Source organism: Uliginosibacterium paludis, assembly GCF_039631355.1.
Taxonomy (GTDB): domain Bacteria; phylum Pseudomonadota; class Gammaproteobacteria; order Burkholderiales; family Rhodocyclaceae; genus Uliginosibacterium; species Uliginosibacterium paludis.
In genome coordinates, this window is record NZ_JBDIVF010000012.1 from 1 (window position 1) to 56123 (window position 56123).

At 65.5% G+C, this 56123-nt stretch carries 49 protein-coding genes (1 of these 49 running past the window's edge); 27 read left to right on the forward strand and 22 right to left on the reverse strand.

The features are described from left to right. Positions 1–36: 36 nt before the first annotated feature. The 3 genes from ABDB87_RS18290 to ABDB87_RS18300 form a co-directional block, all read right to left on the reverse strand. Entirely contained in the window at positions 37–210 is a 174-nt protein-coding gene (locus tag ABDB87_RS18290; RefSeq protein WP_345929761.1) for a hypothetical protein, read from the reverse strand. 285 nt (positions 211–495) lie between these two features. Continuing rightward, positions 496–1281 carry a DUF2971 domain-containing protein gene (locus ABDB87_RS18295; protein ID WP_345929763.1) on the reverse strand — a complete coding sequence of 262 codons (786 nt, stop codon included), beginning with the start codon at positions 1279–1281 and terminating at the stop codon, positions 496–498. Between the two features lie 119 nt (positions 1282–1400). Continuing rightward, complete coding sequence (locus ABDB87_RS18300; RefSeq protein WP_345929765.1) at positions 1401–2132, reverse strand: TIR domain-containing protein; 732 nt, start codon at positions 2130–2132, stop codon at positions 1401–1403. Between the two features lie 675 nt (positions 2133–2807). Between ABDB87_RS18300 and ABDB87_RS18305 the strand changes: the two genes are divergently transcribed. From ABDB87_RS18305 to pbpC, 4 genes are all read left to right on the forward strand, one after another. Next, positions 2808–3827, forward strand: a complete 1020-nt coding sequence (locus tag ABDB87_RS18305) for an SPFH domain-containing protein (RefSeq protein WP_345929767.1) — start codon at positions 2808–2810, stop codon at positions 3825–3827. Positions 3828–3829: 2 nt separating this feature from the next. After that, on the forward strand, positions 3830–4765 hold the full coding sequence (locus ABDB87_RS18310; RefSeq protein WP_345929769.1) for a diacylglycerol kinase catalytic domain-containing protein: 936 nt from the start codon (positions 3830–3832) through the stop codon (positions 4763–4765). A 669-nt stretch (positions 4766–5434) separates the two neighbouring features. Then, complete coding sequence (locus ABDB87_RS18315; RefSeq protein WP_345929771.1) at positions 5435–11347, forward strand: alpha-2-macroglobulin family protein; 5913 nt, start codon at positions 5435–5437, stop codon at positions 11345–11347. A gap of 27 nt (positions 11348–11374) precedes the next feature. Then, positions 11375–13660 (forward strand): penicillin-binding protein 1C, encoded by a 2286-nt coding sequence (pbpC, locus tag ABDB87_RS18320; RefSeq protein WP_345929773.1) that lies wholly within the window; start codon positions 11375–11377, stop codon positions 13658–13660. A 115-nt stretch (positions 13661–13775) separates the two neighbouring features. On the opposite strand, the gene ABDB87_RS18325 is transcribed toward pbpC, so the two are convergent. From ABDB87_RS18325 to ABDB87_RS18335, 3 genes are all read right to left on the reverse strand, one after another. Continuing rightward, a complete protein-coding gene (locus tag ABDB87_RS18325; protein WP_345929775.1) occupies positions 13776–14375 on the reverse strand; it encodes a hypothetical protein in 600 nt (199 codons plus the stop codon). A 165-nt stretch (positions 14376–14540) separates the two neighbouring features. Next, a complete protein-coding gene (locus tag ABDB87_RS18330; protein ID WP_345929777.1) occupies positions 14541–16619 on the reverse strand; it encodes a sensor histidine kinase in 2079 nt (692 codons plus the stop codon). Continuing rightward, on the reverse strand, positions 16619–17338 hold the full coding sequence (locus tag ABDB87_RS18335; RefSeq protein ID WP_345929779.1) for a response regulator transcription factor: 720 nt from the start codon (positions 17336–17338) through the stop codon (positions 16619–16621). Before ABDB87_RS18335 ends, ABDB87_RS18330 begins: the two co-directional genes overlap by 1 nt. 198 nt (positions 17339–17536) lie before the next feature. Between ABDB87_RS18335 and ABDB87_RS18340 the strand changes: the two genes are divergently transcribed. The 5 genes from ABDB87_RS18340 (at position 17537) to ABDB87_RS18360 (ending at position 23109) form a co-directional block, all read left to right on the forward strand. Continuing rightward, complete coding sequence (locus ABDB87_RS18340; protein WP_345929781.1) at positions 17537–18793, forward strand: SPFH domain-containing protein; 1257 nt, start codon at positions 17537–17539, stop codon at positions 18791–18793. Beyond that, positions 18790–20199 (forward strand): hypothetical protein, encoded by a 1410-nt coding sequence (locus ABDB87_RS18345; RefSeq protein WP_345929782.1) that lies wholly within the window; start codon positions 18790–18792, stop codon positions 20197–20199. Before ABDB87_RS18340 ends, ABDB87_RS18345 begins: the two co-directional genes overlap by 4 nt. 201 nt (positions 20200–20400) lie before the next feature. After that, on the forward strand, positions 20401–21282 hold the full coding sequence (locus tag ABDB87_RS18350) for an alpha/beta hydrolase family protein (protein WP_345929784.1): 882 nt from the start codon (positions 20401–20403) through the stop codon (positions 21280–21282). 390 nt (positions 21283–21672) lie between these two features. Then, the gene (locus tag ABDB87_RS18355; protein ID WP_345929786.1) at positions 21673–22560 is read left to right on the forward strand and encodes a manganese catalase family protein; all 888 of its coding nucleotides are present in this window, start codon (positions 21673–21675) and stop codon (positions 22558–22560) included. Positions 22561–22608: 48 nt separating this feature from the next. Then, the gene (locus ABDB87_RS18360; RefSeq protein WP_345929787.1) at positions 22609–23109 is read left to right on the forward strand and encodes a YciE/YciF ferroxidase family protein; all 501 of its coding nucleotides are present in this window, start codon (positions 22609–22611) and stop codon (positions 23107–23109) included. A gap of 90 nt (positions 23110–23199) precedes the next feature. Here the strand turns inward: ABDB87_RS18360 and ABDB87_RS18365 are convergent, their stop codons facing one another. Continuing rightward, a complete protein-coding gene (locus ABDB87_RS18365; RefSeq protein WP_345929789.1) occupies positions 23200–23583 on the reverse strand; it encodes a VOC family protein in 384 nt (127 codons plus the stop codon). Positions 23584–23621: 38 nt separating this feature from the next. Beyond that, positions 23622–24395 carry a DeoR/GlpR family DNA-binding transcription regulator gene (locus ABDB87_RS18370; protein ID WP_345929791.1) on the reverse strand — a complete coding sequence of 258 codons (774 nt, stop codon included), beginning with the start codon at positions 24393–24395 and terminating at the stop codon, positions 23622–23624. Between the two features lie 184 nt (positions 24396–24579). Between ABDB87_RS18370 and ABDB87_RS18375 the strand changes: the two genes are divergently transcribed. Next, entirely contained in the window at positions 24580–26601 is a 2022-nt protein-coding gene (locus ABDB87_RS18375) for a PEP/pyruvate-binding domain-containing protein (RefSeq protein ID WP_345929910.1), read from the forward strand. Between the two features lie 137 nt (positions 26602–26738). Beyond that, complete coding sequence (locus ABDB87_RS18380; protein ID WP_345929794.1) at positions 26739–28925, forward strand: OsmC domain/YcaO domain-containing protein; 2187 nt, start codon at positions 26739–26741, stop codon at positions 28923–28925. A 90-nt stretch (positions 28926–29015) separates the two neighbouring features. Here ABDB87_RS18380 and ABDB87_RS18385 read toward each other — a convergent pair whose 3' ends face one another. From ABDB87_RS18385 to ABDB87_RS18395, 3 genes are all read right to left on the reverse strand, one after another. After that, on the reverse strand, positions 29016–29435 hold the full coding sequence (locus tag ABDB87_RS18385; protein ID WP_345929796.1) for a four-helix bundle copper-binding protein: 420 nt from the start codon (positions 29433–29435) through the stop codon (positions 29016–29018). 91 nt (positions 29436–29526) lie between these two features. After that, complete coding sequence (locus ABDB87_RS18390) at positions 29527–29949, reverse strand: VOC family protein (protein ID WP_345929798.1); 423 nt, start codon at positions 29947–29949, stop codon at positions 29527–29529. 314 nt (positions 29950–30263) lie between these two features. Next, on the reverse strand, positions 30264–30740 hold the full coding sequence (locus ABDB87_RS18395; RefSeq protein WP_345929800.1) for a carboxymuconolactone decarboxylase family protein: 477 nt from the start codon (positions 30738–30740) through the stop codon (positions 30264–30266). A gap of 66 nt (positions 30741–30806) precedes the next feature. Between ABDB87_RS18395 and ABDB87_RS18400 the strand changes: the two genes are divergently transcribed. Then, a complete protein-coding gene (locus ABDB87_RS18400) occupies positions 30807–31298 on the forward strand; it encodes a MarR family winged helix-turn-helix transcriptional regulator (protein ID WP_345929802.1) in 492 nt (163 codons plus the stop codon). A gap of 294 nt (positions 31299–31592) precedes the next feature. Here ABDB87_RS18400 and ABDB87_RS18405 read toward each other — a convergent pair whose 3' ends face one another. From ABDB87_RS18405 to ABDB87_RS18420, 4 genes are all read right to left on the reverse strand, one after another. Beyond that, on the reverse strand, positions 31593–32072 hold the full coding sequence (locus tag ABDB87_RS18405) for a GNAT family N-acetyltransferase (RefSeq protein ID WP_345929804.1): 480 nt from the start codon (positions 32070–32072) through the stop codon (positions 31593–31595). Between the two features lie 152 nt (positions 32073–32224). After that, positions 32225–32410, reverse strand: a complete 186-nt coding sequence (locus ABDB87_RS18410) for a hypothetical protein (RefSeq protein ID WP_345929806.1) — start codon at positions 32408–32410, stop codon at positions 32225–32227. A gap of 105 nt (positions 32411–32515) precedes the next feature. Continuing rightward, the gene (locus ABDB87_RS18415; protein ID WP_345929808.1) at positions 32516–33370 is read right to left on the reverse strand and encodes an SDR family oxidoreductase; all 855 of its coding nucleotides are present in this window, start codon (positions 33368–33370) and stop codon (positions 32516–32518) included. A gap of 72 nt (positions 33371–33442) precedes the next feature. Continuing rightward, a complete protein-coding gene (locus tag ABDB87_RS18420) occupies positions 33443–33898 on the reverse strand; it encodes a BON domain-containing protein (protein WP_345929810.1) in 456 nt (151 codons plus the stop codon). 308 nt (positions 33899–34206) lie between these two features. Between ABDB87_RS18420 and ABDB87_RS18425 the strand changes: the two genes are divergently transcribed. The 6 genes from ABDB87_RS18425 (at position 34207) to ABDB87_RS18450 (ending at position 40072) form a co-directional block, all read left to right on the forward strand. After that, entirely contained in the window at positions 34207–35166 is a 960-nt protein-coding gene (locus tag ABDB87_RS18425; RefSeq protein WP_345929812.1) for an AraC family transcriptional regulator, read from the forward strand. Positions 35167–35293: 127 nt separating this feature from the next. After that, on the forward strand, positions 35294–35752 hold the full coding sequence (locus ABDB87_RS18430) for a (2Fe-2S)-binding protein (RefSeq protein ID WP_345929814.1): 459 nt from the start codon (positions 35294–35296) through the stop codon (positions 35750–35752). Positions 35753–35763: 11 nt separating this feature from the next. Then, positions 35764–37959, forward strand: a complete 2196-nt coding sequence (locus ABDB87_RS18435) for a xanthine dehydrogenase family protein molybdopterin-binding subunit (protein ID WP_345929816.1) — start codon at positions 35764–35766, stop codon at positions 37957–37959. A gap of 1 nt (position 37960) precedes the next feature. Then, entirely contained in the window at positions 37961–38986 is a 1026-nt protein-coding gene (locus ABDB87_RS18440; protein ID WP_345929818.1) for an XdhC family protein, read from the forward strand. 4 nt (positions 38987–38990) lie between these two features. Further along, on the forward strand, positions 38991–39593 hold the full coding sequence (locus ABDB87_RS18445) for a nucleotidyltransferase family protein (protein WP_345929820.1): 603 nt from the start codon (positions 38991–38993) through the stop codon (positions 39591–39593). Next, positions 39590–40072 (forward strand): cyclophilin-like fold protein, encoded by a 483-nt coding sequence (locus ABDB87_RS18450; RefSeq protein WP_345929822.1) that lies wholly within the window; start codon positions 39590–39592, stop codon positions 40070–40072. Before ABDB87_RS18445 ends, ABDB87_RS18450 begins: the two co-directional genes overlap by 4 nt. Positions 40073–40096: 24 nt before the next feature. Here the strand turns inward: ABDB87_RS18450 and ABDB87_RS18455 are convergent, their stop codons facing one another. Further along, positions 40097–40354, reverse strand: coding sequence for a hypothetical protein (locus ABDB87_RS18455; protein ID WP_345929824.1), 258 nt, complete (start codon positions 40352–40354; stop codon positions 40097–40099). A gap of 148 nt (positions 40355–40502) precedes the next feature. Further along, positions 40503–42125: a methyl-accepting chemotaxis protein gene (locus ABDB87_RS18460; protein WP_345929826.1), complete on the reverse strand. Its 1623-nt coding sequence runs from the start codon at positions 42123–42125 to the stop codon at positions 40503–40505. Positions 42126–42560: 435 nt separating this feature from the next. On the opposite strand from ABDB87_RS18460, the gene ABDB87_RS18465 reads away from it, so the two are divergent. The 3 genes from ABDB87_RS18465 (at position 42561) to ABDB87_RS18475 (ending at position 43943) form a co-directional block, all read left to right on the forward strand. Beyond that, positions 42561–43043, forward strand: coding sequence for a GNAT family N-acetyltransferase (locus tag ABDB87_RS18465; RefSeq protein WP_345929828.1), 483 nt, complete (start codon positions 42561–42563; stop codon positions 43041–43043). Between the two features lie 60 nt (positions 43044–43103). Further along, a complete protein-coding gene (locus tag ABDB87_RS18470; RefSeq protein ID WP_345929830.1) occupies positions 43104–43463 on the forward strand; it encodes a ribonuclease E inhibitor RraB in 360 nt (119 codons plus the stop codon). A 78-nt stretch (positions 43464–43541) separates the two neighbouring features. After that, the gene (locus tag ABDB87_RS18475) at positions 43542–43943 is read left to right on the forward strand and encodes a GFA family protein (RefSeq protein ID WP_345929832.1); all 402 of its coding nucleotides are present in this window, start codon (positions 43542–43544) and stop codon (positions 43941–43943) included. A 24-nt stretch (positions 43944–43967) separates the two neighbouring features. Here the strand turns inward: ABDB87_RS18475 and yjjJ are convergent, their stop codons facing one another. Continuing rightward, positions 43968–45230 carry a type II toxin-antitoxin system HipA family toxin YjjJ gene (gene yjjJ, locus ABDB87_RS18480; protein ID WP_345929912.1) on the reverse strand — a complete coding sequence of 421 codons (1263 nt, stop codon included), beginning with the start codon at positions 45228–45230 and terminating at the stop codon, positions 43968–43970. Positions 45231–45413: 183 nt separating this feature from the next. Then, entirely contained in the window at positions 45414–46367 is a 954-nt protein-coding gene (locus ABDB87_RS18485) for a LysR family transcriptional regulator (protein WP_345929834.1), read from the reverse strand. Positions 46368–46477: 110 nt separating this feature from the next. Between ABDB87_RS18485 and ABDB87_RS18490 the strand changes: the two genes are divergently transcribed. From ABDB87_RS18490 to ABDB87_RS18505, 4 genes are read left to right on the forward strand one after another with little or no spacing between them, the layout of a single operon-like run. Beyond that, positions 46478–47635: an iron-containing alcohol dehydrogenase gene (locus tag ABDB87_RS18490; protein WP_345929836.1), complete on the forward strand. Its 1158-nt coding sequence runs from the start codon at positions 46478–46480 to the stop codon at positions 47633–47635. A 26-nt stretch (positions 47636–47661) separates the two neighbouring features. Beyond that, positions 47662–48630 (forward strand): quinone oxidoreductase family protein, encoded by a 969-nt coding sequence (locus tag ABDB87_RS18495; RefSeq protein WP_345929838.1) that lies wholly within the window; start codon positions 47662–47664, stop codon positions 48628–48630. Between the two features lie 44 nt (positions 48631–48674). Then, complete coding sequence (locus ABDB87_RS18500) at positions 48675–48971, forward strand: DUF1330 domain-containing protein (RefSeq protein WP_345929840.1); 297 nt, start codon at positions 48675–48677, stop codon at positions 48969–48971. Between the two features lie 54 nt (positions 48972–49025). Next, positions 49026–49550 (forward strand): NAD(P)H-dependent oxidoreductase, encoded by a 525-nt coding sequence (locus ABDB87_RS18505; protein ID WP_345929842.1) that lies wholly within the window; start codon positions 49026–49028, stop codon positions 49548–49550. 106 nt (positions 49551–49656) lie between these two features. Here the strand turns inward: ABDB87_RS18505 and nirD are convergent, their stop codons facing one another. Continuing rightward, positions 49657–49995, reverse strand: coding sequence for a nitrite reductase small subunit NirD (nirD, locus tag ABDB87_RS18510; RefSeq protein ID WP_345929844.1), 339 nt, complete (start codon positions 49993–49995; stop codon positions 49657–49659). Between the two features lie 20 nt (positions 49996–50015). Then, positions 50016–52547: a nitrite reductase large subunit NirB gene (gene nirB, locus ABDB87_RS18515; RefSeq protein ID WP_345929846.1), complete on the reverse strand. Its 2532-nt coding sequence runs from the start codon at positions 52545–52547 to the stop codon at positions 50016–50018. A gap of 653 nt (positions 52548–53200) precedes the next feature. Between nirB and ABDB87_RS18520 the strand changes: the two genes are divergently transcribed. Continuing rightward, the gene (locus tag ABDB87_RS18520; RefSeq protein ID WP_345929848.1) at positions 53201–54622 is read left to right on the forward strand and encodes an alpha-amylase family glycosyl hydrolase; all 1422 of its coding nucleotides are present in this window, start codon (positions 53201–53203) and stop codon (positions 54620–54622) included. Positions 54623–54629: 7 nt separating this feature from the next. Here the strand turns inward: ABDB87_RS18520 and ABDB87_RS18525 are convergent, their stop codons facing one another. Further along, positions 54630–54968: a nuclear transport factor 2 family protein gene (locus ABDB87_RS18525; protein WP_345929850.1), complete on the reverse strand. Its 339-nt coding sequence runs from the start codon at positions 54966–54968 to the stop codon at positions 54630–54632. A 511-nt stretch (positions 54969–55479) separates the two neighbouring features. On the opposite strand from ABDB87_RS18525, the gene ABDB87_RS18530 reads away from it, so the two are divergent. Continuing rightward, positions 55480–56123 carry the beginning of a TPM domain-containing protein gene (locus tag ABDB87_RS18530; RefSeq protein WP_345929852.1) on the forward strand. It continues 856 nt past the right edge of the window, so the window shows 644 of its 1500 coding nt (coding positions 1–644); its start codon is at positions 55480–55482; its stop codon lies off the right edge, out of view.

Consider the following 56123-nt stretch of genomic DNA (forward strand, 5'->3'; position numbering starts at 1 on the left):
CACCCCGCAAACCCGCACGGCTACGTTGCCGAGAGGTCAAGAAAGGCGGTTTTTGGAGGTGAAGTGTCGAACTCGGGCGTCCAGCGTTGAGCGCGGCGCCCGATGCGCAATGGACGCAGCGGCCTCGAAGGAGCCATATTTCTCGTAGGCGTTGAAACCCATGGCGTAGGCAAACACGGCCTCCGCGTCATCGGGGTCAGGAAGTTCCATGTCATGTCTCCCGGCTGGATTACTCATTTTGCCTCTGAGGTATTTCACCGAAACATTCAGCGGCGGCTTTCGGGGCGGCGATCCGGCGTATGACGACCCGTTGCGGACGTTCGGGAAGTTGAAAAGCGGGCGTTCAGTCGTAGGGCGGAGTGCCAACTCCGCCAACTTAGTCAACGCATGCGGTGGAGTTTCACTCCACCCTACAACTGCGCCGTACGCGGTGGTTATGAAAATGCCGAAGGCATGGCCAGTGTTGGCGCCCGCGTTGGACCAACAGTTAGATTTTTACCGCGCATTCAATTCTTCAATAATAATTTTCGAAAGCTGTCTGTCAACCCTTGCTTTTTTGAAAGTTGTTTTATATGGCAGATTGTTTATTACGTAATTCTGGTGCGCTGGATTTGTGTTGTGGCCAAATATAATTGCAGTAATTGAGTTTTCCGGGAATGGTATTTTTTGTCCTTTATATCCAGGAGGCAGGCGTCCCTTGGCAAGATGTCTTAATTCGTTCTCGACTTGCCAATAGTCCATTTTTGTGTGGAGGCTGTTGTAAATAAGGGTGCCAATGCGCTCAGTGTCAATGTTGTGTGCCGCCTTGATTAGGTCAATCCCGGCAATCTCTGGCAATTTATCCCGGTAGCTTATCTTGGTGTACTCGAAATCTGGGTGCTCAAGCTCAATGCAGAAGCCCGTATGATCGCGGGCGTAATGCGACCATAGTATGTTGTTGTCAGGTTCAGATGCGAAACAATAAATTGGATAGCTGTCCACCACATCCTCAAACCCTGCAACAATTTTGGGCCAAAAATTAAAGAATTCGTCGGTTAGTCGGCCTTTTGACACCCAGGCTTTGATTTGACGTTTTTCTTTCCCGCTTAGCTTCTGCGCGAGTGCCTTTAGCTCTGCTGTAGTTGGTTTCGTGTAATTTATGTGAGAGTCGAATGGATCGTTGAAGTATTTCCTTGACGACGCCCACGTCACGCCCTCAAATAGCCCCAGTATGCTTGTGTCAGAGCCAAGCTTGTGAGCGTCAGTAGTTTCTGGAAAGGTCCTGTATTTGTAAAGCTTCATGCTGCGCAAATGTGGCCATGAAAATCTAACGTAGAAGTGAGGGGCCGCCGGAGCGCGTAGCGCGGAGGGTACCCACAAGCGCAGCTTGTGGGCGGTCCCTCTCGACTGCCGGGTTAGCGTTATTCCGCAGACAAATGCTCGATGTCAATGTAGAACCCCGCTTTCTGTAGGCTCGCAGCGAGCTTGTTCTTAGTTTCCTGGACGGAATTGTTAAAAGGGATATAGATGAGGCCATGAATGTCAGATGGAAGCTCAAGGTTCCCTTTGTGCAAAATTGCAACCCGCTCTCTCCCCAGCTTGCTCAGAAACATGCCCATTTCAAGAACTACGTTCTGACGCGCGCGTGGCCTGTTTTCATTTGATGCCCCAGCCTTGTGACCTTCGTCATCTGGCGTAAGCAATACCACTGCATATGGCACGTCAGTGTTAGCGATCAAAGCCTCAATGATCGTCTTGCCGTCCGGTGCCATATTTCCGAGTATTACGGGTTTTATATTCATGCGAAGAAGCATCAGCTCTAGCTGATCTCGCGCTTGAGTATCGTGCCCATACACAACGAAAACTTTAGGCTCACGTATAGCGTAAGCGGCGGCAGACGCGGCTGTAGCTGCCCCTGCCGCTTGCAGTGCTGCTGGTTTCGGGGTGACAACTCCGCCATTGACCACTGATGTAGCCAAATCTTTTTCCGGACAGTCTTTACCTTGAAGAGCTACTTTTCCAGAGGAGTACCAATTTATCTTTGTGCCTTCACCAAGGCAAATTTGTGCTCCGTGTTGAATATCTTTTGTCTCTGCAACTGCTAGGCCATGCGTTTTCAGCGCAGAAATCAAATTTTCTTTTTCCCAAGCCATGAAAATTCCTTGATGACGCTAACTATAAATTTGGACAGCAATTTTTCTGTATAACTCCGGGCGTTGCTGGATAACATCCCGGCAAGGAATCCACGTAAAGCCGCTTCCTGCATATCTTTCCGGCGAACAGGAGCGGTTTTCTACTCAAGTAAATGCCGACGAAAAGCCGCAACTGACCTGCAGGGTACAAAAGATCTGAGTGACTGCTTTGCGTTCGGCAGTTGTCTGTCTGCTCCTGGCCGGAAGTCTTTGTTCTCCGTTCCCGGTTCAAGCACCACGCTACGCCCGCCTCCAGACTCGTGCGTATGATCTGAATCACGAATGCCCACGGCTGATTCAAAAACACGCAGCGCCTCGCATTCATTTCACACATTGCATCAATTGGGCAGGCCGGCCTTGGCTTTCACGGTGAGGGCAGATTCATGCCCGCCGGCTGTTGAGCGGTATTCGCGGGCTCCTGTCATCGGTGCCATGTCGTGGCAGGCGGTGCGCGGGCATCTGACAGTCGTGTGCTGCGGCGGCATGTGCGTTCCGGTTGCCGGCTTCAATCGCATGGAATAATCGCGGTTTCGGCCGGGGCGGCGTCGAAATGTGGGGGCCTGACCTTGTGGTGAAGGCTTCCGGCATATCGATCAGTCTGGGGGCTGTGCAGGTCAATACAGAAAAGGAGCACACATGTTCGGCATCCGCTTCATCAAGGTCGGCCCGACCGACTTTCTGCTGCAATACAAGAGCGGCCAGGTCGTGCGCGAGGGCGTGGGGCTGTCGTTCTTCTACTATGGCCCGACCAGTTCGCTGGTGCGCGTGCCGGTGGGGAGTGTCGATGCGCCTTTCATTTTCGAGGAGGCCACTGCCGACTTTCAGAACGTGACCGTGCAGGGGCAGCTTTCGTATCGGGTGAGTGATCCGCGCAAGCTGGCGCAGCTGATGAACTTCACGCTGGCGCCGAATGGTCGTGACTACAGTTCGGAAGATCCGCAGAAGCTCGCGCAGCGGCTCATCAACCATGCGCAGGTGCTGACCAGCTCGTCGCTGCGCGTGATGTCCCTGCGCGAGGCACTGGGCGGTGCCGACCGGCTGGTGGGCGCGGTGCGGGCCGGCATGCAGGGGGCCGAGGCCATTACCGCGCTGGGCATCGAGGTGCTGGGGCTCTCGATCCTTGCGATCAAGCCGACGCCGGAGACTGCGCGGGCGCTGGAGGCCGAGGCGCGCGAGGCGATCCTGCGGCAGGCCGATGAGGCGGTGTTCGCGCGGCGCAATTCCGCCGTCGAGCAGGAGCGCGCGATTCGCGAGAACGAGCTGAACACCGAGATCGCGGTGGAGAACAAGAAGCGCCAGATCAAGGAAGCGCAGATGGATGCCGAGAAATCGGTGCAGCAGAAGAAGCGCGAGCTGCGCGAAGCCGAGATGGCCACGCGCATCGCGCTCGAGGAGCAGAACCGTAACCTGCTGGCGATCTCGACCGCCAACACGCGCGAAGAGGCCGATGCCAAGGCCTATGGCATTTCGTCGATGATGCGGGCGCTCTCCGAGACCGATCCTAAGGTGCTGCAGGCGCTGACCAGTGCGCGACTCGATGCGGCCCAGCTGGTGGCGCTGTCTTTCAAGGAGCTGGCCGAGAACGCCGGCAAGATCGGCGAGCTGAACATTTCCTCCGAGCTGCTGCAGGGCCTGCTTGAGCGCGAGAGCAAGTGAGCATGACGCGCAGTACCGAGAACAAGCTGGTGTTGGTGACGCGGCGCACGCGCCTGGAGGAGCTGATCCAGCGCTTCAACACCGAGGGGCAGGCGCGTTTCTATGTCGAGCATCTCGGCGCCGATTTCTCGGACTACCAGCAGGAGCATCGCCAGTATCGCGAGGCGGTGGCGGCGGCCAATCAGTTGCTCTCGCGGCATGCGAGGGTTCAGGTACTGGACCGCAGCTTCGTGCCGAACTTCGTGTTCGGGCCGCATGACACGGTGCTCGCCCTCGGTCAGGACGGGCTGGTGGCCAATGTGCTGAAGTATCTCGACGGCCAGCCGCTGATCGGCGTGAATCCGGACCCGGCCCGCTGGGAGGGCGTGCTCCTGCCCTTCGTGGTGAAGGATCTCGACCGGCTGCTGCCGGAGGTGTTTTCCGCTCGCCGCCCGCTGCATGAGGTGAGCATGGCGCAGGCGAGCCTCAATACTGGCGAAACGCTTTGTGCCGTCAATGACATCTTCATCGGGCCGCGCAGCCATACCTCGGCCCGCTATGAAATCAGCACCGGTGGCCTCAGCGAGCGGCAGTCTTCCAGCGGCATCATCGTGTCCACCGGCATGGGGGCCAGCGGCTGGCTGCGCAGTGTGCTGGCCGGTGCGGCCGGCATCGTGTCATCGGTGGGCGGGGAGACGCCGCAGGGGCTGCTCGATGATTTCCGCTGGGAATCCGACTATCTCTACTTCTCGGTGCGCGAGCCCTGGCCCAGCAAGACCACTGCCAGCAGCATCAGCTTCGGTCGGGTGACACGCGAGGCGCCGCTGGTGCTGGTGTCCCAGATGGCTGAGAACGGTGTCATTTTCAGCGATGGCATCGAGAGTGACTTCGTGCAGTTCAACGCCGGCACCCGGGCCACCATCACGCTTGCCGAACGACGCGGCATCCTGGTCGGCTGAGCGGCGTTTCAAAGGCGCTGACGCGGCTCGCCGGGGGTGAGCCGCGCCACCCGCAGGCCGGCACGCTCAGGCGCCGCTTTCCGGCTGATCGCAGCGCGGAGGGCGTCAGCTCTTGAACTGAAGCGTTTCCCCGGCGGCCACAGCCTCCGACGCAATTCGTTCCGCTCATTCTTTTCAGGGTGCGCGGCCGCGACGCCTTCAGCTGATGTCCGCTTGCGCCACTGCGCCGGCTACCGTGGCAGGAACAGGAGACTCCGTTCGACCCCGGTCGCCCATTTTCCGCTCAAGGCCTGCCTGACCTGCATGCCTGAAACGCAGACATTCCGGAGTTGTGCAGCAGCGACCTGATTCATCAGCGTACCGGCGCACGGCCATGTCTCAAGCATGGCGTGATGCCGCGCGAGTCGAATCCAGGGGAGGTGGGGCAGGGCGCTTTCCATGGCGGTGCGCACTTTTCAGGGCAGTGGCTGGATGGGGTGATCCGGCCTTGGCGGAGGCGGGGAAAACGGTGTTGACCGCCAATCGGCCTTGCCCGCTCGATGGGCGGCTTCCGGCGGTGCATGGCTGCAGGCGGCGGGGCGCGGAGACCGGGTCAAATGGTGCGGCGGATGAGGAAAGCCTGAAAATGCCGCTAACATGATCTGGTTCAATCCATCGCCGGGAAGTCGCATGAAACTCACAAACGCCGTCTGCTTGGTCCTTGTCGTGTCGGGTCTGGTTCATGCGCAGCCGGTTGCGGTGCCTGCCGCGCGGGTGGAGGCCTTTTCTCCGCAGGGGGAGATCAAGGATGTCCGTCAGGTGGTGGCGCGTTTCTCGGAGCCGATGGTGGCCTTCGGTGACCCGCGCCTGGCTTCGCCTTTTGAGGTGAAGTGCGAGGCAAAGGGCAATGGCCACTGGGTGGACGCCCGCAACTGGGCGTATGACTTCGATGCCGATCTGCCGGCCGGCCTCAGGTGCCGCTTCACGACACGCGCGAAGCTGACGACACAGGCCGGTGCGCCGGTGACGCCGGGCACGTTCAACTTCAGCACCGGCGGCCCGGCGATCCGCGAGTCCTGGCCGGACCAGGGGGAGGAGGCCATCGACGAGCGTCAGGTCTTCCTGCTCGGGCTGGATGCGATGGCGGATCCGGCCAGCGTGCGCGAGCGCGCGTACTGCAAGGTGGCCGGGGTGGGCGAGCGCGTGCCGCTGGAGTTGATCGAGGGGGACGAGCGCAACCGGATTCTGACCGAGCAGGAAGGGCGCGCGCAGAACGTCTTCCAGGTCATCACCAAGCGCGGCCGCAGTGGCCTGCTGGCGGTGAAGGATGATCGTTTCAGGAACGCGCCCATCGTCGTGGCGCGTTGCGCCCGCAAGCTGCCGGCCGGCGCCGAGGTGAGCATCGTGTGGGGCGCGGGCATCCGTTCGGCGGGGGCGGCAGCCGATAGCGTGGCGACCTCTGAGGACCAGACCCTGCCCTTCATGGTGCGCGAGGAGTTCGCGGCCAAGCAGACCTGCGAGCGTGTGAGCCCGAATGCGGGTTGCGTGCCGGTGCTGCCGCTGACGCTGGTATTCACCGCGCCGGTGGATGCCGGGCTGGCAGCGAAGATCGAGCTGCGCACGGCGAGCGGCAAGACGCTTTCTCCCAGGCTGGAAGCCAACGCGAAGGCGGTGCAGAGCGTGAGCTTTCCGGGGCCTTTCGAAGCCAGCAGCGAAGTGACGATCACGCTGCCGCGCAGCTTCAAGGATGACGCCGGGCGCGAGCTGATCAATGCGCAGTCTTTCCCGCTCAAGGTACGCATCGACGAGGATCCGCCGCTGGTGAAATTCCCCTCGCACTTCGGCATTCTTGAATCGAAGGCGCAACCGGCCTTGCCGGTCAGCGTGCGCAATGTCGAGGCCTCGATGAAGGGCCTGCAGACCCAGGCAGCCGGTGCTTCGTCCGGCTCGGCAGGTGAGGGCAATCTCGCGCGCGTCGACACCGAGGATGACAGCCAGATTGCCGTCTGGCTCAATCGTGTGCTGCGCGGCCCCGCCTTGAGTGGCGCGGCGCTGGATGCCTTCGTGAAGAAGCATGAACGCTATCCGCGCGAAGGCGAGCTGCCGCTGCTGTTCCACAACAAGTCGAAGGGCTTCAAGGCAACGCCCCTGACCCTGCCGCGCATCGAAGGCGAGAAGGTGCTGGAGCTGGTCGGCATTCCGCTGCCCAAGCCCGGTTTCTATGTGGTGGAGTTTTCCAGCAACCGCCTCGGGGCAGCGCTGCATGGCGAGAAGAAACCCTATTACGCCTATTCCAGCGCGCTGGTCACGAACATGGCCGTGCACTTCAAGCTCGGACGCGAATCGTCCCTGGCGTGGGTCACCCAGCTCGACAATGCCGCGCCGGTTGCCAATGCGCGTGTCACGGTGTCGACCTGTGACGGCGAGCCGATGTGGAAGGGCACGACGGATGCCAAGGGCATGGCCCGCATCGGCGAGGCGCTGAACACGCAATACTATGGCGAGCAGTGCTCCGGCCTGCTGGTGGTGGCGCGCAAGGACGATGACCTCTCTTTCATGCTGTCGAGCTGGAACGACGGCATCAGCACCTGGCAGTTCAATTTCGGCGGAGGCAGCACGGCGGGGCGGATCGCTGCGCATACGGTGCTCGACCGGCCGCTGTTCCGCGCGGGCGAAACGGTGTCGATGAAACACTTCCTGCGCATGCGCACCGGCAAGGGCTTCGCCGCGCCGGACAGCCGGCCGGGCAAGCATGCGGTGCTCATGCATGAGGGCAGCGGGCAGAGCTATGACGTGCCGGTCAGCTGGAACGCCGGCACGGGCGTATCGGCCTGGGCGATTCCGAAGGAGGCCAGGCTAGGCACCTACAGCATCACGCTCCAGTTCGGCGGCGAGAGCCTGCAGTCGGGCAGCTTCCGCGTCGAGCAGTATCGCGTGCCGCTGATGAAGGCCGTGCTCAAGCCGCCGGCGCCGGTCGTGAAGCAGACGAAGATCGATGTGGACGCGCAGCTCTCCTACCTTGCCGGCGGTGTCGCTGCGGGCGCGCCGGTGAAGTTCCGCAGCCGCCTCGTGCCCTATCCGCTGCTGTTCCCTGCGTATGACGATTTCCGCTTCGGGGGCAAGGTGCCGCAGGAAGGCCTCTCGGCCGTGCAGCCCTATGCCTACAACCCCTCGGGTGATGAGGACGAGAGCGATGGCGAAGTCGACACCGGCTCGGCGGTGAACACCGGCTACGCCGCCCGCACGCGCAGCCTGTCGCTCGATGCCAACGGTGGCGCACGCGTGAGCTTCGACGGCATTCCGCAATCGGAAGACCCGCGCGCGCTGGAAGTCGAGATGGAGTACAGCGACCCGAACGGCCAGATCCTCACCTCGGCCACGCGGGTGCTGGTGCTGCCCTCTTCGCTGGCGCTGGGCATCCGCATGGAAGGCTGGTACGCCACCAAGGAGAAGATGAGCTTCAAGGTGCTGGCGCTGGATGTGAGCGGCAAGATCCAGGCAGGCCGCAAGGTGACGGTGGATGCCTACCAGCGCAAGACCTATGCCTATCGCAAGCGACTGCTCGGCGGCTTCTATGCCTATGAGGAGACGCAGGAGATCAAGCGCGTCGGCACCGCCTGCAGCGGCACGACGGATCCGCGCGGGATCCTGATCTGCGATGGCAGCGCGCCGGACACCGGTGAGCTGATCCTCGTGGCACGCGCTGAAGATGACAAGGGCAACACGGCCATCGCGAGCACCGAGGTGTACGTTGCCGGTGAAGACGCATGGTTCAGCGCCTCGCAGAGCGACCGCATCGACGTGCTGCCGGACAAGCGCGCCTACCAGCCGGGAGAAACGGCGCACTTCGAGGTGCGCATGCCTTTCCGCGAGGCGATGGCGCTGGTCACCGTGGAGCGTGAGGGCGTGCTGAGTTCGATGGTGCTGCCGATCAGTGCGAAGAATCCCTTTGTCGACGTGCCCATCGCCAGGGAGTTCGGGCCGAATGCCTATGTGTCGGTGATGGTCGTGCGCGGCCGCGTCGATCCGGAAGCGCCCGGTGCCTTCGCCTGGCTGCGGCGCATGATTTATCGCATCGGCATGTTTTTCGGTCTGGTGAAGGAGCTGCCTCACGAGACCAATACGGCGCCGACCGCACTCGTCGACCTGACCAAGCCGGCCTTCCGGCTCGGCATGGCGCAGATCAAGGTGGGCTGGCAGCAATACGAGCTCAAGGTGAAGGTGGAAGCGGATCGCGAGCGCTACAAGGTGCGCGACAAGGCGGCCGTGAAAGTCACGGTCACCGATGCGGACGGCAAGCCCGCCGCGAACGCCGAGATCGCACTCGCCGCCGTTGACGAAGGCTTGCTGCAGCTTGCCGCGCCCACCTCCTGGCAGCTGCTCGACGCGATGATGCAGCGCCGCCCGGCCGAGGTGCAGACCTCGACCGCGCAGTCACAGGTGATCGGCAAGCGCCACTTCGGCAAGAAGGCTGCAGCACCGGGAGGCGGTGGTGGCGGCGAAGGCGCGAACGCGCGCGAGATGTTCGACACGCTGCTGCTGTGGCGGCCGAGTGTGCAGCTGGACGCGAAGGGTGAGGCACGCATCGAGGTGCCGCTCAATGATTCGCTGACTTCCTTCCGCATCGAAGCCATCGCGCATGCCAACACGCAGCAGTTCGGCTCGGCCAGCACGCGCATCCGCACCTCGCAGGAAGTAATGCTGTTCGCCGGCCTGCCGCCTTTCGTGCGCGAGGGTGACCAGTTCGCCGCGATGCTGACCGTGCGCAATGGCGGCGACCGCCCGCTGACGCTGGATGTGACGGCCAGCGCGGACGCGGGCACCGGCGCCAGGCCCGTCGGCACGCAGCGGGTGAGCATCAAGGCTGGCGAAGCGGATACCGTCAGCTTCCCGGCGACGGTGCCCTTCGATGCGAAGAAGCTGAACTGGCGTTTCGCCGCGACCGAAGTGGTCACCGGCAATGCCGCGCCCGCGAAGGACGCGCTCAGCTTCGTGCAGACCGTCGGCGCCGCCTACCCGGTGCGTGTCTACCAGCAGACGCTGGAGCAGCTCGAAGCGGGCAAGCCGCTGAGCTTCCCGGTGCAGCGCCCGGCCGGTGCGATCGCGGGGCGCGGCGGTGTCGATATCCGCCTGGCCAATTCGCTCGGTGGCGAACTGGGCAGCCTGCGCGAGTGGATGCAGCGCTACCCCTACAGCTGCCTCGAGCAGCGCGCCTCGGTCGCGGTTGCTCTGGAGGACGAGAAGCGTTGGGACAGCGTCATGAACGGCCTGCCGACCTATCTCGACCGGGACGGCCTCGCGAAGTATTTCCCGATGGACTGGCTGCAGGGCGATGACACGCTCACGAGCTATCTGCTGAGCATCGCCGATGAAGCAGGCTACGAGATTCCCGAAGGGCCGCGCGAGCGCATGCTCAAGGGCCTGGAAGACTTCGTGGCCGGCCGCATCCATCGCTACGGCGTGTTGCAGACGGCCGACGTGGTCATGCGCAAGCTCGCCGCCCTCGACGCGCTGGCCCGCTACGAGCGGGCCCGGCCGGAGATGCTGCAGTCATTCGAGATCGCGCCCAACCTGTGGCCCAGCTCGGGCGTCATCGACTGGGTGTCGCTGCTGACGCACATGAAGAATGTGCCGGACCGTGAGCGCAAGCTTGACGAGGCGCGCCAGATCCTCAAGTCGCGCCTGATGTTCTCCGGCACGACGATGAGCTTCTCCACCGAGAAGAGCGACTACCTCTGGTGGCTGATGGTGTCGCCCGAACTCAATGCCATCCGCATGCTGCGCCTTGCTGCCGACGAGCCCGGCCTGGCGCCGGCCGACGCAGGCCGCCTCGCACGCGGCGCGCTCGGTCGCCAGCAGCAGGGGCGCTGGCAGACCACGGTGAGCAATGCCTGGGGCGTGATCGCGCTGCGCCACTTCAAGGAGCGCTTCGAGCGCGATCCGGTGGCCGGCGCGAGCCTGCTCAGGCTGGGCGACGTGGAGCGTCCGCTCGACTGGTCGAAAGCGGCGTCTCGCAACGAAGGCGACCCGGCGCAGGGCACACCGATCGGCGACGGCGTTTCGGCGCACTTCGACTGGCCGGACAAGACCGCGCCGCTTTCGCTCCAGCACCAGGGCAGCGGCAAGCCCTGGGCCTTCATCGCCTCGCGCGCCGCGCTGCCGCTCGACAAGCCGCTGTTTGCCGGCTACCAGATGAAGCGCACGGTCACGCCGGTCGAGCAGCAGAAGTCCGGCGTCTGGCAGCGGGGCGATACCTACCGCGTCACGCTGGAAATCGACGCACAGGCCGACATGACCTGGGTGGTCGTCAATGACCCGGTGCCGGCTGGCGCCAGCGTGCTCGGCAGTGGCCTCGGTGGCGACTCGAAGCAGCTCGCCTCAGGCGAGAAGAAAACCGGCTGGCAGCGCCCGGCCTTCGAAGAGCGTGCCTTCGACGGTTTCCGCGCGTATTACCAGTACGTGCCCAAGGGCAAGTTCAGCGTGGAGTACACCGTGCGCCTGAACAACCCTGGCAGCTTCCTGCTGCCGGCCTCGCGCGTCGAGGCGATGTATGCACCGGAGATCTTCGCGGAAGTGCCGGTGGCGAAGATGGAGGTGAAGTGAAGCCGCCGGCAGTTGTCAGGGGCGCAGATGTCACGCCAGCCTGAAGACCTGCACCAGATGCTCCGCACACGAACCGGACCCTGGCTGCTGGCGCAAGGGCGAAACCTGTGGCGTGGCACTTTGACGCGCCTGCAGGGGCTGGCTGCGCTGCGCGCACGCATGACCTGGCGCCGGCTGCTGGGCTGTGCGCTGGCGCTGCTGCTGGGCTGCGTGCTCTTCGTGGTGACGGCGCAGGTCCCCCGATTCGAGGCGGTCCGCGCGGCGACACGCAGTTCCGAAGCCGTACTGCTCGACCGGGATGACCATGTCATCCAGCGCCTGCGCGTCGACAAGTCCCAGCGCATGCTGACCTGGACGCCGCTGGAGCGCATCTCGCCAAGCCTGATCCGCGCGGTGGTGGTGTCGGAGGACAAGCGTTTCTGGTGGCATCCCGGTGTCGACCCGATCGGCATCGTCTCCGCCGCGTTCGACAATCTGCGGCGTGAGCGGGCGCGCGGCGCGAGCACGATCAGCATGCAGCTTGCGGGCCTGCTCGCCGGGCCGCAGCGCGACCGTGGCTGGCTCGGCAAGCTGCAGCAGGCGCGCCATGCGCTGGCGCTTGAGCTTTTCTGGAGCAAGCGCGAGATTCTCGAAGCCTGGCTCAATCGCCTGCCTTTTCGTGGCGAACTGATCGGCATCGACGCGGCGGCGCGTGGCCTGCTTGCCAAGGGACCGGACGGCCTCGATCAGGCGGAGGCTGCGGTGCTCGCGGCGCTGATCCGGGCACCGTCCGCCTCGCGCCATCGCGTTGCGCGTCGCGCCTGTGCGGCCCTGAAGGAAATGGCGCAAGACACGCAGTGCGAGCAGGCGCGTTTTCTGGCCCTGGCTTTGCCCGCCAGGCCCTATCCCTTGCCGGGCGTGGATGAAGCGCCGCATCTGGCGCGCCGGCTGCTGAGCCAGCCGGGCGAGGTCTTGCGGAGCAGTATTGATGGCGAGCTGCAGCGCTTTGCCAGCGAAACCTTGCGCACGCATCTCGCCGAGCTGATGGAACGCAATGTGGAGGATGGCGCTGTCATCGTGCTGGACAACCGCAGCGGGGAAGTGCTGGCCTATGTCGGCTCCAGCGGTGATCTGAGTGGCGCGGCAGCGGTTGATGGCGTCGCTGCACAGCGCCAGCCGGGCTCCACGCTGAAGAGCTTCCTGTATGCACTGGCGATTGACCAGCGCTGGCTGACTTCAAGTTCGGTACTCGACGACTCCCCGCTGGCGCTGACCACGCCATCGGGCCTCTACATTCCGCAGGACTATGACCGCAACTTCCGCGGCGCGGTGAGCGTGCGGGCGGCGCTGGGCGCCTCCCTGAATGTACCGGCGGTGCGCGCCCTGACCCTGGTCGGCGTCAATCGCTTCCTCACGACGCTGCGCGATCTGGGCCTCGCGAGTCTGCAGCGCGATGCGGATCACTATGGCTTTGGCCTGGCGCTCGGTGGCGCAGAGACCAGCCTGCTGGAGCTGGCCAACGCCTATCGTGCGCTCGCCAATGGTGGCGCCTGGTCGGCACCGAGCTTCGCGCCGGTCGCGAAGGATGCGGTGCCACTCCGTCGGCAGGTGCTGAGTCCGCAGGCGAGCTTCATCGTGGCGGACATCCTTGCCGATCCGGTTGCACGGGAAATGACATTCGGATTCTCGAGCGCCCTGTCGACGCATGGCTGGGCGGCGGTGAAAACCGGCACCAGCAAGGGCATGCGGGACAACTGGGCGATCGGTTTCACGGAGCGCCATACGGTCGGCGTGTGGGTCGGCAATTTTTCCGGCGCCCCGATGTGGGATGTTTCCGGTGTGACCGGTGCGGCGCCGGTGTGGCGCGATATCGTCGAGCATCTGCTGGCGGAACAGCCTTCGCGCGCACCGGCTGCGCCCGAAGGCGTGCAGGCGCGGCAGGTGGTGTTCCAGCCGGCGATCGAAGCCCCGCGCAAGGACTGGTTCATCGCCGGCACCGCAGGCGACGATCAGCACAGGGTGGGTGCGCCTCTCGTGCAGAAGCTCGCCAGTGCGCGCCCGCACCTCATCATGCCGCCGGATGCGGCCATCATCGCGCCGGATCCGGACATCCCCCAGCGGCTGCAATCCCTGCTGCTGCAAGCCAGTGGCGACGCGACGCACTGCCTGCGCCTCGATGGCAAGGCGGTTGCGGCCTGCGGCAGCCTGCAGCGCATGCTGCCCCTGCCGCTACCCGGGCGTCATCGTCTGGAACTGCTGGATGCGCGTGGCAAGCTGCTTGATGCACATGAATTCGATGTGCGCTCGATCAGCCCTAAGCCGCGTGCGCGCTGATCGGGCCGGGCGTCGAAGGCTGCTGCCTTGACCGGAGTGCAAGCGCTGCCGCGGCGCATGAAGTGAGGCTGCGCCCGCAGCGGCGATTCCGCGTTCAGCCGGGACCCGCGGGCGCTCAGGGTCGATCGCTGCTTTCGCGCCCGACGCTGGCGACATACACACGGGCCGGCTCGACGCCGGCCGGGTCCAGCGTGATCTGCACGCGACGTCCGTCAGCACCGTCCCACCAGACCACACGATTACTCCCGGCTTGCGCCCATTCCTTGGCCTCGCCGAGCGCGGGCGCAAGGGCGGCACGCACGCGTGCAGCGTCGATGGCGTCTTCGGGGCTGAACATCAGCGTGATGTTGGTCAGGCGGTCGTTGCTGCGGTCGAAATACACCGCTGCCCGTCGGCCATAGGGCTTGAGTTCAATGAAAAACGAGCGCAGCGCCGTGCCTTTCGCGGTGAAGCCACCAGCCGGATCTTCCTTCAGCCGGCCAAATGGCTTCAGTCTGGCGGCGGCCGAATCCGGCGTCAGCTCGAACAGTTGCGGATCCGTCAGCAGCTTGACGACCGCGCGCTCCATGCCCTGGTTGCCGGCCGATTGCGCCGGCGCCGAGCAGACACAGACGCTCAGGCTGGCGAGCAGGACGAGCAGCGTGTGGCGGCGCATGTTGGCGAGCGTTCGGGCGGCGCGCCGCAGCATTTGATGGAGGTTTGAAAGGGCGTTCATGTTTTTCCTGAGGGGGTGGGGGCAAGCCCGAACCATAGCGGAAACCTCATATCCGGCGCATGGGCCGGATGGGTGGCGGTGCCGCCCGGAGCAGGTGTTCCGCGAGTGCGCGTGCTCGCGAAGTCTTGAAAGCCGTGCCCGTACCTTGTCGCTGCGCAGGCCTCTTCAGGCGCTGGCCCGGCGCAACAGCAATTCGAATTCGACGCCATCGGCCACATTGCGGGCGCTGACGGTGCCGCCCATCTTGGCCATGTAGGTGCGGGCAACGAAGAGGCCCTGGCCGCGATTGCCGGCAGCCCCCGCCTCGGCCTGATCGGAGACGCCGTATTCGAAGATCTTGTCGAGCATGTCGGCGGCGATCTGCGGGCCGGTGTTGTGCAGCGTGACACGCGCGGCGTTTTCGTCCGCGGCGAGCGCGAGGCGGATCGGGCTGCCGGGGCTGCGGTAGCGATCGGCATTCCTGAGGATGTGGGTGACCACGTCTTCCAGCGGATACTCGTCGGCGCGCACCCACAGCGGCTTGTCGCCCGGCGTGAAATGCACATCGCGGATGCCGGCGCTCGGCGCGTTGCTGGCGATGGCGGCGAGGAAGGCGTTGAGGTCGACGCGGCCGGCCTGCACGGTGGAGAGCTCGAAGGCCTCGCTCGGCGAGGCGCTGCCATAGAGCACGCGGATCGCCTGCTGCATGCGGGCGAGATAGCGCTGGTCGGGGTCGTCCGGGCTGGCGTGGAGCGCCAGCAGCGATTGCAGCGGCGACATGATCTCGTGGCCGACCGCGTGCCACATGTCTTTCTCCTGTCCGGTGCGGATCTGCTCGCGCAGCATGTCTTCGCGCACGCGGCGCTGCAGTTCGTGCAGGCAGGTGGCCAATATGCCAAGTTCATCACCGCCGCGCAGGTCGGCCACATTGAGCTGCTCCAGACCCTGCTCGGCGCTGCTGGCTTTCTGGACCGCGCGGGCACGCCGTGTGAGCACGGCAATCCGGCGAATGATGCCCAGCTCGATGGTCAGCCAGGCGAGAAAGATCGCGCCCAGCATGGCGCCGACGAACCAGGCCACGCGCGTGACCGCCCGGGCGAGGATGCGGTTGGCGCTGCGCGCGTCGCCGGTCAGGACCAGCTCGAAACGGCCGACCGGGGTGGAAATCTCTTCGCGGGTCTGCAGCGGAAAAGCGCTGCTGTCGACCGGCAGACGGCGGATCAGCCCGAGCAGCAGCGGCGAGATCGGCTCGTCGCTCGCTTCCTGCCCGAGCATGTGGAGGAGTTCCGGCGCCTTGTCGTCGCCTGCCTTGCGGATGCTGAGGGTTTCGCCGGGCAGCAGCAGGCTCTGCAGATCGGCCAGCAGGAAGGGCGCGCGGGCCTCCGCGCTGTTGCTGTCGAACATCGGCGTGTCGGCCTGCGGCGCGAAGACCTGCAGCTGTACGCGGATGTCATTCAGGTCGGCAGGCGGCCAGATCGGCCGGCGCTTGCCCAGCAGCTCTTCGCGCAGCAGCTCGACCGGCAGACGGATCGCGTAGAAGGCTTCGCGTGCGCAATCCGGCGCCGGTTCGCGGCCGGGCAGGCAGGCGGCGGATTGCCAGATCCAGCCGCGGAATTCGCGCTGTGGCCGGGTGAACACATAATCGCCATCGGGGATTTCGGTGAAGCCGGTGAGCCGGCCGCGAAAGGCTTTGCCGGGCTGGGCCGAGCCGTCGCCCTCCAGCTCTACCGGCGCGACCCAGCGGTAATCCTGACCGCGCAGCGAGAGCTGGATGCGCAGCCGGTGCGCGCCGGTCAGGTAGCGGTCGCCACGCTCGTGCGGCACCAGCACCGGGGCGGCGAAGCGCCCGGCGGCATACACGAAGGCGCCCGCCCAGGGGTTGCTGCCCACGGCCACGCAGAGGCTCGCGTCGTCCGGGTACTGCACCGCACAGCCAGCCATGTCGATGGCATTTCGCACCTTGTTCTGCTCATCCACATCCAGCGCCGCATAGGGCAGCAGCAGCGGGCGCAGCGGCGTGATCTGGTCGCCGCCGGATTGCGGATTGAGCAGTGCGAGCTGGCCGGTGGGGTGGCGCAGGCGGGCGGCGATCTGGTCGCGGGTCTTGGCAAAGCCATCCTGATAATTGTCGAAGCTCTGCTGCTTCTCTTCGCGCAGCACGGTGAGCGCCAGCGCCAGCGTGGCCCCGAGCAGCAGCAGGAAGACCGCGCGAAACAGCGTGCGCAGGCGAAAGGAACTGAGCCAGGCCAGCACGCGGCGTGCCATCAGCCGCGCGCCTCGGTGGCCCAGCGGAAGCCCCGCATGGGGACGTTCTCGATGGCGTCGAACTTCTCGTCCAGCTCACGGAAGGCTTCGCGGATGGTGCTGACATGCTTGCGGATGTTGTCGCGGTTGCGCCCGCTCTTCACCACTTCGAAGAGCTGTTCGTAGGACACGACTTGGCCCTTGTGCTCATAGAGCGCCAGCAGGATGCGCTGGGCGGTGAGCGGCAAGTTCACGCGCTGGCCACGCCACAGCGTGGCGCCTTGCCGCAGCGGGTCGATGGAGAGGTCGTCGTGCGGCATGGCGCTGGCCGGCTGGGCCTTGTCCTGGCGGGCCTTCACGGTGCGCAGGATGTCGAGGAAGGTGTCGATGAAGTCGCTTTCCTCGAAAGTGGTTTTCTGCAGGTAATCCCAGGCGTCCAGCGCCTTCATGATGCTGCGGTAGATCGCCGCGGGCATCGCCGAGACGACCAGCACCGGCGTGCCCTGGGCGCCGCCACCCGCCTTGTTGATGGCATTGATGATGGCCACGCCGGCATGGCGCTCGCGGCCCAGTTCGATGTCCAGCACCACCGCGTCGTAGTGCTCGCGGGCAATCGCGGCTTCGGCCTCGTCACGCGAGAACCACTGGTCGACGCGGATTTCCGGCCGGGCCGCCTCGATCCAGCTCCTGAGCTGGTTGCTGGTCGGGATGTCGTCTTCGATGACGGCTACTTTGAACATCGGCTTCTCCGCTGCGCAGGCACTGCGCCGATTATCCCCGCATTCCGGCCCGGGCTCATGCCGGTGGCTGTGAGTGTTTCTTCCGGGGCCGGAAGCAAGAGGCCCGGCGGCATGATTGAGTGCTCTCCGGCCCCGAAACCATGATGGCAACACGGCACAAGCGGTGCCGCCCGGCACCTGGCCACTCTGGAGGACATCATGGAATTGCCCCGTCTGAACACGCTGACCCGCATCCTGCGCATCACCTTCAACCGCTTCTCCCGCCGCACTGCGCCGATGGCCTTCGAGGCCGGGCGCAATATGCGTGGCGCGGTGCGCCCGCTGCTCATCGCGGGTGCGGTCGGGGTGGCCGGCTATGCGGTCTGGCAGCATCCGCCGGTCGGCACGGTGGGGCGTGGCGAAGCGGGGCTGCGCGTGAATCAGCTCACTGGCGCGGTCACGGAAATCACCGATGGTTCCGTTCTCGTCATTCCCGGTCTGCATCGCCTGCAGCGCTATCCGCTGCATGACCAGATCTATCGCGCCGAGCGCAGCGCGCAGGCCGATGGCCCGGCGCCCTTCCAGTCGGTCGAGGGGCTGTCGCTGGGCGTGGAGCTCTCGATCCGCTATGCGCTGGACCCGGCGAAGCTCGCCAGCACGGTGCGCAAGCTGCCGGAGAACATCGGTGCCGAGGTGGTGGAGCCGGAAGTGCAGGGCGTGATCTACAAGACCTTCACCCGCTACACGGTGCGCGAAATCTTCTCGACCCGGCGTGTGGACATCCAGCAGGCCATCGAAGCCGAACTCCGGCCAAAGCTCGCGGCTGACGGCATCCTGCTCAAGGGCGTGATGATGGGCAAGGTGGATCTGCCGGCCGATTACCGGCGCGGGCTGGACCAGTTGCTCTCCGAGGAACTGGCCACCGAGAAGATGCGCTACACGCTCGAATTGAAGGAGAAGCAGGTCAAGCAGACCGAGCTGGAAAGCCAGGCCGAAGCCGTGCGCCGCGAGCGCGCAGCCGAAGCGGCCGGCAACGAGCAGATCATTGCAGCCAAGGCGCAGGCCGAATCCATGAAGCATGTGCTGCCCTTCAAGGAAAAGCAGATCCAGCAGCGCCAGCTTGAAGCCGATGCCGAGAAGATCAGCCGCATCAAGGGCGCGGAAGCGAATGCCGAAGCGCGCAAGATCGAAGCCGGAGGTGAGGCCGCCTCGCGCCAGAAGCTGGCGGATGCCGATGCCTATCGTGTCGAGGTGATGGGCAAGGCCTCCACCGCCCAGCTCGAGCGCGATGGCGCGCTGATCAGCAAGCATCCGCTGCTGATCCAGAAGACCATGGCGGACAAGCTCTCGGACAAGATCCAGGTGATCATCGCTCCGCCCAACACCAGCGGTTTCATCGGCGGCAATCTGCTGGGAGCTGCTCAGCCTGCACCCTCGCAAGCCGTGCCGCAGGCTGCTGAAGAAGGAGCCGAATGATGATCGCCGCGACCGCACTGGCCTTGGCCATCGTGACTCAGGAGCAGGTGGCGCTGCGCGCCGCCCCGCGTGACTCCGCCCAGCAGCAGGCCCAGCTCTGGCAGGGCGACAGTCTGGAGGTGCGCGGCGAGAAGGGCGACTTCCTGCAGGTGTGGGATCACCGCCGCGAGCGCGGCGGCTACATCCGCACGAGTCAGGTGCGCCAGATGGAGATGACGCCGGCCGATGCGCCGCAGATGCTGGCGGTGATGAAGTTCGTGCGCGACACGCCGGGGCAGGAGGCGCTGGGCATCGGTTATGCCGCTGCCTTCCTCAAGGCCGCCTCGGCCGAGCAGATCGGCCCGGAAGCCTTCGACGCGCTGGGCACCATGGCGGACCGGCTGGCCCGGCGCGCATCAAACAGCCGCGGCGACAAGGCGCGCGATGCGCAAACCGCCGCGCAACTCGAAGTGGCAGCCGCCTATGGCATCGGCATGACGAGTTTCGAGCGCGAAGGCCGCGTGCAGATCTGCTACGACGGTGCGGCCTTCCGCCGCGTGCTGGCAATGCAGCAGAGCGCGCCACTGCTGCGCGCCCGGGCGGCGCTGGCACTCACCCGTCATGAATGCGTCAGTCCCGACCTGACGCCGACCCAGCGCGCCACACTGGATGCCTGGCGCGTCGAAGTGCTGGGGCGCGTCGATACCGCGAAGCTGCCGGAGCATGTGAAGAACCGCATCTTCATGCGCCGCGCCGGGGTGCTGGCGAGCATCGCCTACCAGCAGCAACGCCGGGGCGAAGCGCCGCAGGAAACCGCGAATCGTGCCATCGAGAACCTGGCCGCGATCAACAAGAGCGAGCTGACCGAAGACGACAGCACCAGCTACAGCGACGCCGCCACGCGGGCCGGCGTGGTGCGCTGGGCCGCCAGCGATGCGGCGCGTGCCGTGTCCACGCTGAGCGTGACGACCCGCCCCGGCCAGCCTGGCGAGACCTGCGTCCAACTCGTTGAGGCGAAACAGAAGGCACCGCTCTTCGAGCGCTGCACCTATGGCTTCGTCTATCCCGCTTCCGCCGCGCCGAATCCGCAGCACACCATGCTCGCGCTGGCGGTGCAGACGCTGGATACCTGGCGTGAGCTGTGGCTGTTCCGCAAGGGTGAGGATGGCTGGTATCTGGATGTCATTCCGCCTTCAGCCAATGGTCCGGACATCGGCTACATCGATTTCGCTGGCTGGGTGCCGGGCGGCAAGCAGATGCTCACCGCCCGCGAGGTGCGCGTCGATGGCCGCTACAAGCGCAGCTTCGAGCTGATGAATCTCGATAGCCTGCAGGTCGAACGCTGGGCCGACAAGCCGGAGTCGCTGACGCCCTTCTACCGCTGGCAGGATCCGGCCTGGAAGCGCATGACCCTGAGCCTGCGCTGAGCGCTTTGCTCCGCTGCGGCGGCGGAGGCTGCGGCTGATTTGGCGCGCTTCGCTTTGCTCAGGTCGCCCTGCGGGGTTGGCAGGGCAGGGGCGCGTCGGGCGGAAGGCTGGACGAAGTGGATGCGGTGACCTGACAATCTTCTCCCGGACGCAGCCTTCGCCCGGCTTGCGCATGCCATGAAAACCACCCGGAAACCGGTCATGACAAACAGATGGTCTTGCCTGCTCGCTTCGATCTGGATCCTTGCTGCGCTGCCGGCCGGGGCGCAGGAGAAGCTCAACGAAGCCTTGCACGAAGAGATCGTGCAGATCACTGTGCCGGCCGCTTCCCTGCTGGAAAGTGACCGGCAGATCGTGGCGACGGTGTTCCGCCCGGACGGGGCCGGGCCGTTTCCGCTTCTGGTGCTGAGCCATGGCAGCCCGCCGGTGGCCGCAGACAGGCAGACCATGGGGCGCGCGCTGCAGATGACGGCGACGCGCGAGTTCGTGCGGCGCGGCTATGTGGTGATCGCACCGGTACGCCGGGGCTACGGGGCGACCGGCGGCGACTACGCCGAGGGCTATGCGCGTTGCAGCGCCTCCGAGTTCTACAAGGCCGGCATGCAGGCTGCGCGGGATGTGCTCGCGGCGCTGGCCTTCGGCCGCAGCCTGCCCTATGTGAAGCAGGATGCCTCGGTGCTTGCGGGGCAGTCTGCGGGCGGCTTTGCATCGCTCGCCGCTGCGAGCCTGAAACCTGAAGGCGTGGATTTCGTGCTCAACTTCTCGGGCGGGCGAGGCGGCGATCCGGTCAAGCATCCTTCCGTGCCCTGCGGCGAGGGAGCACTGGCCGAAACCTTCGGCAGGTTCGGCGCCAGCATCCAGGTTCCGGTGCTGTTCCATTATGTGGAGAACGATCTCTTCTTCGGCCCGGGCTACACGCGCAGCTGGTTCGAAGCCTTCGAGCGCGCCGGTGGCAAGGGCCGCTATGTGCTGCAGGCGCCGTTCGGAAACAATGGCCACGGCCTGATAGGGGCGAAGGCCGCACTGCCGATCTGGTCTCAGGCCGTCGATGAGTTCATCGCCAGTCTGCCGTCGCTCAGGTAAGTGCGTCGGTGCCCTTGCGCCTGTGGCGAAACCGGGGGCGGCCGGATCGGCGCATCGGGCTATGGGCGGCGTCGAACTTGGCGTGACCGATCTGCTTGCCTTGATTCCGGACTGCGAGGCCTGGGCGTCGTGAGCCGGAATGAATGCCCTTGGGCGGAAAGAGGCTTCATGCTGGTCGCATGGCGCGCGCGGGCGGCGCCGGGCAGTGCTGCGGCAGCGCTCAAAGGGTGACGACTTTCAGACAGGTGCGTGAGTGTGCCGGCGCCGCGAATCTTTTCCCGGTGTCCGACCCGCATTACGCAGCTTCTCCTACGTGGTGCGCCGCGTGCGGCTCCTAAGGTTTCCATAGGGTGTCAGCCGACACTGAAGCAACCGACAGGAGAGCGACCCATGTTTGCGCACAACAAGCGATTGCAATACACCGTGCGGGTGAGTCAGACCAATCCCGGGCTGGCCAACCTTCTGCTGGAACAGTTCGGTGGCCCGCAGGGCGAGCTGGCCGCCGCCACGCGCTATTTCACCCAGGCGCTCGGCGAGCTCGACCCGGGCCGCAAGGACATGCTGATGGACATAGCCACCGAGGAGCTCAGTCATCTCGAAGTCATCGGCACGCTCGTCGCCATGCTCAACAAGGGCGCCAAGGGCCGGCTCGCGGAAGCCGCCGAAGAGGAAGCCGAAATCTACCGCTCGATCACCGGCGCCGGCAATGACTCCCACCTCACGCAGCTGCTCTATGGCGGCGGGCCGGCACTGACCAACTCGGCGGGCTACCTCTGGACGGCAGGTTACATCGACACCATCGGCGAGCCGACGGCGGACCTGCGCTCCAACATCGCGGCGGAGGCGCGCGCCAAGATCATCTACGAGCGGCTCATCAATGCCACCGACGACCCTGGCGTCAAGGAGGCACTCGGCTTCCTGATGACGCGCGAGGTTGCCCACCAGCTCTCCTTCGAAAAAGCCCTCTACGCGATTACGCCCAACTTCCCGCCCGGCAAGCTGCCTGCGATGCCCGAGTTCGAGCGCGTCTATTTCGACCTGTCGCAAGACAGTGAAGGCGAGGAAGACGCGCCGGAAGGCGCCTGGAACAGCGATGAGAATTTCACCGTCGTTGCCGACCGCGAAGCGCAACACGCGGTAGATGGCGGCGACGGTTTGGCGGAAGTCCGGCTCGACAGGGAAGAGCAGGCCGCCGTCGAGGCCGCCGCGCTGCGCACCCGCTCGGACCCCGACGCAAATCCCACCACCGGCGCCGAGCTTGGCTCGCTGCCGGAGTGAGTCGCCCGCCCTCATTTTCCCCACCCACCCCACATCAGGAGCAAGACCATGGCAACGAAAACCCGCACCCTTGACGAACTTTTCCTGCACGAGCTCTCCGACGTCTACAGCGCCGAGAAGCAGCTCACCAAAGCCCTTCCGCGGCTCGCCCGCGCAGCCACCAATTCCGAGCTGGCTCAGGCCTTCGAGACCCATCTTGAAGAGACCCTCGGCCAGGTCCAGCGCATCGACCAGATCGTGGAAGCGAAGGGCCTGCGCCTGAAGCGGCTCAAATGCGCGGCCATGGAAGGCCTGGTCGAGGAATCGCGCGAGCTCATCGACGAGCTCGAAAAAGGCCCCATCCTGGATGCCGCACTGGTGGCCGCCGCACAGAAAGTGGAGCACTACGAGATCGCCACCTACGGCACCCTCGCAACCTGGGCCAAGCTGCTCGGCCATGACGACGCCATGGACCTGCTGCTCGAAACCCTGCAGGAGGAAAAGGCCACCGATGAAAAGCTCACCCAGTTCGCCAAACAGACCGCCAACGCCGAAGCCCAGGCGGCCTGATGCTCGAACCGCACCGTGTGGAAGCGCCGCCGCGAGGCGGCGTTTTTCATGCGGCGGTAAAGATGATGATGCTCCGCTGGCGGCAGCCGCTCAGGCCGTGATCTCGACCGGCGCGCCGTCGGGCATGCGGATTACCGCTTCATAGAAGCCGTCGCCCGTCTGCCGGGGGGCCGAGAGCAGCAGGCCATCGTGCGCGCAGCGGGCGGCAAGCGCGTCCACGGCTTCGGCAGAGCCGAGGGAGACCGCGATGTGATCCCAGCCGCTGTGCTCGGCCGCCGGAGCGCGGGCAAGTGCCGGCAGGCTCATGAGCTCGATGCGCGGGCCGCCGCCCGGCAGGCTCACGAAGCGGGAGCAGAAGCCGGCGCGACGGCGGCTGTGATAGGGCTCGCCGACCTCGGCCTGGAAATAGCGCTGCCAGAAATCTGCGGCGGCATCGAGGTCGGTCGTCCAGAGGGCAACGTGAGCGAGGGGCATGAGGGGCTCCGGTCAGGCAGTGGGCGGCGCAGGAGTTTTCAGGTAGCGGCGGCGCGCAGCAGGCTGCAGCCCAGGGCCTGCAGGGCGTCGGCTTCGGCGGCCGGGGCCTCAGGGCTTAGCACGAAGCACTGCACGGCCTCGGCCGGCGCGATGCGGTGAGGCGCGCGGGCGCTGAACTTGTCCGCGGTGACGAGCACCGTGCTGTGGGGGCTGGCTTGCAGCAGCAGACGCTTGAAGGCCGCGTCGGCAGCATGCTGGGCGCTCAGCCCCCGGCTGGCCGATACGGCGCAGGCGCCGAGAAAGCAGCGATCAATGTTCAGTTGCGCGAGGCCTTGTGCGGTGGTGGCGTCCAGCGCGCCGCCCACGACCGGATCCACGCAGCCGCCGAGCATCACCAGCTTCATCCCGGGCCGGCGCAGCACGGCGGCGGCGATGTCAATGGCATGAGTGGCGACGGTGAGTTCGAATTCGTCCGGCAGCGCATCGACCAGCGCGAGCGGCGTGCTGCCGCTGTCGAGAAAGATCAGTTCGCCGGGCTGCACCAGCGTGGCGGCGGCCCGGGCGAGGGCCTGCTTGAGCGGGCCGTCCTGTTCGGCACGGGCGCTGACCGGGCTGAATGCGGGGGTGCAGGGCAGCGCGCCGCCATACACGCGGCGGCAGCGTCCTTCGGCGGCGAGAGCACGCAGATCGCGGCGGATGGCGTCTTCGGATACGCCGAACTCGCGTGCGAGCGTGGCGGCCACCACGGGCTGGCCGTCGGCCAGACGGGCGGCGATCTGGTCCCGGCGGGCAAGGGGCAGGTCGGCATTCATCTGCGCACCATATCGTGCACAAACAGGAATGTAAACGTGCATAAACGTGCATTGTGTGGGCCCGGTGCCCGGGCCGCGAGGTGCTGACCGTCCGCAGGCCTGCGTCGCGCCGGGCTACGAGCGGCGGGCGCAGGGTTCCGGCGCGGTGGCATGATGGGCGCCCCTTCCTGCGTGCTGTTTCGTGATGACTGCTCCGGCGCCTCTCCGTCTGTTTCTCCGCTCCCTTCGCAGGCTGGCGCCAGGCGCGCTCGGTCTGCTGTGCCTGACGGGCCTGCCGGCGCAGGCCCAGCTGGCTACGAAACCCTCGGCATTCCGGGCTGCCGGCGAGGTGGATCCCACGCCGCCGGTGGCCGAGGCCTATCGCGCCCGCATCGGGGGGCAGGTCGATTTTGACCGTCTGGCGCGGCGCTATCACCGCGGCACGCCGCTGGAGCTGCCGCATCTGCTCTTCCTGATCGACCGGCAGCAGGGCGACCGGCCCTATTTCATCAATACCCGTCGCTTCAGCCTGCATGAGCACTTCCTGGCGCGCGGTCCGCTGCACCTGCGGCTGGACCATGCCGCGCTGGCGGCGAACTACCGCACGCCGGATCGCCGCTTCCTGCTCGGCACGCTGGCCTGGCAGCGCAGCACGCAGCAATGGACCTATGAATTCTGGGAAGGCGACCAGCTCGATGCGCACCTGCTGCAGGCGGCACAGCGCAGCCTGCAGGCCGCCTTCTTCGCGCCGCTGGTATTCAAGGCCAATGCCCAGGCGCATGAGCGGGTGGCGACCACCGCCGGCCTGCCTTTCCTGTCGCAGGCACAGCTGATCCGCGAGCAGGCCTTCCTGCCGCTCAATGAGGGCGTGGCGAAAGGCCGGGTGCGCCTGGTGCCGGCTGGCGGCATCGTGGCAGACGCCGATCCGCAGGACATTCTGGTGCTCGATGAGGTGCCGATCAGCCTGCCGCCAGTGGCGGGCATCATTACCAGCCGGCCTTCCACCGCGATCTCGCATGTGAATCTGCTCGCCCACGGTTGGGGAATTCCGAATGCCTGGGTGCGCGACGCGCTGACGGCATTTGCCCCGCTTGACCGGCAATGGATTGAGCTGCGGGTGACGCGCGAGGGCTATCGCGTGCAGCCGATCGCCCCCCAGGCGCTGGTGAAGGCACAGCAGGGCCGCGCGCTGCCCAGGCCCGATCTGAGCCACCCGGCACTGGCGCCCCTGGCTGCCCTGCGCGCGCCCGATCGCAGCCGTTGCGGCAGCAAGGCGGCCAATCTCGGTCAGATCCGCGCCGCCAGACTGCCTTCGGTGCAGGTGCCGGACGGCTTCTGCATTCCCTTTGCGCGTTATGCCGAATTCATGAACGGCGCGGCCGCGCAGGCGCTGATCCGGGCGGCGGCAGCCACGCCGCATTTCGACGAGGATCCCGCCGTGCGCCATGCCGCGCTCGACACGCTGCGCCGCGAGCTGGTGGCTTTGCCGCTGCCGCAAGCCTGGTCTGCCGAGTGGCTGGCTCAATGGCAGGCGCAACTGGGCGGCGCGGGCGTGTTCGTGCGCAGCTCGTCCAACTCCGAAGACCTGCCCGGCTTCAGCGGTGCGGGGCTCTATACCACCGTGCCCAACGTGCGGCAGGCTGAGGCCTTGTCCGAGGCAGTGAAAACGGTGTGGGCCTCGGTCTTCAACAGCGAAGCCTTCGAGGCGCGTCGCGCCGCCGCGATCCCACTGGATGCAGTAGCCATGGCGGTGCTGGTACAGACAGCGGTCGACTCCCGCCGCTCCGGCGTGATGATCACGCGTGATCCCTTCGACGCCGCGCACCGGGGCGCGAGCTACATCGCCGCCAAGCGCGGTATCGGCATCAAGGTGGTGGAAGGCCGCCGGATTGCCGAGCAGGTGATGGCGGATGCGCGCAGTGGCGCGGTGCAGCTGCTGAGCCGCGCCGACGAGCAGAGCGAGCTGGCGCTGGATGAGGCCGGTGGCGTGCGGGAGCGCGCGCTGGACGAAGCCAGCCAGCACCAGACCGTGCTCGACGACGCCAGTGCGCGCCGCCTCGCGCGCGTCGGCGACGCAATCCGCAAGCTCTTCGGCGGCCACGATCAGGACATCGAATGGGCCACCACCGAAGGCGAGCAGGTGATCGTGCTCCAGGCGCGGCCCTATGGCCGCCAGGCGCCCCGGTCGAGCGCCTCCGCGGGGCTTGCCCGCCGCGCTGCGCCATAAGGAGCGACGGCGCGCCGGAGGAGGATCGGGCAGGGCGGAGGCGGGAAGCGCAGGGCCTGGCCTGCAACGGCGGGGCGCTGGCCGCCGGAAACCCGGATAATGGCGGCCACTCTGTCTGCTACACCCGGAATTCAGCCATGGAAATCAAGGTCAATTTTCTCGACAAGCTCCGCCAGGAGGCGAAGTTTGACGACTTCACGGTCATTGCCGATCAGCCCATCCGCTACAAGGGCGATGGCTCGGCGCCCGGCCCCTTCGACTACTTCCTGGCGTCCTCGGCCCTGTGCGCGGCCTATTTCGTGAAGGCCTACTGCGACGCGCGCGGTATTTCGACCGAGCACATGCGCCTGTCGCACAACAACATCGTCGATCCCGAGAACCGCTACAAGCAGACCTTCAAGATCCAGATCGAGTTGCCGGCGGATATTTCCGAGAAAGACCGCCAGGGCATCCTGCGCTCGATCGACCGCTGCACCGTGAAGCGCGTGGTGCAGAACGGGCCGGAGTTCATCATCGAGGAAGTCGAGAATCTGGACGCTGACGCACAGGCGCTGCTCACCCTGAATCCCGATTCGGACACGCTCACCTACATCCCCGGCAAGGATCTGCCGCTGGAAAAGACCATCGCCAACATGTCAGCCACGCTGGCGGCACTCGGTATCAAGATCGAGATCGCCTCGTGGCGCAATCTGGTGCCGAATGTATGGTCCCTGCATATCCGCGACGCGCATTCGCCGATGTGTTTCACCAATGGCAAGGGGTCAAGCAAGGAAAGCGCGCTGGCTTCCGCCCTGGGCGAATATATCGAGCGCGCGAGCTGTAACCATTTCTACAACGACCAGTACTGGGGCGAAGAATTCGCCAACGCGGCATTCGTGCATTACCCGGACGAGCGCTGGTTCAAGCCGGGCAAGAAGGATGCGCTGCCCGCCGGCATGCTGGATGAGTACAGCCTCGCGATCTACAACCCCGATGGCGAGCTGCGTGCCTCGCATCTCTTCGATACCAACTCCGGCAACACCGAGCGCGGCATCTGCTGCCTGCCCTATGTGCGGCAGTCTGATGGCGAGGTGGTGTACTTCCCCACCAACCTGATCGACAACCTCTATCTCTCCAACGGCATGAGCGCCGGCAATACGCTGGTGGAAGCGCAGGTGCAGTGCCTGTCGGAAATCTTCGAGCGCGCCGTGAAGCGCGAAATCCTCGAAGGCGAAATCGCCCTGCCGGATGTGCCGGCTGAGGTGCTGGCGAAGTACCCTGGCATCGTCGCCGGCATTCAGGGCCTGGAAGAGCAGGGCTTCCCGGTGCTGGTGAAGGATGCCTCGCTGGGCGGGCAATTCCCGGTGATGTGCGTCACGCTCATGAACCCGCGCACCGGCGGCGTCTTCGCCTCCTTCGGCGCGCATCCGAGCTTCGAAGTGGCGCTGGAGCGCAGCCTCACCGAGCTGCTGCAGGGCCGCAGCTTCGAAGGCCTCAACGACCTGCCCAAGCCCACTTTCGAGAGCAATGCGGTCACCGAGCCGAACAACTTCGTCGAGCACTTCATCGATTCGAGCGGCGTGGTCTCCTGGCGCTTCTTCAGCGCCAAGGCCGATCATGAATTCGTCGAGTGGGATTTTTCCGGCAGCAATGCTGAGGAAGCCGCGACCCTCTTCGGCATCCTCAAGGATCTGGGCAAGGAAGTGTATGTCGCGGTGTATGACCACTTGGGGGCCACGGCCTGCCGCATCCTCGTGCCGGGCTACTCCGAGATCTATCCGGTGGAAGACCTGATCTGGGACAACACCAACAAGGCGCTCGCCTTCCGCGAAGACATCCTGAATCTGCACCGCCTCGATGACGACGCGCTGCAGGATCTGCTCGAGCGCCTGGAAGACAGCGAGCTGGATGATTACACCGACATCATCACGCTGATCGGCGTGGAGTTTGACGAGAACACCGTCTGGGGCCAGCTCACCATTCAGGAGCTGAAGCTGCTGATCTGCCTTGCCATCCAGGATCTTGAAACCGCGCATGAGCTGGTCGGTGCCTGGCTGCAGTACAACGAGAACACGCTGGAGCGCGCGCTCTTCTATCAGGCGCTCAACGTGGTGCTGGAAGTCACGCTCGACGAGGAACTGGCGCTCGCCGATTACGAGGCGAACTTCCGCCGCATGTTCGGCGACGCGCGCATGGACGCCGCGATCGGCTCGGTGGAGGGCAGCGTGCGCTTCTTCGGGCTCACCGAAACCAGCATGAAGCTCGAAGGCCTGGACCGCCACCAGCGCCTGATCGACAGCTATCGCAAGCTGCATCGCGCCCGGGCGGCCGCGGCGAAGGGCTGAGCCGGCGCTTCCACCCGGTCGCCCGCGGCGCCCCGCTTTCCTGGGGCGTCCGGAATCAGTATGCGGCGGGCATGTTCATGCTGCGCGCACTCAGAGCGGTGCGCGTGCTTCACCGGTAGAGGCCGCGGCCTCACGGCAGCTTTCCTCGCAGGCGCGGCAGATGCGGGCGCAAACCGTGCAATGCTCATGTTGCGTGGCGTGCTGCTCGCATTCCTCGCCGCAATCCCGGCAGGCTTCGGCGCAGGCTTCGAGCATCGTGCGAAGCAGCGCCTCGTGACTTCCGGTGCGCCGGCTCGCCAGGGCCGCCGCCGCGGCACAGCAGTCGGCACAATCCAGATTCAGGCGGATGCACTGGGTCAGCCGGTCGAGCATGTCTTCACCCAGGCAGGCGTCGGCGCAGGCGGTGCAGGCCTGCCAGCAGTCGGCACAGGCTTCGATGCAGCGGATCAGCGCATCGTTGGTATTACCCTGGACATGAGGATGCGTGGCGAGCATTTCTCGGGCATGCATGGCGTTCTCCTTCAGGCGTGTGTTGGACGCCCTGCGCGGCAAACGGCATGCCCGGGCGCAGCGCGAACACACTCATGACTGTTGCCCGAAGTCAGCCTAGGCGACAGGCCGGCGCAGCGTCGTCGGTTGGTGCGTGGCACACGACGCAGAGCTTGTTGCCCTCCGGGTCGCGGAAGTAGGCGCCGTAGTAATGCGGATGGTATTCGGGCCGCAGGCCGGGGGCGCCTTCCGGCCTGCCGCCGTGCGCGAGCGCCGCTTCCCAGGCCGCGTTCACCATGGCCCGGTTTGCCGCGGCAAACGCCACCATCTGGCCGTTGCCTGGAGCATGGGGCTCACCGTTCCAGGGCTTGCCGATGATGAACAGTGGCCGCACGCTCTCCGGCGTCTGCCAGCCCGCCCAGGGCCGGTCCGGTTCGCAGAAACGCTCAGGGACGGCGAGGCAGGCCATCAGGGCGCGATAGAAGCGGAGCGCCTGCTCGAACTTCGCTACGCCGACAAATACGTGAGAGAACATCCTTGCTCCGTTCCGGTGAGCCGGTTCAGTCAGGGAAGAGGCCCGTATTCGCCTATTCCGGCAATGATGACGGCATGAGTGGGGCCGCTGCCAGAAACCTGGAGACAGCATCTGCTGACGGCCGGGGTCTGTCCATCAATGATGACAAAGTCATGCTCGCCGCAGTGTGGCGCCGATCGAACTTCAGGCGGCTGACGATGAGCCGGCAGGCAGGCGGTTGGCGAAGCGGACGGCGGTGGTACTTGGAAATGTGCTTGGGTCCGAGCGCCCCGCTCTGGCCTCGACCTTCCGCCGCAGCCCGCGAGGGGTGATATTCAACTGCCGGTTCCTGCCGCCAGTTCAGGGTCCAGCGATAGCCCGCCGGCAATCCGGTTCCAGGCGTTGATATGACCGATGCTGAGCGTGAGGTTGATGATTTCGTCAGCGGAAAAGTGTTTGCTGAGCGCTTCGCGTACGGCGGGGTCGAGCGGAGTGCCGGGCATGTAGCAGAGCGCCTCTGCCCAGGCCAGTGCAGCGTGTTCGGCGGGCGAGTAGAGCGTGCCCATTTCACGCCAAACCGGCAGCATGTCGATTTTCTGTGCTGAAACCTCGAGTTTGCGTGCGTACTTGAGGTGAAAGTTCAGGCAGAAGGCGCAGGCATTGATTTGCGAAACGCGTATTTTCAGCAATTCGCTGAGCTGTTTGCTCAGACCGCTGGCGTCAATGGCACGACCCAGACTCAGCAGTGCTTCGACTGCTTGTGGGGCACGTGCAGCAAGATCGGCGTAACGCAGGGTAGTCGATGTGGGCATGATGCGAGTGACTCCTGTAGTATTCGAATTCGAATGGTTTTGAAATGTTATTCGAATTCGAATGGTATGAGCAAGCGTCAATCTGAAACACACATTCCGGCGGTGGGCGAGGGGAAGCGCGGCGTCGAGGGGCATATCGGCTATCTGCTGCGCCAGGCGTACGCCGTGCATCGCAGTCGCCTGGAACAGGCCCTGCAGCCACTGGGCCTGACCCTGCCCCAGTTTTCCGTACTGACGATGCTTTCTGCATACCCTGGCATCGCCGGCGCGGACCTGGCTCGCCTGTCACTGCTGACGCCGCAGACGATTTGCGTGATTCTCAATAACCTGGAAAAAGCAGGATTCATCCGTCGCAGCGCCCATCCGGTGCATCGCAGGGCGCAATGTATCGAGCTCAGCTCGGCAGGTCTTTTGATGCTGAAAAACTGCAAGCAGCGTGTCGAGCTTGTCGAGCAGATTCTGCTGAAAGGCGTGCCGGCGAAGGAGGAGGAGGTCGTGCGCAGATGGCTGGTTCAACTGGCCATGACGGATGCAATGCCGATGTCTGAGCCCAGGTAACTGCGTGCCTTGTTTTCTGCGGGATCTTGATGCGCTTGCCGTACTGCGGGGCCCCTCGTCGGGCTTCTGACGCGAGCCACCGCTTCATGCGGGCCGCGGCTTCAATCGGAATGCCCGGCCTCAGGACTCCCCTGATCCGGCGACATCCTCCCGTCCTGCAGAGACTTCAACCCGACAATTTCCGGAAGGCTGATCGGTGTTTCACGGAGCTTCGGAGGGCACCTGATCAGGGCACATCATGTGTTGAAGCAAGGACGCCGTCATGTCTGCCCCGTGCCCGGCACAGGCTGCGTTTCAGGCGGGCGACGATGAGCCAGAAGGCAGGCGCTTGGCGAAACAGACGGCTTCCGGCCGCCCGGCGTACTTGCCGAAATTCGGGATGCGCTGATAAGCCTTGCGCTCGTAGAAGCGAACGGCGCGGGCGTTCACCAGCCGGGTCTCCAGCCAGAGCTCGGCGTAGCCCAGTTGCGCGGCATGCGCTTCCAGCGCCTCCAGCAGCGCGCTCCCCGCGCCCTGCGTGCCGGGCGCGGCATACATGCGCTTGAGCTCGGCAACGCCTGACTGCAGCGGGCGGAACGCGCCGCAACCGACCGGGCGTCCGGCGCTGTCACGCGCGATCAGGAAAATGGCACCCTCACCGCGAACATCGTCCGGTGAAAAGGAGGCACGACCACTGCTGCCGGTGATCGCGGCCAGGGTATCGGACAGCGCATCGAGCAGGACAAGCGCATCGGGGGTTTCAGGGTCTTCAGGCTGGATCAGGTAGTACGGCATGTCTTGTTTGAAGGGGCGGGAGCAATCTGCTGCCTGGGATAGGCAGCGCCATGGTCGTGCCCCATGCTAATCCAAGCCGCGTGAAGCCGGAAGACTGGCGCAAGGCATGACGCCTGCCTTGAAGACGAGCAACAGCCGGGAGCCGTGTGGCCTCAGTGTTTCGGCAGGTGTGACTGGATCTCGGCGATTTCCTGGGTAAGCAGGGAGAGGGTTTTCCGGACTTCGGTGAGTGCGGCGGCTGCAAGCTGGGGGAGTTCTTCCGGCGTGTGGTGCTCGACATGGCTGATGGCTTTGCCGAGGTCTTGGAGATGGATCTTGATGGATTCCAGTTGCGACATGACTTCCTCCTGCCTGATGCGACTGCCTGAACGTTTCACCCTAGCCTGCCGGTAGCCAAACCGATGCCAGCCATTCGTGCAGCGCCCCCCGCGTGGCCGCCCGGCTCAGCCGTTCACGACCTCTCCGCCATTCGGATGCAGCACCTGCCCACTCATGAACGAGGCGTCGGAACTCGCCAGAAACACATAGGCAGGCGCGATCTCGGCAGGCTGCGCCGGGCGGTGCATCGGCACCTGCTGGCCGAAGTGGGCGACCTTGTCGGGCTCGAAGGTGGAGGGAATCAGCGGCGTCCACACCGGCCCGGGCGCGACCGCGTTCACGCGGATGCCGCGCGGCAGGAGTTGCAGCGAGAGCGAGCGGGTGAAGGCCACGATCGCGCCTTTCGATGCCGCGTAGTCGAGCAGCGTGGGGTTGCCGCGGTAAGCGGTGACCGAGGTGGTATTGATGATGCGCGCGCCTTCGTTCAGGTGGGGCAGGGCCGCGCGCGTGAGGTGGAACATGCCGAACACATTGGTGCGGAAGGTGCGTTCGAGCTGCTCGGGTTCGATGTCTTCGAGCCGCTCCTGCGGATGCTGCTCGGCGGCGTTGTTGACCAGCATGTCGAGGCGGCCGAAGCGCTCGACCGTGCGGCCGACCACCTGGTGGCAGAATTGCGGATCGCCGATATCTCCGGCCAGCAGCAGGCATTCCCGGCCGAGGCTGCGCACGATGCCGGCGGTGTCTTCCGCGTCGTCATGCTCATTGAGATAGACGACGCAGACGTCGGCGCCCTCGGTCGCGAAGGCCACCGCGACGGCGCGGCCGATGCCGCTGTCGCCGCCGGTGATGATGGCGACCTGGTCCTTGAGACGGAGCGGTCCGGTCTCCGGATTGACGGCGCGCGGCGGCGGCGTCATCTCCGACTCGAGGCCGGGCTGGCGGTCCTGATGCTGGGGCGGATTGAGGGGCGTGTCGCTCATGCTGGATACCTCGTGCGGGCAGGGAAGGGGCGCCGGTCAGGCGCAAGCGGGGTGGGGCAACAGAGACGCGCCTCAGGCGGCGCGGCCGTCGGGACCGACGAGCCGGAGGCGGTCATTCACGAAGATCACGCCCTCCATTGAGCGGCTCAGGCTGATCAGCCGCTGGCGATCCTCGTCGCGATGCAGGCTGCCGGTCAGGGTCACGATGCCGGCATGCGTGCTGATCTGCACATCCAGCCCGCGCAGGGTGGCGTCTTCGGTAATCTCCGAGCGCAGGCGGCGGTCGATCAGGGCATCGTCCGCCTCTTCGCGCGTGGCGATCGCACGCACGCCGGTTTCATAGGCCTGCAGCATGCGGCCGGCGGATTCCAGGCTGGCGCTGAACACATCCTCGGCGCTGGCGGACACACTGAGCGGCAACAGACCGGTGTGGCCCGCGCGGGGCTCTGCCGGCCCGCGGCTGCAGGCAGGCAGCAGGCCGGCGAAGGCTGCGAGCAGGAGGATGCGGACGGAATGTCGGGGAATCATGACGTACTCCTTGAAACGCGGCGGCCATGCCGGTGCGGACGCTGGGGGTGTCGTGTCCACTCTAGGCAGGCGGCCCTTCGCAAAGCAGCTCATGAAGGCGCATGGCGGAGTCGGCGGCGCGGATCGCGGCTTGTAGGATTTTTCCGTCAGCCGGATTCGGTGGGCGCGCGGGTCGTCATGTCAGCGTTCCGCCGCGGACTGCCCATTCCTGCGAATTTCTTGCCTGATCCTCCAGACGAAGGTGCCGGGGCGAGACAGAATCCGGCGCTGCCGGCTAGATTGGGCAGCAGAAAACAAGGAGAAGCCCCATGACCCCCCAGGTCCCCCGACAAGCCGGCGCAGACCCGGATGTACTGCAGGCGGCGATCACGGACATCATCCTGCGGCACACCCCCGGTGACGAGGATCGTGAAACGCCGGTACCCGGACTGCTGTTCTTCCGTCGCAACTCGCTGACCGAACCCTGTGCCTGCATGGTGGAGCCCAGCGTGGTGATGGTGTCCCAGGGCGCGAAGCAATTGCTGGTGGGCGATGATGCCTTTCCCTATGACACCGAACGTTTCCTGATCAATTCGATCGATCTGCCGGCCAGCTCCCAGGTCATCGACGCGAGTGCGGAGAGGCCCTGTGTCGGCCTGGTGCTCAGGCTCAACCTGCGCGTGATGGCCGAGCTCATTGCCGAGGGCAATGTGCCCGCCGATGCAGGGCACGGATCGGCGCGCGGGATCGCGCCCGGCACGCTCACGCCCCGCCTGCTGGAGCCGATGTTGCGCCTGCTCCAGCTGCTCGATGAGCCGGAGTCGATCCCGGTGCTCGCGCCGCTGATCCAGCGCGAGATCCACTTCCGCCTGCTGATGAGTGACCAGGCCGCGCGCCTGCGCCAGATCATCCTGCTGGGCAGCCAGAGCCATCGGGTGGCACGGGCGATCGATTGGCTGAAAGCCAACTTCAAGGAATCGCTGCGCATCGAGGAGCTGGCCGCGCGGATCCAGATGAGCCCGTCGAGCCTGCATCTGCATTTCAGGCAGCTCACCGCGATGAGCCCGCTGCAGTACCAGAAATGGCTGCGACTCAATGAGGCGCGGCGCCTGATGCTCAACGAGCATCTCGATGCCGCGAGCGCGGCCTTCCAGGTCGGCTATGAAAGCCCCTCGCAGTTCAGCCGTGAATACAGCCGGCTCTTCGGCGCGCCACCCCGGCGCGATATCGAGACCCTGTTGCATCGGCGTGCGCTGCCCCAGGCTGAACGCCCGGCGGTGCTGCGCTGACGCGGCGGATCGGGGTTTTCGGCAGGCAGGAGGATCAGGCAAGAAACTCAGAGGAATGATCTATCGCAGGGACTCCGCCGTTCCCAGAATGCAGAAGCGCAGATCTGCGCCCTGAACGGAGAGCCCCATGATTACCCTCAACATCAACGGACAAGCCACGCGTGTCGACGTGGCGCCCGATACGCCCCTGCTGTGGGTGCTGCGCGACACGCTGCAGCTCACCGGCACCAAGTTCGGCTGCGGCATGGCCCTGTGCGGCGCCTGCACGGTGCATCTCGATGGCCAGCCGATCCGCTCCTGCACGACACCGGTATCCGTGGCGGTGGGTCACAAGATCACCACCATCGAAGGCGTCGAGACCCAGAAGGTCGCGCAGGTTGTGCAGGAGGCCTGGAAGCGGCTGGACGTCGTTCAGTGCGGCTACTGTCAGTCGGGCCAGATCATGAGCGCCGTGGCGCTGCTGACCGGAAACCGCAAGCCGACCGATGCCGACATTGATGCCGCCATGGCCGGCAACATCTGTCGCTGTGCCACCTATGTCCGCATCCGTGCCGCGATCCATGAAGCGGCCGCGGCGCTGGCGTGAGGGGGCCGACCATGAACACCCGTATTGAAAACGACAGCCGCCGCCGCTTCCTGCAGGGCATCGCCGGCCTGAGCCTGGCCTTCTGCCTGCCCGAGTCGGGCGCGGCCACCGGTCCTGGCCTGCCGCCGGATGCTTCCGCTACCGCGCTGCGCTTCGAGCCGAATGCCTTCGTGCGCATCGGCACCGACAACGTCGTGACCGTGATTTCCAAGCACATCGAGATGGGGCAGGGCACCTACACCGGCATCGCCACCATCGTGGCCGAAGAGCTCGACGCATCCTGGGCGCAGGTGCGCGTCGAAGGAGCACCGGCCGATGCGAAGCGCTATGCCAATACGCTGTGGGGGCCGTTCCAGGGCACCGGTGGCAGCAGCGCCATGGCCAACTGCTGGATGCAGATGCGCCAGGCCGGCGCCGCGGCGCGTGCCATGCTGGTGTCGGCAGCGGCCAAACAGTGGCAGGTGCCGGCCAGCGAAATCACCGTCAATGACGGCGTCATTCGTCATGCAGCCTCCGGTCGCAGCGGCAGCTTCGGCGACTTCGTGCAGGCCGCAGCTGCCGAGAGCGTGCCGGCCGACATCCAGCTCAAGGACCCGAAGGACTTCAAGCTCGTCGGCAAGCGCGCACCGCGCAAGGATTCGGCTGAAAAGGTCAACGGCCGTGCGATCTACACCCAGGACATCCATCTGCCCGGCATGCTCACCGCCGTGGTGGCGCATCCCCCGCGCTTCGGCGCCAAGGTGAAATCGGTCGACGCCTCGAAAGCGCGTGCCATCAAGGGCGTGGTGGAGGTGGTGCGGATTCCTTCCGGCGTGGCCGTGCTGGCCCGTGATACCTGGTCCGCGAAAAAAGGGCGCGACGCCCTGCGCATCACCTGGGACGACAGCAGCGCTTTCAGGCTCGGCAGCGAGCAGATCCTCGCTCGCTACCATGAGCTCGCGAAGCAGCCCGGGGCGGTCGCGCATCGCAGCGGTGACACCGACGCCGCCTTCGCAAGCGCGGCAAAGGTGCTGAGTGCCAGCTACGACTTCCCCTTCCTCGCGCATGCGGCGATGGAGCCGCTCAACTGTGTGGTGCGCCTGGGCCAGGGCGAATGCGAGATCTGGAACGGCGAGCAGATGCAGACCGGCGACCAGATGGCCGTGGCGGCGCTGCTGGGCATTCCGGTCGAGCAGGTGAAGATCAACATGCTCTACGCCGGTGGCAGCTTCGGCCGCCGCGGCAGCAAGGACGCCGACTATGTGCGCGAGGCCGTCACCATCGCGCAGGCCATCAAGGGGCGCGCACCGGTGAAGCTGGTGTGGCTCCGCGAGGACGACATGAAGGCCGGTTACTACCGTCCGGTCTTCCACCACCGCATCGAAGCCGCGCTGGACGCGCACGGCAATGCGACCGCCTGGCGCCACCGCCTCGTCGGCCAGTCCATCCTCGCCGGCTCGCCTTTTGCCGGCATGGTGCAGAACGGCATCGACCCGGTCTCGGTCGAGGGTGCGGCCAATCTGCCCTACGCCATTCCGGCCCGGCTCGTTGATCTGCACACCCCCACCGACATCGGCGTGCCGGTGCACTGGTGGCGCTCGGTCGGTTCCACCCATACGGCCTATTCCACCGAGACCTTCATCGACGAGCTGGCCGCGCAGGCCGGCAAGGACCCGGTGGCCTACCGGCTCGAGCTCCTGAAGGATCACCCGCGCCACAGCGCAGTGCTGCGCCTTGCCGCCAACAAGGCCGGCTGGGGCACGCCGCTGCCGGCTGCGCCGGGCGAGCGCCGGGCGCGGGGCGTGGCGGTGCATGAGTCCTTCGGAACCTTCGTGGCCGAGGTGGCCGAGATCACCTTGCAGGCCGATGGCAGTCTGCGCGTCGATCGTGTGGTGTGCGGCGTGGATTGCGGCGTGCCGATCAATCCCGATGTCATCCGCGCGCAGGTCGAAGGCTCGGTCGGCTATGCGCTCTCCGCCGCGCTGCATGGCGCCATCACGCTCAAGGATGGCGTGGTGGAGCAGTCGAACTTCCACGATTACGCGCCGATCCGCATCACCGAGATGCCGCGGGTGGAGGTTCACCTCATCGCCTCGCAGGAGAAGCCGACCGGTATCGGCGAGCCGGCCGTGCCGCCGCTCGCGCCGGCCGTGGCGAATGCGATCGCGGCGGCCACCGGCAAGCGCCTGCGCGATCTGCCCTTCGACACCACGCAGCTGAAAGCCTGAGATGGACAGCGTCGATCTGCAGGTGCTCGCCACCGCCCGGCGCTGGGCCGCCGAAGGGCGGCGCTTTGCCTGGGTGACGGTGGCGCGCACCTGGGGTTCGGCGCCGCGTCCGCCAGGTGCCTGGCTGGTGTTGCGCGAGGACGGACTGGTCGAAGGTTCGGTGTCGGGCGGTTGCATCGAGGATGACCTCGTCATGCGCATGCGAGACGGGCGCCTCGCCGGCAAGCGGCCTTTCGCGCTGGTCTATGGTGTCACGAAGGAGGAGGCCGAGCGCATCGGCCTGCCCTGCGGTGGCACGCTTGAGGTGCTGATCGAACCGCAGCCCGATGCCGCGCTGCTCGACGAGCTCGCCGAGAGGCTGAGTCAGCGCCAGCTGGTGGCGAAGAGCGTGGATCTTTCCTCCAGTCTCGTCACGCTTTCAGCGGCGGGCCGCGGCGCGGCCATGCGCTGGGACGGCGAACGCCTGCTGACCGTGCATGGGCCGCAATGGCGCCTGCTGATCATCGGCGCCGGCCAGATCTCGCGTTATCTCGCGCAGATGGCGCTGGCGCTCGACTATGAAGTCACCGTGTGCGAGCCGCGCGAGGAATACGGCCCGGGTTGGGATGTGCCCGGCACGCGCCTGGTGAGCAGCATGCCTGACGATACCCTGCTGGAGATGGTGCCGGACGCACACTGCGCGGTGGTGGCGCTCACCCATGATCCGAAGCTCGATGACATGGTGCTGCTCGAGGCGCTGCGCTCGCCGGCCTTCTATGTGGGCGCGGTCGGCTCCCGGCTCAACAACGCGAAACGGCGCGAACGCTTCCTGCAGCACTTCGACTTCTCTGAAGAGGAGTTGGCCCGCCTGCACGGCCCGGTCGGTCTGCCCATTGGCAGCCATACACCCCCCGAAATTGCGGTGGCCATCCTGGCTGAAATGGTTGCCGTGCGGAACGGCGTGGCGACCGCGTCGCGCCTGCCGCACCGGGCGGATCTGCCGGCTGCCGGCGAACTGCGCGCCGCCGGCGCGTGTGCCGTGTCCTGATCCCATGCAGGCACCTGTGTCCATCTTCGGGCTCCTGCTTGCCGCCGGCAGCGCCCGCCGCTTTGGCGGCAACAAGCTGCTCGAACGCCTGCCCGATGGCGAGCCGGTTCTGCTGGCCAGCGCCCGCAAGCTGGCTGCGGCCACCGATCGCTGCATCGTGCTGCTGCGCCCCGCCCAGCACGCCGAGCGCGAGCTCCTGCATGCACAGGGCATCGAGGTGCTGGAGGTGCCCGATGCCGGGGCCGGCATGGGCGTGACGCTCGCGCGGGGCGTGCAGGCCACGCCCGGTGCGGGGGGCTGGCTGGTGGCGCTGGCCGACATGCCCTGCATCCGCGATGAGACCCTGCGCTACATCACCCGTGCGCTGCGCGAGGGCGCGCCTCTGGCCGCGCCGTTTCACCAGGGCCGGCGCGGGCATCCGGTCGGATTCTCCACGGTCTGGCAACAGGCCCTCATGACGCTGGAGGGTGACGAGGGCGCCCGCCATCTGCTCCGCGCGCATCAGGACAGCATCACGCATGTGCCGGTGAATGATCCGGGCTGCCTGTTCGATATCGATACGCCCGGCGACCTGCGTGAGTTGTCTTCGGGAAGTGCGTGCGCATGAAGGTAAGTCGCCCGCTCCTCGCGTCGGTCTGCCGTGCCCGGCGCCTGCTGATCGCTCTGGTTCTGCCGCTCGCTCTGATTCTTGGCGCCTTCGCGCAGCGCCTGCCTTTGCCACAGGACTCCGCCAGCATGAAGATCCGGCTTGTTCTCCCGGCTCAGACCCTGTTCGCCACGCTGCAGGACAGTCCGGCCGCTCGTGACTTCTACCGCATGCTCCCGCTCAAGCTGACGCTGGAGGACTATGCCGCAACCGAGAAGATCGCCTATCCACCCCGCAAGCTCGACATTGCCGGCGAGCCCGAAGGCCATGCGCCCGCAGCGGGCGATCTGGCCTACTACGCGCCCTGGGGCAATCTCGCGCTCTTTCACAAGGGTTTCCGCTATTCCAGCGGGCTGGTGAAGCTGGGGCGGATCGAGTCGGATCTCGAACCCTTGCGCAAACCCGGGAAAGTGACCGTCAGCATCGAGCGCGCTGATTAGCCCGCTTCACCGGGCTGAGCTTGCTCAGCGGCGATTGCGTGGATGGCGGGAGGCCTGGCTTTCGTTGCCGCGCCGGTAGTTGCCGGTGAGGCGGGCCATGCGATGCTGGGCGAGGGCAAATCCGCCGCGTTCGGCTTCCTGGATGAAGCGTGTGGCTTCCGCCCCGCGCAGGGTGGCAGCGAGCCGGCCGTGATGGAGGATCTCGACTTCGCCATTCTTGCGCTGGCGGTAGCTGAAGCCGAGATCGCCGTCCGTGTCGGAGGGCTGCGTGTGCGGAGGCATGGGCGGGCGTCTGTGCGCGGAATCAGGACGATGTCATGCCCTGGAGCATATCGCCTTGCATCGCACGCTGCCAGCGCCCTGCGACCCGAGGCAGCGGGGCTGACCCGCTTGCCGGAAAGCCCCGGCAAGGGCTTTCCGGCGGCGTGATCTAGAGCACGTAGGCCGATACTTCGGCCTGCATCTTGCGCGCCAGTTCGTCGAGTTCGCGGGCCGCACCGGCGCCGGATCGTGCGGCCTGGGTGCTCTGGTCGGTCATCAGCGCAATGCGCTCGACCGCCTGGGCGACTGCGGTGCTGGCCGCGCCCTGTTCGCGGATGGAGTCGCTGATTTCGCTGACCAGTTGCACCGAAGCCTGCGCGCTGTGGCTGATCTCGCGGATGGCTTCGCTGGCCTGACTGGCACGCTCCACGCTGCCGCCCACTTCAGAGACCGCGTTGCGCATGCTTTGCGAGGCGTTCTGCGCCTGGCTGCGCATGGTGTTGATGGTTTCTGTGATCTCGTGGGTGGAGCTGGCGGTGCGCTCGGCGAGCTTGCGCACTTCGTCGGCCACCACGGCGAATCCGCGGCCCTGCTCGCCGGCGCGGGCGGCTTCGATGGCGGCATTGAGCGCCAGCAGGTTGGTCTGGTCCGCCACTTCGCGGATCACCCCGATCACCTGCGCAATCTTCACGCTCTGGGTTTCGAGCTGCTCGATGAGGCCGGCGGAGTTGTCGACCAGGGACGCGATCTTCTGGATGTCTGCCACGGTCTGCTCGACGATGCGCTCGCCGTTCATGGCGAGCTTGCCGGACTGGCTGACCTGCTCGCTGGTCTGCGCCGCATGGTCGCCGATATGGCTGACGCTCACGGTCAGCTCCTCGATGCTGGCGGCAATATTGGTCGCCGAGCTGCTCTGCTCCTCGGCGGCCGTTGCGACCTGGCGGGCGTATTCCGCCGTGTTCACCGATGCGTTCGTGACCTGATGCACCGAACCCGAAACGGACTTCAGACTGTTGTGCAGACGGTCGAGCAGGCGGTTGAATGACTTCGTCATGCGGCCGAGTTCGTCTTCGCCCTGATACTTGACGCGCCGGGTCAGATCCAGATTGCGCTCGATCTGCTCGACCGTGCTTTCCAGCGTGTTGATGCCCGAAGTGATCGAGCGGACGATCCACCAGCCCAGCGCGATGACCAGCAGGACGCTCGCGATGATGATCGTGGTATTGGTGGTGACACTACTCTTGATGACCTGCTCGGCATGGTTGTTTACCGCGTCGACCTGCTCGTCGTTGAACTTCACATGCGGCGTGACGCCCTGCTGATTGACGCGTACCGCCACTTCACGCAGCTTCTTGAGTTCGGCGCCGGCTTCCTCGGTCTTGCCGGCGTTGGATGCGGCCAGCACCTTTTCCGCCTGGTCGAGATATTCCCTGAAGAGCTCACGGTCCTTCGCGAGCATCTGCTTGTCCTGATCGTTGGTGATCAGTTCCTTTTCGTACTCGTCCGTCAGCTCCATGAGCTGGGTCTTGAGTTCGGCAAAGCGCTTGTTCTGGTCGGCCTTGTCCTTCTCGGTGTCACTGGTGGCATGCGTCAGCACGGCGAGCCGGATGTTGATGATCGCGCGGGTCATCTGGTTGAGCTTGTAGACGCTCGGGAAGAGGTCCTGGCGGATCGTGTCCAGATCTCCCTTCACGTTCGATGCGGTCAGCAGACCGGCCGCGCCCACCAGGATCACGGCGGCTGCAGCGAGGGCGACGATGGCCCAGAGTCTTTGCACAATGCTGAGTTTCATGGTTTTCCTTCGTGAATGATTCCGCCTGGCGGGCTGCATCGGACAGCTGGCGTCAGGACGGCGGGGTGATCGTCGGCGCGGGCACTCGCGCCAGAGTGCAAGCGGACGCCCCGGCGCGGAATCCGCCGGCAGGAACCCCCTTTTTTTGTCTCCGGAATTTGTGCGGCGGTCGTTCTCCGGAAGCTCCTGTGTGGAGCCCCGGTCGGACCGCTGCGATCCTTGATCTTCTGCCGGGTATTACGGCGGAATATTTCCCGTCTTGAGACCGCCCGACGAACACTGGCGGCGGCGCTGCCGGCTCGCTGCTCCGGCAACAGGCAAAGCGCCGCAGGCGCTGTGCTGGGTGGCCTCAGCCTCATTTTCATTTTCCGGTCCTGTTGCCCGCCCGGCACAAGGCTTGCCGCGATGTCCGATTCTCCGGCCGCATCCTTTCGCATGCAGATACGTTGCTTTGAGCCCGGCGATGCGCCGGCGCTATTCCAGGTCTTCCATTCCGCCATCCACACGGTGGCTTCGGCGGATTACAGCCCGGCGCAGATCAGGGCCTGGGCGCCGGATGCGCCGGATCCCGCGCGCTGGGCTCGCCGGATGGCCGGGATCCAGCCCTTCATCGCCGAGGAGGCCGGCGAGATCCTGGGCTGCGCGGATCTGCAGGCCGACGGCTACATCGACCATTTCTTCGTGGCCGGCCGGCATCCGCGCCGCGGCGTGGGGCGCAGCCTGATGCAGCACCTCCATCAGGTGGCGCGAGCCAGGGGAATCGCGCAAATGAGTGCTGACGTGAGTCTCAGTGCGGAGGCATTTTTCCGGCACTTCGGCTTGGTGGTGCTCGAACGACGGCAGGCCTGGAGCGGAGACATCGCGCTGCCGAACGCACGTATGCGCAAGCCGCTGGCGCCGGAAAGCGATGCCGGCTGAGCCGGGGACACGCGGCATGGCCTTAAACTGTGCGTCTGATCCCGATTCCGGAGCCACAGGATGTCGTCCGCAGCCTCTTCACTCATCGCCAGCCTGCAGGGCAGTCAGGACCCTGATGCCCGGGTGCTGCTGCAAATGCTGGAGCTTGGCGCCAATCTCGCCAGACCACACCGGCCCGAGTTCGCGTTCGACATGCCATCGCTCGAGACCGCTGAAGGCATCACGCAAGCACTGGAGGCGTCGGGATGGCTGACGGAATGTTTCGGGCCGGACGACGACAATCCCGATTTTCTGGTGATTGCCCGGCGAGAGATGCTGCTCGATCTGGCCGTGCTCAATGACTTGTCTCGCCGGTTCGAGGCGCTCGCGGCGACGCATGGCGGTGTGTATGACGGCTGGGGCGCCGAAATTGTCGAGTAGCGCGCCGGGCCGTCTTTCAGGCCGTTTGCCAGCAGGCCCGACGCTTGCCCCGGCCATTGCTCATCGGGAGATTTCATCATGATCAGGCAAGTCGGTCCGACCCGGATTTCCGAATGGCATCTTGCTTCCTGCCACTGTGGCGCCGTCGTGCTTCGCCTGCACCTGCCCGACGGCATCGTGAATCCGCGCCGCTGCGATTGCTCGATCTGCCGCAGGAAGGGCGCCATCGTGGCTTCGGTGCCCTTGTCGGGCATCGAGATCCTCAAGGGCGAGTCCGAGCTCCGGTGCTATCAGTTCAACACCCGCACGGCGAAGCACTACTTCTGTTCGGTCTGCGGCATCTACACCCATCATCAGCGCCGCTCCAATCCCGCCGAGTACGGCTACAACGTGGGCTGCCTTGAAGGCGTGAATCCCTTCGACCTCGGCGAGGTGCCCACGAATGACGGCGTGAATCACCCTTCTGATCGCCCGGCCTGAGCACCCGTCTCGTGCCCGCCGCGCTCAGGCGAGCCGGGCGATCTGCCGGGCGCAGGCGTCAAGATGTGCGCCGAGCGCGGCCAGGCAGGGCGCGAAGCGGGGGCTGAAGCCGTCTGCGGTCTGCAGGCGGCGCATGTATGTCTGCGCCAGGCTATTGGCGTGCTGCCAGATCGGGCTGGCGATGTCGCTGCGCAGCGAAATGGCCGGGACAGCGTCGGGCAGGCCGCCGCCGCTGCGGGGAGCAAAGGCCATCGGCGTCATGTCGTAGGCGGGGGCCAGGGCGTAGGGGCGACCGCGGTCTGCGGTGAAGGAGAGGTTGCCGGCGTGCATGTCGGTGTTGCCGGTGAGGCTGCCGAAGGCCCACAGCAGCGCCGCGCCCTCGGTGGCGTCCGCGGTGATGATCCGTGCTGCAGCGAGCCGGCTGGCGATGGCCGGCCAGCCGCCACTGCCGGCGCCGACGAATTCGGCATCCAGCGCCGCGAACGAGAACAGCGCGTGACGGCCGGCCTCGCCGTTGCGGTCGAAGCGTTCGACTTCGAGAAAGCGCTGTCCGCCCGCATCGAGCACGCGGCTGCACGCTGCGGGAACGCCGGCTCCGCGCAGGGTTTCGAGCGCCAGATGTTCGGCCAGCAGCAGATCGCGCCAGCGTTCGCTGACCGGGCCGGCTTCCGCTTCGCTGAACTTCACGATCACATGCCGTGGGCCGTTTGCAGTGTCGGCGAAGGTGGTGAATTTCGGCTGTTCGCCGCCGGCGGACGAGCCTGGCTGTTCGCCCTGAGCGGCTTCCTGTGCCAGGCGCGGGTAGAGGCGGGCCTTGTCGTTTTCGGCAAGGGGCGCGGGAGGCGGGGCAGCGAGGAAGTGTTCGCGCGTGGCTTCGCCCAGCAGCAGGTTGCCGGGCAGGTCGTACCCGTGGGTGAGCAGCGCGCGCAGCACATGGGTGTTGGACCATTCTCCCAGGTGTGTCGGCAGGTCGAGCGTGCTGCCGTGGCGCGCGACATAGGCGCGGCCCAGATAGCCGGCGGGTCGCATGTCAGCCAGCCACCAGGGCAGCCCCTCGCTGTGCAGCGCGCTGCCGCCGGCTTCCAGCATCACGAAGCCTTCCGGCTGAACCGGCACAAGCTGGCCGAGCCGCTGCAGCCGCCCTTCGGCATCCACGCGGTGTACCGGCATTTCCGGCAGGCCGCGGCGCGTGTCGCGCAGCGCGTACTGAATGGATCTTGCCGCGCCCAGCCGGACCAGCTCCGGGCCGAGCTGCGCGAGTGCTCGCGACAGCGTCGGCTGGCTGATGCTTTTTTTTCAATGAGTTGGCGTGCGCTGTGGGGGCCTCTGGCGAGCAGAAGGCGGAGCGCGTCCGGGTGCGAAGACATGGTCAGGCGAAGGCGTGAATTGATTTGTGAATAGATACGTGAATTGATTCCGGCGGTGTTCGGCGGGGAATGCCATCGCGCTCAGGCCCTCTGGCAAAGCGGCCTACGCTGCGAACAGGCGCAGCGCCTCGGCGGGAACGTGCAGTTCGTCCTGGCGGGCGAAGGTGGCCAGCAGGTGCTCCACCGTGACCCGCACCCGCGGCGCGAGCAGGGCGCGGTGCGGGTATTGCAGGGTCATTTCGAAGCTGCCGGGGTGGTGGCGGTCGAGCAGCAGCAGCTTGAGCTGCCCGGTCTGCAGGTGTTTCCAGACGTGATGCACGCCCACCTCGGCGATGCCGGCGCCGGCGAGCGCCGCTTCGGCAAGCGTTTCCGGCGAGGAGAGGGTCATCACTGCGCGCTCGGTGTCCAGCGTGGTGATGCTGCCGTCGGCGGCGCGGAAATTCCAGGGCAGCACGCGGCCGCCGAGAAAGCGCCGGGTGAGCAGGCGGTGCTCGCTCAGCTCCTCGGGGGTGCGCGGCACGCCAAAGCGCGCGAGATAGGCGGGCGAAGCGGCCAGCACGAGGTGGAACTGGCACACCGGGCGCGAGACGAGCGAAGAGTCGGCAATGCGCCCGCCGCGCAGGGCGAGGTCGTAGCCGTCGTGGATCAGGTCGATCACGCGGTCGTCAAAATCCACTTCCACGGCAAGGCCCGGATACTTTTCCAGCAGACCGGGCAGGGCGGGGGCGAGCTGCTCGCGGCCAAAGCCCGCGCTGGTGGAAATGCGCACTTTGCCCACCGGGGCTGCGCGGTGAGCGATGGCCGCGTCAGTGGCGGCATCCAGCGCGTCGAGCGCGATGCGTGCCTGGTGCAGGAAGGCGCTGCCTTCTTCGGTGAGGCTCAGGGTGCGCGTGGTGCGGTTCATCAGGCGCACGCCGAGTGCCTTTTCCAGCCCGGCGATGTTCTTGCTCACCGCGGCTGGCGTAATGCCCAGCGCCCGCGCGCCGCCGGCAAAGCTGCCGGCATCGGCAACCTGGATGAAGGAGAGGATGGCGCGTACGCGTTGTGAGGAGTCCATGGCCTTCTCTTAACCTGAAGTTGATAAAGCATAAACCACATGTGTCGTTACGGTAATCAATGCGCGCGTCCAGAATGCAGCCATCGCAATTTCTTCCGGAGCTTTCCGCCATGCTCAACTTCGATTTCCAGAACCCCACCCGCATCGTATTCGGCAAGGACACGATCGCCCGTCTTGCTGACCTGGTGCCCGCCAGCGCCCGCGTGCTGATCCTCTACGGCGGCCAGAGCGCCGAGCGCACCGGCACCCTTGCCGAAGTGCGCGCTGCGCTGGGAGAGCGTACCGTGTTCGAGTTCGGCGGCATCGAGCCCAACCCGGCGTTTGAAACCCTGCTGCGAGCGGTCGAACTGGTGCGCGCCGAGCAGATCGACTTTCTGCTTGCCGTGGGTGGTGGTTCGGTGATCGATGGCAGCAAGTTTGTGGCCGCGGCCGTGCCCTTTGCCGGCGACCCCTGGCAGATTCTGGAAAGCTTCGGCGGCGTGGTGCACAGCGCCTTGCCGCTGGGCGTGGTGCTGACCCTGCCGGCCACCGGCTCGGAGATGAATCACACTTCGGTCGTCACCCGCAAAGCCACGCACACCAAGGCCTTCTTCGCCTCACCCTTCGTGGCACCGCAGTTCTCGATTCTTGATCCGGTGAAAACCTACACCCTGCCGGCGCGCCAGCTCGGCAACGGCGTGGTGGATGCCTTCGTGCATGTGGTCGAGCAGTACCTGACCTATCCGGTGGATGCCCGCGTGCAGGATCGCTTTGCCGAAGGCTTGCTGCAGACGCTGATCGAGATCGGGCCGAAGGTGGTGCACGAGCCGGCGGACTACGACTCGCGCGCCAACCTGATGTGGGCGGCCACCATGGCGCTCAACGGCCTCATCGCCACCGGTGTGCCGCAGGACTGGGCCACCCACATCATCGGCCACGAATTGACTGCGCTGCACGGCATGGACCACGGCCAGACCCTCGCCGTGCTGCTGCCCTCGATGCTGGAACTGCGTCGCGAAGCCAAGCGCGAAAAGCTGCTGCAGTACGCCGCGCGCGTCTGGCAGATCACTGCCGGCAGTGATGACGAACGCATCGATCTGGCGATTGCCCGGACCCGTGCCTTCTTCGAAAGCCTGGGTGTGGCCACACGGCTTTCCGCCTATGGCGTGAGCGCAGACGCAGTCGATGCGCTGGTCGCCGCCGTGGAAGCGCACGGCATGGTGAGCCTGGGCGAGCACGGCGACGTGACCCCGGCGCTGACCCGCAAGGTGTACGAAGCCAGCCTCTGAACCCCTTCATGACAGAGGAGCGTGCCATGCAGCGCGTCATCGTCAAGGCGCTCGGCGGACCCGAGCACATGGCTGTCGAATCCTTTTCCGATCCGGCTTTGCCCGCCGCGGGCGAGGTGCTGGTCGAGGTGGAAGCGGCCGGCGTGAATTTTCTCGACATCAATCTGCGCAAGGGCGCCGGCGTGCATGCCGTGCCGGCGCCTTTCACCCCGGGCCTCGAAGGCGTGGGGCGGGTGCGCGCGGTGGGCGAGGGCGTGGCCCTGCAGCCCGGACAGCGCGTGGCGTGGATGAATGCGCGCGGCTCTTACGCCAGCCAGATCGTGCTGCGCGCCGAGCTGCTGGTGGCGGTGCCCGAAGCGCTCGCCCTGCCGCAGGCGCTGATTTTCCAGGCCATGACGGCGCAATATCTGGCGAAAGAATACCGCGCCATCCAGACCGGCGACCGCGTGCTGGTGCATGCCGCCGCCGGCGGTGTCGGGCAGATTCTGGTGCAGTGGCTCAAGCATCTGGGCGCCTGGGTGGTGGGCACCGTTTCCAGCGAGGAAAAGGCTGGCGTGGCGCGCGCAGCCGGCGCGGATGCGGTGATCAATTACGGCCGCGACTACCGTTTCCTCGATGAACTGATGGCGCTCACCGAGGGGCGTGGCGTTGATCTTGCCTTCGATTCGATCGGCGCCGCCACGTTTGCCAGCACGGTGAAGGGGCTTGCGCGGGGCGGCATGGCGGTGAGCTTTGGCGTGTCCTCCGGGCCGGCGCCGGCCATCAACCCGGGCGAGCTGATCGTGCCCTGCACGCGCATCGCGGCCGGTTCGGTGTTCAGCTACATCACCGAACCAGGCGAATTCCAGCGCCGTGCGGCAAGCATTTTCGACGGCCTGCAGGCCGGCTGGCTGCGCATGCCGGAGGCCACGGCCTATCCGCTGGCGCAAGCGGCAGACGCCCACCGCGCCATCGAGAGCCGCCTCACCCACGGCAAGCTCTACCTCGTGCCCTGAGCCGCGACACCTTCCCTCCCCCCCAACAACAAGGAACTCCGGCCATGAGCCAGCCCGCTTACTTCGTCATCGACGTGAAGATCCACAATCCTGACGCCATCAAGCCCTATCAGGAACAGGTGGCCGCTACCTACAAGCCCTTCGGCGGCGAACGCATCGTTGCCGGCGGCGTTGCCGAATCGATTGAGGGCGCACCGCCGCTCGGGCGCATCGTGATCCTGCGTTTCCCCAGCCTCGAACTCGCCCACGCCTGGCACGACTCCCCGGCCTACCAGGCCATCCTCGGCCATCGCCTTGCGGCCGCCGAGAGCCACGCTTATTTCGTCGAAGGCATTGCCTGAGCCATCCCGATTGCCGCCCTCAACCCCTCCCCCGATTACACAAGGACATTCATCATGAAAACACTCGTCATCGCTTCCCATCCCTATCCTGACCAGTCTGTTGTCATCAAGGCGCTGCAGCGGAGCGCAGCCAGCCTGGCGGACGTGGAAGTGCGCAATCTCGAAGCACTCTACGGCAACGATTCCGCCGCTTTCGACATCGCCGCCGAGCAGGCAGCGGTCGAGGCCGCCGAGCGCATCGTGTTCCTGTTTCCGATCCACTGGTTCAACCTCACGCCCATGCTCAAGGCCTACATGAACCAGGTCTGGACCTATGGCTGGGCGTTCGGCCCAAACGGCACGGCGCTCAAGGGGCGCGAGCTGCTCGCGGTAGTTACCGCCGGCGCCACGGCCTTCACCTACTCGGCCGAAGGCCTGATCCAGAGCACGATTGAAGACGTGCTCACGCCGCTCAAGGCAAGTGCGCTGTATGTGGGCATGCGCTATGCCGAGCCGCTGGCCTTCTACGAGGCGATGGGTGCTGCGGGCGATAAGCTCGAGGGATTCGTCGGCCGCTTCACCGGCGCACTCGCGGGCTGAGGGCTGGCCCGGACACGGCACCGCATGTCATCCGGATACGGGGCCGGGCTGAGATGGCGGGCGGGCAGCGACGACGATGCCTGTCGTCTCCGTCCGCCCGATCGCATCAGGAGAGTGCGACGAACACCTTGCCGTCTTCGACCCGCACGCGATGCGGCATCACGGAGTGCTCGGGGGATTCGAGACAGGTGCCCGTTCGCAGATTGAAGTGGTTCTTGTAGATCGGCGAGGCCACGACGAGATGCTCGCCGAGATTGCCGACCAGACCGCGCGAGAGCACCGAGGCACCGGATTTCGGATCAATGTTGTCGATCGCGAAGAACTCCTCGGCGCCGATGCGGAACACCGCTACATGGCGCCCCAGCACGCGGGCAGCTACGCCGGTGCCGGGCAGGATGTCATCGACCGCGCACACGGCGCTCCATTCGGGGATTGCTGCTGTCATGAAAACGTGTCCTCTGGTATTCAGGCCGTGACCGGGTGGGGGGAGGCTTCTGCCTGCTCGTCAGCGCGTGCCGGCCGGATCTGACCGCGCTCCTTCACGAACAGGATGCGTTCGTCATGGCCGGCATCGTTCACGAAGCTGCGGAAGCGCTTGCGGGTTTCCGGATCGGTGACCGCGCTCTTCCACTCGCACTGGTAGGTGTCGACCACATGCTGCATCTGTGCTTCGAGTTCGTCGCCGATGCCCAGCGAATCGGCGATCAGCACCTCCTTCAGATAATCGAGCCCGCCTTCGAGGTTTTCGCGCCAGGTGCTGGTGCGTTGCAGGCGGTCTGCCGTCTTCACATAGAACATCAGGAAGCGGTCGATCAGGCTGATCAGCGCGTCCTTTGACAGGTCTGACGCGATCAGCTCGGCATGGCGCGGCTTCATGCCGCCGTTGCCGCAGACATAGAGGTTCCAGCCCTTTTCGGTAGCAATGACGCCGACATCCTTGCCCTGTGCTTCGGCGCACTCCCGCGTGCAGCCGGAGACGCCGAACTTGATCTTGTGCGGTGCGCGCAGGCCCTTGTAGCGGTTCTCCAGCTCCACCGCGAGGCCGACCGAGTCATCCACGCCATAGCGGCACCAGGTGGAGCCGACGCAGCTCTTCACCGTGCGCAGCGCCTTGCCGTAGGCGTGCCCCGATTCGAAGCCGGCGGCGATCAGCTCTTCCCAGATGAAGGGCAGCTGCTCGACACGGGCGCCGAACATGTCGACCCGCGCGCCACCGGTGACCTTGGTGTAGAGACCGTATTTCTTGGCGACCATGCCCACCGCGATGAGGCCGTCCGGCGTCACTTCGCCGCCCGGCATGCGCGGCACCACCGAATAGGTGCCATCCTTCTGGATGTTGCCGAGGAAGTAGTCGTTGGAATCCTGCAGGCTGGCGAGCTCGCCCTTGAGCACGAAGTCGTTCCAGCAGGAGGCGAAGATGCTGGCCGCCGTCGGCTTGCAGATGTCGCAGCCCAGCCCCTTGCCGTGCTTCGCGAGCAGATCGGCGAAGCTCCTGATCTGGCCCACGCGGATCAGGTGATAGAGCTCCTGGCGCGAGTAGGGGAAGTGTTCGCAGAGGTGATTGTTCACCTCCATGCCCAGCCGGCTCATTTCGGCCTTCATGACCTGCGTCACCAGCGGTACGCAGCCGCCGCAGGTGCCGCCGGCCTTGTTGCAGGCCTTCATGCCGGCAACGGTGGTGACGCCTTCGGCCACCGCTGCGCAGATCTGGCCCTTGGTCACGTTGTTGCAGGAACAGATCTGGGCGCTGTCGGGCAGGGCCTCCACGCCGAGGCCCGGCTTGGCCTTGCCGTCGGACGCAGGCAGGATCAGGAATTCCGGATCGGCCGGCAGCGCGATGCGGTTCAGCGCCATCTGCAGCAGCGTGCCGTATTCGTCTGCATTGCCGATCAGCACGGCGCCCAGCAGCAGCTTGCCGTCAGCACTGGTCACGATCTTCTTGTAGATCTGCTTGGCTTCGTCGGCATAGCGGAAGCTGCGGCAGCCCGGCGTCTTGCCCTGGGCGTCGCCGATGCTGGCGACATCCACGCCCATCAGCTTGAGCTTGGTGCTCATGTCGGCGCCGGCGAAGACGGCGGTGGCGTCACCGGCAATATGGCGGGCGGCGATGCGGGCCATGTCGTAGCCGGGGGCGACCAGGCCGAAGAGCTGATCGCGCCAGCTGGCACATTCGCCAATGGCATACAGGTCGTGATCGCTGGTGCGGCAGTGGTCATCAATTGCGAAGCCGCCGCGCGCGCCGACCGGCAGCGCATTTTCGCGGGCGAGTTCATCGCGCGGACGGATGCCGGCCGAGAACACGATCATGTCGGCCTCGAGGTGGGTGTCGTCGGAGAACACCATGCGATGCCGCGCGGTGAGGCCGTCGGTGATCTTCACCGTGCTGCGGCTGGTGTGCACCTGCACGCCCAGTGCCTCGATCCTGTTGCGCAGGATGCGGCCGCCTTCGTCATCCACCTGCACCGTCATCAGCCGCGGCGCGAACTCCACCACATGGGTTTCCAGCCCGAGGTCACGCAGCGCCTTGGCACATTCGAGCCCGAGCAGCCCGCCGCCCACCACCACACCGCTGCGCGAGATGGCGCCGGCCGCCTTCATCGCTTCCAGATCCTCGATGGTGCGATAGACGAAGCACTGCTCGCGGTCCTTGCCGGCCACCGGCGGCACGAAGGGATAGGAGCCGGTGGCGATCACCAGCTTGTCATAGGGCAGCACTTCACCATGCTGGGTCGTGACCGTTTTCGCACGGCGATCGATGCCGGCCACCCGCGTGCCCAGGCGCAGCGTGAAGCCGCTTGCTTCGAAGAAGCCGGGGCTGACCAGCGAAAGGTCTTCGGCGCTCTTGCCGGAGAAGAATTCGGAGAGGTGGACGCGATCATAGGCCGGACGCGGCTCTTCGCAGAGCACGCTTACTTCGGCGCCGGGGATCTGGAGCTGGTGCAGTTCTTCGAGGAACTTGTGGCCCACCATGCCGTGGCCAACAACAAGGATCTTCATCTCGGTATCACTCTTCCCGTTCCGGAAGGACCTCGGCGATACCGGACCCGGCGCTGTGCCGGAACCTGCTGAAGCCTCCGCAGAACAATGCTTGCTGACGGATTGGAAATGCCGGAGGCAGGATCGGCCCTGCATTCCGGATTCCGCCCACGTTGGCGGAGGCTTGTGCCCGACACGGCTGTGCGTCGGAGCAATACGCTGAAAATCAAGCAGGAAGCGTGCCGCATGCTCCGATCGGAGTGAAACCCTTGCAGCACAAGCCTTCTGCCTGAACCTGCCGCCGCCAGCGCTCGTGCGGCGGGCACCAAATCCGGTCACGCTGCACCAGCGCAAGGCGGCGAGGCGAGGGCGGGCAGTCAGGACGCGGATGCTCGTTTCAGGCCGGGCGGACAGGTGGCGCGGCGCCTGGTCGCTTGTTTGGTACGAAAAAACGACAAATCTATCTAATTGATTGAATTGATAAAAATGACGACGAAGGCCTCTGGTCAGACCTGGCGGACCTTCAGAGCCGCCTGCGCTTGAGGTCGCGGGCTGTGGAATTTCAAATCCGGAGCGCGACAGAAAGCCCCCGCCCGAGGGGCATGGACGCCATTCCGGCCGGCTGCCGGACAGGCCCGGGCCGCGGTCCCGTTTCCCTCAAGAGAGTACAAGCCATGAAACTGAAAAAACTGATGATGGATCTCGCTGTGCTGCTGGCCGGACTGTGCGGCGTGGCACCCGCCGCGCGAGCCGATGTGATCCTGCACGCTTTCGAATGGCGCTATGACCTCGTCACCGTACGCGCTGCCACGATCCAGTCTTCCGGATTCAAGGCGGTGCTGGTCGCGCCCCCGCTCAAGAGCGCTGCCAGCAACGGTGCCTGGTGGATGCGCTACCAGCCGCAGGACTACCGGGTGATCGACAACTACCGAGGCAACCGGCAGCAGTTCGAGGCCATGGTGAAGGAACTCGCTTCACGCGGCATTGCCGTTTATGCCGATGTCGTGCTTAACCAGATGGCGGAGGAGCGTAACAACTCGACGACTTTTCCGGGTACGAACGCACTGGCGGCCTACGCATCGAATGCCACTTACTGGAACAATCAGAAGCTCTTCGGCGATCTGACGAAAAACCTCTTCACCGCCAGCGATTTCCACGATCCGCTCTGCATTACCAACTGGTATGACACCAGCGAAGTGATCCGCGGCCGCATCAGTTGCAGCACCTCGCCCGGCCTGCCGGACCTGAAGGATACGGTGCCGGGAGAAAACCACGTGAATGACAGTCGCATGAGTTACCTGCGTGCTCTCAAGGCACTTGGCGTGAAGGGCTTTCGCATTGATGCGGCCAAGCACATGCCCAACGGCGCGATCGGCTACTTCTTTGCCGATGACGTGCGCAAGGATGCTTTCATCTTTGGTGAGATCATCACCGATGGCGGTGTCGGCAATGCGGAGTACGACCTCTTTCTCGCGCCCTACCTGAGTCAGTTGCCGCAGCAGTTCCGCGCCTATGACTTCCCGCTGCTGGCGACCGTCCGCAAGGCTTTCGCGTCTGGCGGCAGCCTCGCTGCACTGGCGCAACCGGATGCCACTGGCAAGGCGCTGGCCGATGCGCGTGCGGTGAGCGTGGTGGTGACACACGATATTCCATACAACGATGTCTTCCGGCACCAGATCATGGATGCGACCGACGAAAAGCTGGCTTATGCCTACATTCTGGGGCGCAAGGACGGGGTGCCGATGGTTTTCGACGACGGTTACGAGGGGCGTGTCGATGGTGGTCGCTGGGTCAGCCAGTACATCGCCTCGCATATCAAGGCCGGCGTGAAATTCCATGAGAAAGTACTGGGCCAGCCGTATGAGGTACTCGCGTCGAGCGATTGCGCACTGCTCTTCCGGCGTGGCAAGGAAGGCATCGTCGGCATCAACAAGTGCGGCAGTGCGACCAGCTTCACCGTGAATACCTCGGAGAAGTTCTACTGGTACCGCAACTACCGTGACGTACTGACCGACGCCAATGCCATCAACATCGGCGCCAGCAGCTATCGCTTCACGCTGCCGGCCCGCACGGCGCGCATGTGGCTGCCGGAGTAAGCGGGGCTCAATCCATCGCTTCGACAAGATGGGCCCGGTTGGCGGGCGCCGGATAGGGATCGGGCCAGTATTCCAGCAGGTGGCTGATCCGCCCTTCGCGGATCGTGAAGAAGGAGATTGCGGTGGCTGACTGAACGCCGTCAGTGATCGCGACTTCGCTGACTACCCCGGCCTCCGAGCCGATCAGGCGGCGGATCTCGAATTGCCAGGGCCCGTGCGCCGGATACTCCTGATTGAGCCGTGCGAAGCGCTCGGCGCCCCGCACCCGCTCGCGTGACTGGGGCCACTCGAGGATGAAGTCCGGCGCGAGCACCGCGGCCACGCTCGAAAAATCATTGTTCGCCATCAGGCACCATAATTCGTGGACGGTGGTACTGATGGGAGCCGGGTATGACACTGAGGTGTTGTCCTGCGTTGGTCTGCCTGCTGACAAGGATTTCGACCGAATCACCGGGTTTCCGCGGGAATCCGGCGGCACCGGCCCCTGTCACGCTGCAGCAGCACAAGGAGGGCGGGAAAGAGCCCTGACCGGGCAACTCGGGCTTGTCCCGATCCCGCAGCAAGCAGGGTGTGGCCGGATTCGCGAAAGGGACGGGGTGCGGCAAGGTGGCTGGAATGCTCTGGCCTGGCTGCGGATCTGGCTGGGCGGGCGGCCACCTGACTCCAGGCTCTCGTGCTCTCGGGCCGTGACGCTGATGGATCCCGGTTCGTTCTCAAGTGCACGTAAGCGATGCCGACCTGATGCGGGCAGGCCGATTGCGACAATGGTGCGGGCGGCTTGCGGCTGGCGACGATCAGCGACATGGCCGGCCAACGCATGAGGATAATGTCAGCTTCCATTTCCACTGACCTTCCCCATGCTGTCCGCCCGCCACCTTCTGCTGCACTGTCTGTTCCTGTTATTCAGCCTGTCAGCACTGGCCGCTACCCGCGTTGATGAACTTGCGGATCCGCGTGCGCAGCAAGGCAGTCATGTGGCCAATCCGGATGGCTTGCTGTCGGGTGCAGCAGTCAGCCAGATCGATGGCCTCCTAAAGCAACTCGAGGCCGAGACCGGTACCCAGGTTGCGGTAGTGGCCGTTCAGTCGGTGGCTGATGGCGACGTTTTTGGATTTGCCCAGGGTCTGTTCGAGCGCTGGGGCATCGGGCGTAAGGGGCATGACGACGGCGCGCTGATCCTGCTGGCGCTCGAGCAGCGAACGGTGCGCATCCATACCGGCTACGGACTCGAAGGCGTGCTGCCCGATGCCGTATGCAAGCGCATCACCAGCGAACTGATGTTGCCGGCGCTACGCGCCGGACGCTACGACGAAGGCATGCTGGCCGGGGTGCAGGCGGTACTGCAGCAGCTTCGATCAGGCGGGAGCGGCATGTTGCCGCTGCAAGCAGGCAACTTCAGTGAGGCGAGCGGAGCCCGCACCACGAGCCGCGCATCTGCTCAGGTGCTGGATGCCTGGAGCGTGTTGCGCTGGGTGTTCGCGGGCTGTCTGCTCTTTGCCAC

Excerpts from the sequence above, each read along its gene's own strand:
- ABDB87_RS18370 (WP_345929791.1), bottom strand. The coding sequence starts at position 24,395 with ATGAATGCCGACCTGCCCCTTGCCCGCCGGGACCAGATCGCCGCCCGT.
- ABDB87_RS18440 (WP_345929818.1), top strand. The coding sequence starts at position 37,961 with ATGGACAGCGTCGATCTGCAGGTGCTCGCCACCGCCCGGCGCTGGGCC.
- ABDB87_RS18405 (WP_345929804.1), bottom strand. The coding sequence starts at position 32,072 with ATGCCGTACTACCTGATCCAGCCTGAAGACCCTGAAACCCCCGATGCG.
- ABDB87_RS18445 (WP_345929820.1), top strand. The coding sequence starts at position 38,991 with ATGCAGGCACCTGTGTCCATCTTCGGGCTCCTGCTTGCCGCCGGCAGC.
- ABDB87_RS18290 (WP_345929761.1), bottom strand. The coding sequence starts at position 210 with ATGGAACTTCCTGACCCCGATGACGCGGAGGCCGTGTTTGCCTACGCC.
- ABDB87_RS18470 (WP_345929830.1), top strand. The coding sequence starts at position 43,104 with ATGTCGTCCGCAGCCTCTTCACTCATCGCCAGCCTGCAGGGCAGTCAG.
- ABDB87_RS18430 (WP_345929814.1), top strand. The coding sequence starts at position 35,294 with ATGATTACCCTCAACATCAACGGACAAGCCACGCGTGTCGACGTGGCG.
- ABDB87_RS18330 (WP_345929777.1), bottom strand. The coding sequence starts at position 16,619 with ATGGCACGCCGCGTGCTGGCCTGGCTCAGTTCCTTTCGCCTGCGCACG.
- ABDB87_RS18355 (WP_345929786.1), top strand. The coding sequence starts at position 21,673 with ATGTTTGCGCACAACAAGCGATTGCAATACACCGTGCGGGTGAGTCAG.
- ABDB87_RS18460 (WP_345929826.1), bottom strand. The coding sequence starts at position 42,125 with ATGAAACTCAGCATTGTGCAAAGACTCTGGGCCATCGTCGCCCTCGCT.
- ABDB87_RS18300 (WP_345929765.1), bottom strand. The coding sequence starts at position 2,132 with ATGGCTTGGGAAAAAGAAAATTTGATTTCTGCGCTGAAAACGCATGGC.
- ABDB87_RS18310 (WP_345929769.1), top strand. The coding sequence starts at position 3,830 with ATGACGCGCAGTACCGAGAACAAGCTGGTGTTGGTGACGCGGCGCACG.
- nirD (WP_345929844.1), bottom strand. The coding sequence starts at position 49,995 with ATGACAGCAGCAATCCCCGAATGGAGCGCCGTGTGCGCGGTCGATGAC.
- ABDB87_RS18315 (WP_345929771.1), top strand. The coding sequence starts at position 5,435 with ATGAAACTCACAAACGCCGTCTGCTTGGTCCTTGTCGTGTCGGGTCTG.
- ABDB87_RS18455 (WP_345929824.1), bottom strand. The coding sequence starts at position 40,354 with ATGCCTCCGCACACGCAGCCCTCCGACACGGACGGCGATCTCGGCTTC.
- ABDB87_RS18380 (WP_345929794.1), top strand. The coding sequence starts at position 26,739 with ATGGAAATCAAGGTCAATTTTCTCGACAAGCTCCGCCAGGAGGCGAAG.
- ABDB87_RS18395 (WP_345929800.1), bottom strand. The coding sequence starts at position 30,740 with ATGCCCACATCGACTACCCTGCGTTACGCCGATCTTGCTGCACGTGCC.
- ABDB87_RS18420 (WP_345929810.1), bottom strand. The coding sequence starts at position 33,898 with ATGATTCCCCGACATTCCGTCCGCATCCTCCTGCTCGCAGCCTTCGCC.
- ABDB87_RS18360 (WP_345929787.1), top strand. The coding sequence starts at position 22,609 with ATGGCAACGAAAACCCGCACCCTTGACGAACTTTTCCTGCACGAGCTC.
- ABDB87_RS18325 (WP_345929775.1), bottom strand. The coding sequence starts at position 14,375 with ATGAACGCCCTTTCAAACCTCCATCAAATGCTGCGGCGCGCCGCCCGA.
- ABDB87_RS18500 (WP_345929840.1), top strand. The coding sequence starts at position 48,675 with ATGAGCCAGCCCGCTTACTTCGTCATCGACGTGAAGATCCACAATCCT.
- ABDB87_RS18520 (WP_345929848.1), top strand. The coding sequence starts at position 53,201 with ATGAAACTGAAAAAACTGATGATGGATCTCGCTGTGCTGCTGGCCGGA.
- nirB (WP_345929846.1), bottom strand. The coding sequence starts at position 52,547 with ATGAAGATCCTTGTTGTTGGCCACGGCATGGTGGGCCACAAGTTCCTC.
- ABDB87_RS18490 (WP_345929836.1), top strand. The coding sequence starts at position 46,478 with ATGCTCAACTTCGATTTCCAGAACCCCACCCGCATCGTATTCGGCAAG.
- ABDB87_RS18365 (WP_345929789.1), bottom strand. The coding sequence starts at position 23,583 with ATGCCCCTCGCTCACGTTGCCCTCTGGACGACCGACCTCGATGCCGCC.
- ABDB87_RS18410 (WP_345929806.1), bottom strand. The coding sequence starts at position 32,410 with ATGTCGCAACTGGAATCCATCAAGATCCATCTCCAAGACCTCGGCAAA.
- ABDB87_RS18385 (WP_345929796.1), bottom strand. The coding sequence starts at position 29,435 with ATGCATGCCCGAGAAATGCTCGCCACGCATCCTCATGTCCAGGGTAAT.
- ABDB87_RS18345 (WP_345929782.1), top strand. The coding sequence starts at position 18,790 with ATGATGATCGCCGCGACCGCACTGGCCTTGGCCATCGTGACTCAGGAG.
- ABDB87_RS18340 (WP_345929781.1), top strand. The coding sequence starts at position 17,537 with ATGGAATTGCCCCGTCTGAACACGCTGACCCGCATCCTGCGCATCACC.
- ABDB87_RS18305 (WP_345929767.1), top strand. The coding sequence starts at position 2,808 with ATGTTCGGCATCCGCTTCATCAAGGTCGGCCCGACCGACTTTCTGCTG.
- ABDB87_RS18495 (WP_345929838.1), top strand. The coding sequence starts at position 47,662 with ATGCAGCGCGTCATCGTCAAGGCGCTCGGCGGACCCGAGCACATGGCT.
- ABDB87_RS18465 (WP_345929828.1), top strand. The coding sequence starts at position 42,561 with ATGCAGATACGTTGCTTTGAGCCCGGCGATGCGCCGGCGCTATTCCAG.
- ABDB87_RS18505 (WP_345929842.1), top strand. The coding sequence starts at position 49,026 with ATGAAAACACTCGTCATCGCTTCCCATCCCTATCCTGACCAGTCTGTT.
- pbpC (WP_345929773.1), top strand. The coding sequence starts at position 11,375 with ATGTCACGCCAGCCTGAAGACCTGCACCAGATGCTCCGCACACGAACC.
- ABDB87_RS18295 (WP_345929763.1), bottom strand. The coding sequence starts at position 1,281 with ATGAAGCTTTACAAATACAGGACCTTTCCAGAAACTACTGACGCTCAC.
- ABDB87_RS18425 (WP_345929812.1), top strand. The coding sequence starts at position 34,207 with ATGACCCCCCAGGTCCCCCGACAAGCCGGCGCAGACCCGGATGTACTG.
- ABDB87_RS18450 (WP_345929822.1), top strand. The coding sequence starts at position 39,590 with ATGAAGGTAAGTCGCCCGCTCCTCGCGTCGGTCTGCCGTGCCCGGCGC.
- ABDB87_RS18485 (WP_345929834.1), bottom strand. The coding sequence starts at position 46,367 with ATGGACTCCTCACAACGCGTACGCGCCATCCTCTCCTTCATCCAGGTT.
- ABDB87_RS18435 (WP_345929816.1), top strand. The coding sequence starts at position 35,764 with ATGAACACCCGTATTGAAAACGACAGCCGCCGCCGCTTCCTGCAGGGC.
- ABDB87_RS18350 (WP_345929784.1), top strand. The coding sequence starts at position 20,401 with ATGACAAACAGATGGTCTTGCCTGCTCGCTTCGATCTGGATCCTTGCT.
- ABDB87_RS18475 (WP_345929832.1), top strand. The coding sequence starts at position 43,542 with ATGATCAGGCAAGTCGGTCCGACCCGGATTTCCGAATGGCATCTTGCT.
- ABDB87_RS18415 (WP_345929808.1), bottom strand. The coding sequence starts at position 33,370 with ATGAGCGACACGCCCCTCAATCCGCCCCAGCATCAGGACCGCCAGCCC.
- ABDB87_RS18375 (WP_345929910.1), top strand. The coding sequence starts at position 24,580 with ATGACTGCTCCGGCGCCTCTCCGTCTGTTTCTCCGCTCCCTTCGCAGG.
- ABDB87_RS18335 (WP_345929779.1), bottom strand. The coding sequence starts at position 17,338 with ATGTTCAAAGTAGCCGTCATCGAAGACGACATCCCGACCAGCAACCAG.
- ABDB87_RS18390 (WP_345929798.1), bottom strand. The coding sequence starts at position 29,949 with ATGTTCTCTCACGTATTTGTCGGCGTAGCGAAGTTCGAGCAGGCGCTC.
- ABDB87_RS18400 (WP_345929802.1), top strand. The coding sequence starts at position 30,807 with ATGAGCAAGCGTCAATCTGAAACACACATTCCGGCGGTGGGCGAGGGG.
- ABDB87_RS18525 (WP_345929850.1), bottom strand. The coding sequence starts at position 54,968 with ATGGCGAACAATGATTTTTCGAGCGTGGCCGCGGTGCTCGCGCCGGAC.